The 57,671-nt window shown below is 40.8% G+C and carries 60 protein-coding genes and 1 pseudogene; 13 read left to right on the top strand and 48 right to left on the bottom strand.

Annotated elements, in window-relative coordinates; translation table 11 throughout:
* Positions 1–119 precede the first annotated feature (119 nt).
* From CA600_RS12170 to CA600_RS12195, 6 genes are all read left to right on the top strand, one after another.
* Positions 120–1,070 carry an ABC transporter permease gene (locus tag CA600_RS12170; RefSeq protein ID WP_094870502.1) on the top strand — a complete coding sequence of 317 codons (951 nt, stop codon included), beginning with the start codon at positions 120–122 and terminating at the stop codon, positions 1,068–1,070.
* Between the two features lie 11 nt (positions 1,071–1,081).
* On the top strand, positions 1,082–2,011 hold the full coding sequence (locus CA600_RS12175) for a carbohydrate ABC transporter permease (protein WP_094870416.1): 930 nt from the start codon (positions 1,082–1,084) through the stop codon (positions 2,009–2,011).
* A gap of 92 nt (positions 2,012–2,103) precedes the next feature.
* Positions 2,104–3,600 carry an ABC transporter substrate-binding protein gene (locus CA600_RS12180; protein ID WP_094870417.1) on the top strand — a complete coding sequence of 499 codons (1,497 nt, stop codon included), beginning with the start codon at positions 2,104–2,106 and terminating at the stop codon, positions 3,598–3,600.
* 185 nt (positions 3,601–3,785) lie between these two features.
* Positions 3,786–5,528, top strand: a complete 1,743-nt coding sequence (locus CA600_RS12185; RefSeq protein WP_256989820.1) for a sensor histidine kinase — start codon at positions 3,786–3,788, stop codon at positions 5,526–5,528.
* Positions 5,529–5,530: 2 nt separating this feature from the next.
* On the top strand, positions 5,531–6,292 hold the full coding sequence (locus CA600_RS12190) for a response regulator transcription factor (protein ID WP_094870418.1): 762 nt from the start codon (positions 5,531–5,533) through the stop codon (positions 6,290–6,292).
* Between the two features lie 40 nt (positions 6,293–6,332).
* Positions 6,333–7,826 (top strand): ABC transporter substrate-binding protein, encoded by a 1,494-nt coding sequence (locus tag CA600_RS12195; protein ID WP_094870419.1) that lies wholly within the window; start codon positions 6,333–6,335, stop codon positions 7,824–7,826.
* Positions 7,827–7,899: 73 nt separating this feature from the next.
* Here CA600_RS12195 and CA600_RS12200 read toward each other — a convergent pair whose 3' ends face one another.
* From CA600_RS12200 to CA600_RS12230, 7 genes are all read right to left on the bottom strand, one after another.
* Positions 7,900–9,390 (bottom strand): MDR family MFS transporter, encoded by a 1,491-nt coding sequence (locus CA600_RS12200; RefSeq protein WP_094870420.1) that lies wholly within the window; start codon positions 9,388–9,390, stop codon positions 7,900–7,902.
* A 17-nt stretch (positions 9,391–9,407) separates the two neighbouring features.
* Positions 9,408–10,010 carry a TetR/AcrR family transcriptional regulator gene (locus CA600_RS12205; protein WP_094870421.1) on the bottom strand — a complete coding sequence of 201 codons (603 nt, stop codon included), beginning with the start codon at positions 10,008–10,010 and terminating at the stop codon, positions 9,408–9,410.
* Between the two features lie 211 nt (positions 10,011–10,221).
* Positions 10,222–11,130, bottom strand: coding sequence for a carbohydrate ABC transporter permease (locus tag CA600_RS12210; RefSeq protein WP_373455854.1), 909 nt, complete (start codon positions 11,128–11,130; stop codon positions 10,222–10,224).
* Between the two features lie 22 nt (positions 11,131–11,152).
* Entirely contained in the window at positions 11,153–12,082 is a 930-nt protein-coding gene (locus CA600_RS12215) for an ABC transporter permease (protein WP_094870423.1), read from the bottom strand.
* Between the two features lie 83 nt (positions 12,083–12,165).
* The gene (locus tag CA600_RS12220) at positions 12,166–13,812 is read right to left on the bottom strand and encodes an extracellular solute-binding protein (protein ID WP_094870424.1); all 1,647 of its coding nucleotides are present in this window, start codon (positions 13,810–13,812) and stop codon (positions 12,166–12,168) included.
* Positions 13,813–14,031: 219 nt separating this feature from the next.
* Positions 14,032–15,651 (bottom strand): extracellular solute-binding protein, encoded by a 1,620-nt coding sequence (locus CA600_RS12225; RefSeq protein ID WP_094870425.1) that lies wholly within the window; start codon positions 15,649–15,651, stop codon positions 14,032–14,034.
* A 45-nt stretch (positions 15,652–15,696) separates the two neighbouring features.
* Positions 15,697–17,943 (bottom strand): helix-turn-helix domain-containing protein, encoded by a 2,247-nt coding sequence (locus CA600_RS12230; protein WP_179281602.1) that lies wholly within the window; start codon positions 17,941–17,943, stop codon positions 15,697–15,699.
* Between the two features lie 567 nt (positions 17,944–18,510).
* Here CA600_RS12230 and CA600_RS12235 point away from each other — a divergent pair.
* Positions 18,511–18,696: pseudogene (locus tag CA600_RS12235) on the top strand (SpoVR family protein); the annotation flags it as partial.
* A gap of 85 nt (positions 18,697–18,781) precedes the next feature.
* Here the strand turns inward: CA600_RS12235 and CA600_RS12240 are convergent.
* Positions 18,782–19,027, bottom strand: coding sequence for a hypothetical protein (locus CA600_RS12240; protein ID WP_094870427.1), 246 nt, complete (start codon positions 19,025–19,027; stop codon positions 18,782–18,784).
* A 258-nt stretch (positions 19,028–19,285) separates the two neighbouring features.
* On the opposite strand from CA600_RS12240, the gene CA600_RS12245 reads away from it, so the two are divergent.
* Complete coding sequence (locus tag CA600_RS12245) at positions 19,286–19,501, top strand: helix-turn-helix domain-containing protein (protein ID WP_094870428.1); 216 nt, start codon at positions 19,286–19,288, stop codon at positions 19,499–19,501.
* Between the two features lie 238 nt (positions 19,502–19,739).
* On the opposite strand, the gene CA600_RS12250 is transcribed toward CA600_RS12245, so the two are convergent.
* From CA600_RS12250 to CA600_RS12260, 4 genes are read right to left on the bottom strand one after another with little or no spacing between them, the layout of a single operon-like run.
* Positions 19,740–20,480 carry a hypothetical protein gene (locus CA600_RS12250; RefSeq protein WP_094870429.1) on the bottom strand — a complete coding sequence of 247 codons (741 nt, stop codon included), beginning with the start codon at positions 20,478–20,480 and terminating at the stop codon, positions 19,740–19,742.
* A gap of 5 nt (positions 20,481–20,485) precedes the next feature.
* Positions 20,486–20,611, bottom strand: a complete 126-nt coding sequence (locus CA600_RS31785; RefSeq protein WP_256989822.1) for a hypothetical protein — start codon at positions 20,609–20,611, stop codon at positions 20,486–20,488.
* Between the two features lies 1 nt (position 20,612).
* Complete coding sequence (locus CA600_RS32190; RefSeq protein WP_094870430.1) at positions 20,613–21,140, bottom strand: accessory gene regulator B family protein; 528 nt, start codon at positions 21,138–21,140, stop codon at positions 20,613–20,615.
* A complete protein-coding gene (locus tag CA600_RS12260) occupies positions 21,088–21,801 on the bottom strand; it encodes a hypothetical protein (protein WP_094870431.1) in 714 nt (237 codons plus the stop codon). Before CA600_RS12260 ends, CA600_RS32190 begins: the two co-directional genes overlap by 53 nt.
* A gap of 302 nt (positions 21,802–22,103) precedes the next feature.
* Here CA600_RS12260 and CA600_RS12265 point away from each other — a divergent pair, with 302 nt between their 5' ends.
* Positions 22,104–22,328 (top strand): helix-turn-helix domain-containing protein, encoded by a 225-nt coding sequence (locus CA600_RS12265; RefSeq protein ID WP_094870432.1) that lies wholly within the window; start codon positions 22,104–22,106, stop codon positions 22,326–22,328.
* Positions 22,329–22,348: 20 nt separating this feature from the next.
* Here the strand turns inward: CA600_RS12265 and CA600_RS12270 are convergent, their stop codons facing one another.
* From CA600_RS12270 to CA600_RS12285, 4 genes are read right to left on the bottom strand one after another with little or no spacing between them, the layout of a single operon-like run.
* On the bottom strand, positions 22,349–24,715 hold the full coding sequence (locus CA600_RS12270; RefSeq protein ID WP_094870433.1) for a hypothetical protein: 2,367 nt from the start codon (positions 24,713–24,715) through the stop codon (positions 22,349–22,351).
* Between the two features lie 4 nt (positions 24,716–24,719).
* On the bottom strand, positions 24,720–24,950 hold the full coding sequence (locus CA600_RS12275; RefSeq protein ID WP_076316615.1) for a hypothetical protein: 231 nt from the start codon (positions 24,948–24,950) through the stop codon (positions 24,720–24,722).
* Positions 24,951–24,954: 4 nt separating this feature from the next.
* On the bottom strand, positions 24,955–25,380 hold the full coding sequence (locus CA600_RS12280; RefSeq protein WP_094870434.1) for a hypothetical protein: 426 nt from the start codon (positions 25,378–25,380) through the stop codon (positions 24,955–24,957).
* A 5-nt stretch (positions 25,381–25,385) separates the two neighbouring features.
* Entirely contained in the window at positions 25,386–25,670 is a 285-nt protein-coding gene (locus CA600_RS12285) for a hypothetical protein (RefSeq protein ID WP_094870435.1), read from the bottom strand.
* Between the two features lie 144 nt (positions 25,671–25,814).
* Here CA600_RS12285 and CA600_RS12290 point away from each other — a divergent pair, with 144 nt between their 5' ends.
* On the top strand, positions 25,815–26,054 hold the full coding sequence (locus CA600_RS12290; protein WP_094870436.1) for a helix-turn-helix domain-containing protein: 240 nt from the start codon (positions 25,815–25,817) through the stop codon (positions 26,052–26,054).
* A 145-nt stretch (positions 26,055–26,199) separates the two neighbouring features.
* Here CA600_RS12290 and CA600_RS12295 read toward each other — a convergent pair whose 3' ends face one another.
* Genes CA600_RS12295 through CA600_RS12310 form a run of 4 tightly spaced genes read right to left on the bottom strand, consistent with a single transcriptional unit; the run spans position 26,200 to position 27,389 of the window.
* Positions 26,200–26,673, bottom strand: coding sequence for a hypothetical protein (locus CA600_RS12295; RefSeq protein WP_094870437.1), 474 nt, complete (start codon positions 26,671–26,673; stop codon positions 26,200–26,202).
* 11 nt (positions 26,674–26,684) lie between these two features.
* Positions 26,685–26,918: a hypothetical protein gene (locus tag CA600_RS12300; protein WP_143812137.1), complete on the bottom strand. Its 234-nt coding sequence runs from the start codon at positions 26,916–26,918 to the stop codon at positions 26,685–26,687.
* Positions 26,919–26,976: 58 nt separating this feature from the next.
* On the bottom strand, positions 26,977–27,195 hold the full coding sequence (locus tag CA600_RS12305; RefSeq protein WP_094870439.1) for a MarR family transcriptional regulator: 219 nt from the start codon (positions 27,193–27,195) through the stop codon (positions 26,977–26,979).
* Entirely contained in the window at positions 27,192–27,389 is a 198-nt protein-coding gene (locus CA600_RS12310) for a hypothetical protein (protein ID WP_373455881.1), read from the bottom strand. The genes CA600_RS12305 and CA600_RS12310 overlap by 4 nt, the downstream gene beginning before the upstream one ends.
* Before the next feature lie 157 nt (positions 27,390–27,546).
* Here CA600_RS12310 and CA600_RS12315 point away from each other — a divergent pair, with 157 nt between their 5' ends.
* On the top strand, positions 27,547–28,410 hold the full coding sequence (locus CA600_RS12315) for an ATP-dependent DNA ligase (protein ID WP_094870440.1): 864 nt from the start codon (positions 27,547–27,549) through the stop codon (positions 28,408–28,410).
* A gap of 204 nt (positions 28,411–28,614) precedes the next feature.
* Here CA600_RS12315 and CA600_RS12320 read toward each other — a convergent pair whose 3' ends face one another.
* Genes CA600_RS12320 through CA600_RS12335 form a run of 4 tightly spaced genes read right to left on the bottom strand, consistent with a single transcriptional unit; the run spans position 28,615 to position 30,112 of the window.
* Positions 28,615–29,328: an N-acetylmuramoyl-L-alanine amidase gene (locus CA600_RS12320; protein WP_094870441.1), complete on the bottom strand. Its 714-nt coding sequence runs from the start codon at positions 29,326–29,328 to the stop codon at positions 28,615–28,617.
* A complete protein-coding gene (locus tag CA600_RS12325; protein WP_094870442.1) occupies positions 29,328–29,594 on the bottom strand; it encodes a phage holin family protein in 267 nt (88 codons plus the stop codon). The genes CA600_RS12320 and CA600_RS12325 overlap by 1 nt, the downstream gene beginning before the upstream one ends.
* Positions 29,594–29,890 (bottom strand): hypothetical protein, encoded by a 297-nt coding sequence (locus CA600_RS12330; RefSeq protein ID WP_179281603.1) that lies wholly within the window; start codon positions 29,888–29,890, stop codon positions 29,594–29,596. Before CA600_RS12330 ends, CA600_RS12325 begins: the two co-directional genes overlap by 1 nt.
* 15 nt (positions 29,891–29,905) lie before the next feature.
* Positions 29,906–30,112: a hypothetical protein gene (locus CA600_RS12335; protein WP_094870444.1), complete on the bottom strand. Its 207-nt coding sequence runs from the start codon at positions 30,110–30,112 to the stop codon at positions 29,906–29,908.
* 192 nt (positions 30,113–30,304) lie between these two features.
* On the opposite strand from CA600_RS12335, the gene CA600_RS31200 reads away from it, so the two are divergent.
* On the top strand, positions 30,305–30,454 hold the full coding sequence (locus CA600_RS31200; protein ID WP_179281604.1) for a hypothetical protein: 150 nt from the start codon (positions 30,305–30,307) through the stop codon (positions 30,452–30,454).
* A gap of 89 nt (positions 30,455–30,543) precedes the next feature.
* Here the strand turns inward: CA600_RS31200 and CA600_RS12340 are convergent, their stop codons facing one another.
* The 3 genes from CA600_RS12340 to CA600_RS12350 form a co-directional block, all read right to left on the bottom strand.
* Entirely contained in the window at positions 30,544–31,248 is a 705-nt protein-coding gene (locus CA600_RS12340) for a DUF6338 family protein (RefSeq protein ID WP_094870445.1), read from the bottom strand.
* Between the two features lie 285 nt (positions 31,249–31,533).
* Positions 31,534–32,178, bottom strand: a complete 645-nt coding sequence (locus tag CA600_RS12345) for a stalk domain-containing protein (protein ID WP_143812138.1) — start codon at positions 32,176–32,178, stop codon at positions 31,534–31,536.
* Between the two features lie 67 nt (positions 32,179–32,245).
* Positions 32,246–34,321, bottom strand: a complete 2,076-nt coding sequence (locus tag CA600_RS12350) for a phage tail protein (protein WP_094870504.1) — start codon at positions 34,319–34,321, stop codon at positions 32,246–32,248.
* Between the two features lie 281 nt (positions 34,322–34,602).
* Here CA600_RS12350 and CA600_RS12355 point away from each other — a divergent pair, with 281 nt between their 5' ends.
* Positions 34,603–35,838, top strand: a complete 1,236-nt coding sequence (locus CA600_RS12355) for an O-antigen ligase family protein (RefSeq protein ID WP_094870447.1) — start codon at positions 34,603–34,605, stop codon at positions 35,836–35,838.
* Positions 35,839–35,861: 23 nt separating this feature from the next.
* Here CA600_RS12355 and CA600_RS12360 read toward each other — a convergent pair whose 3' ends face one another.
* The 21 genes from CA600_RS12360 to CA600_RS12465 form a co-directional block, all read right to left on the bottom strand.
* Complete coding sequence (locus tag CA600_RS12360; RefSeq protein ID WP_094870448.1) at positions 35,862–36,338, bottom strand: serine O-acetyltransferase; 477 nt, start codon at positions 36,336–36,338, stop codon at positions 35,862–35,864.
* Positions 36,339–36,489: 151 nt separating this feature from the next.
* Positions 36,490–38,700 (bottom strand): hypothetical protein, encoded by a 2,211-nt coding sequence (locus CA600_RS12365; RefSeq protein ID WP_094870449.1) that lies wholly within the window; start codon positions 38,698–38,700, stop codon positions 36,490–36,492.
* Between the two features lie 15 nt (positions 38,701–38,715).
* On the bottom strand, positions 38,716–39,522 hold the full coding sequence (locus CA600_RS12370; RefSeq protein ID WP_094870450.1) for a phage tail domain-containing protein: 807 nt from the start codon (positions 39,520–39,522) through the stop codon (positions 38,716–38,718).
* Positions 39,523–44,703, bottom strand: coding sequence for a transglycosylase (locus CA600_RS12375; RefSeq protein WP_256989824.1), 5,181 nt, complete (start codon positions 44,701–44,703; stop codon positions 39,523–39,525).
* A 511-nt stretch (positions 44,704–45,214) separates the two neighbouring features.
* Entirely contained in the window at positions 45,215–45,547 is a 333-nt protein-coding gene (locus tag CA600_RS12385) for a hypothetical protein (protein ID WP_256989825.1), read from the bottom strand.
* Positions 45,548–45,618: 71 nt separating this feature from the next.
* A complete protein-coding gene (locus CA600_RS12390; protein WP_094870454.1) occupies positions 45,619–46,407 on the bottom strand; it encodes a hypothetical protein in 789 nt (262 codons plus the stop codon).
* A gap of 44 nt (positions 46,408–46,451) precedes the next feature.
* Positions 46,452–46,640, bottom strand: a complete 189-nt coding sequence (locus CA600_RS12395; RefSeq protein WP_094870455.1) for a hypothetical protein — start codon at positions 46,638–46,640, stop codon at positions 46,452–46,454.
* Between the two features lie 121 nt (positions 46,641–46,761).
* On the bottom strand, positions 46,762–47,199 hold the full coding sequence (locus CA600_RS12400) for a hypothetical protein (RefSeq protein ID WP_094870456.1): 438 nt from the start codon (positions 47,197–47,199) through the stop codon (positions 46,762–46,764).
* Positions 47,196–47,774 (bottom strand): hypothetical protein, encoded by a 579-nt coding sequence (locus CA600_RS12405; protein ID WP_094870457.1) that lies wholly within the window; start codon positions 47,772–47,774, stop codon positions 47,196–47,198. The genes CA600_RS12400 and CA600_RS12405 overlap by 4 nt, the downstream gene beginning before the upstream one ends.
* On the bottom strand, positions 47,771–48,346 hold the full coding sequence (locus tag CA600_RS12410) for a hypothetical protein (RefSeq protein ID WP_094870458.1): 576 nt from the start codon (positions 48,344–48,346) through the stop codon (positions 47,771–47,773). Before CA600_RS12410 ends, CA600_RS12405 begins: the two co-directional genes overlap by 4 nt.
* 8 nt (positions 48,347–48,354) lie before the next feature.
* Positions 48,355–48,918, bottom strand: coding sequence for a hypothetical protein (locus CA600_RS12415; RefSeq protein ID WP_094870459.1), 564 nt, complete (start codon positions 48,916–48,918; stop codon positions 48,355–48,357).
* Positions 48,915–49,211 carry a hypothetical protein gene (locus CA600_RS12420; protein ID WP_094870460.1) on the bottom strand — a complete coding sequence of 99 codons (297 nt, stop codon included), beginning with the start codon at positions 49,209–49,211 and terminating at the stop codon, positions 48,915–48,917. The genes CA600_RS12415 and CA600_RS12420 overlap by 4 nt, the downstream gene beginning before the upstream one ends.
* A gap of 58 nt (positions 49,212–49,269) precedes the next feature.
* A complete protein-coding gene (locus CA600_RS12425; RefSeq protein WP_094870461.1) occupies positions 49,270–50,271 on the bottom strand; it encodes a hypothetical protein in 1,002 nt (333 codons plus the stop codon).
* Between the two features lie 3 nt (positions 50,272–50,274).
* Positions 50,275–51,324, bottom strand: a complete 1,050-nt coding sequence (locus CA600_RS12430; protein ID WP_094870462.1) for a 3-oxoacyl-ACP reductase — start codon at positions 51,322–51,324, stop codon at positions 50,275–50,277.
* Positions 51,325–51,365: 41 nt separating this feature from the next.
* Complete coding sequence (locus CA600_RS12435; protein ID WP_094870463.1) at positions 51,366–52,703, bottom strand: phage portal protein; 1,338 nt, start codon at positions 52,701–52,703, stop codon at positions 51,366–51,368.
* A 52-nt stretch (positions 52,704–52,755) separates the two neighbouring features.
* Positions 52,756–52,962 (bottom strand): hypothetical protein, encoded by a 207-nt coding sequence (locus CA600_RS30910; RefSeq protein WP_143812140.1) that lies wholly within the window; start codon positions 52,960–52,962, stop codon positions 52,756–52,758.
* Between the two features lie 370 nt (positions 52,963–53,332).
* Positions 53,333–53,767 (bottom strand): hypothetical protein, encoded by a 435-nt coding sequence (locus tag CA600_RS12445; RefSeq protein ID WP_094870465.1) that lies wholly within the window; start codon positions 53,765–53,767, stop codon positions 53,333–53,335.
* Between the two features lie 141 nt (positions 53,768–53,908).
* Complete coding sequence (locus CA600_RS12450; protein WP_094870466.1) at positions 53,909–55,318, bottom strand: terminase large subunit domain-containing protein; 1,410 nt, start codon at positions 55,316–55,318, stop codon at positions 53,909–53,911.
* On the bottom strand, positions 55,296–56,069 hold the full coding sequence (gene terS, locus CA600_RS12455) for a phage terminase small subunit (RefSeq protein ID WP_094870467.1): 774 nt from the start codon (positions 56,067–56,069) through the stop codon (positions 55,296–55,298). The genes CA600_RS12450 and terS overlap by 23 nt, the downstream gene beginning before the upstream one ends.
* A 238-nt stretch (positions 56,070–56,307) precedes the next feature.
* Positions 56,308–56,907, bottom strand: a complete 600-nt coding sequence (locus tag CA600_RS12460; RefSeq protein ID WP_094870468.1) for a tyrosine-type recombinase/integrase — start codon at positions 56,905–56,907, stop codon at positions 56,308–56,310.
* Positions 56,908–57,089: 182 nt separating this feature from the next.
* Entirely contained in the window at positions 57,090–57,476 is a 387-nt protein-coding gene (locus CA600_RS12465; RefSeq protein ID WP_094870469.1) for a hypothetical protein, read from the bottom strand.
* Positions 57,477–57,671: the final 195 nt, after the last annotated feature.

Genomic DNA, 57,671 nt, shown 5'->3' on the forward strand with positions numbered 1-57,671 from the left:
TTGTTGACTGAAGTATCATGTTTCTTAACTGGAAGCATCTCACTGTACTTTATAAAATTAATTCAGGGAAAGCGGTTACAAATGGCAGCATGTATGAAACACATGAAGGAGCGGATGATATGAGCACTAAACTTGAACGCAGCAAAATTAGAAAGCGCATACACTGGCGAAAGCAAGATTCCGAGTTAACCCTGCTCGCCTTGCCGACATTCATCTGGTATATCTTATTTTCTTTCTTACCGATGTTCGGTATGATTATTGCTTTTAAAAATTTCAAAATCAGCGGCAACTTTATTAGCAACGTAATAAATAGTTCATGGGTCGGCTTCAAAAACTTTGAATTCTTATTCAAATCAAATGATGCCTGGATCATTCTTCGTAACACGATAGGGTATAACATCATTTTCATTATTCTTGGCATCGTGTTACCGGTAATGTTCGCCATTATGATCAGCCTGCTGCATAGCCGCAAAGCAAGCAAGGTTTATCAGACCATGATGTTTCTCCCCTACTTTCTGTCATGGGTAGTTGTCTCTGCTGTAGGCTGGGCCTTCTTCAGCTTTGATAAAGGCATCCTCAATCAATTTCTTGTGGGTATTGGGCATGATGCAGTGAATTGGTATATGGAACCGCAATATTGGCCCTACATTCTTATCTTTTTAAACATCTGGAAGAGCATTGGTTATGGCATGATTATTTATCTGGCCACCATCACGGGAATCGACAGCACCTATTATGAGGCTGCAGTTATTGATGGAGCTTCAATCTGGCAGCAGACACGCTTCATTACCTTACCCATGCTAAAGCTAGTCATTGTTATGATGTTCATTCTCTCAGTAGGCCGTATTTTCTACACGGATTTCGGACTATTCTATCAGGTCACACGAGACTCAAACTCCCTCTTCAATGTGGCCACAACAGTTGATGTCCTAGTTTATAAACAGCTAAAGACCGCCACCGTAGGAATGGCATCCGCTGCCGCTTTCGTCCAATCGATGCTGGGCTGTATTACCATTCTAAGTGCTAACTGGATCGTTAAAAAAATCGATTCCGACAGTGCAATGATCTAGGAGGAGAGATTATGGCAAAGACACCCACCTATCAATCTGGTTTGGAGAAATTCAACCGCACAAGTAACGGTATCAATGCTTTGTTCACCCTAATTTTTATTCTGCTGGCCATTGCCTGCGTCGTGCCTGTGATCGTCGTGTTATCCATATCGCTTACCGATGAATCCTATATTCGTGAAACAGGATACAGCATTTTTCCAACCGCTCTATCCGGAGATGCTTACTCTTATATCGCCAAGCAAGGAACGATGATTCTGCGGGCGCTAGGTGTATCCCTACTTGTAACTGTCGTAGGTACTGCACTTGGCGTGCTGCTCACCACAACAATGGGATATGTCATTTCACGCCCGGCTTACAAGCTCAAGAACTTCCTCACCTGGGTTGTATTCATCCCGATGGTATTTAACGGGGGGCTTGTCTCCAGTTACTTTATCAACACAAATTTCTTGGGACTCAAAAACAGCGTTTGGGCACTCATCCTGCCGCTCGCAGTATCCTCCTTTAACGTTATTATTTGTAAAACCTTTTTCAGGAGCACGATCCCTGATGGCTTAATCGAATCTGCTGAAATTGACGGGGCTAGTCAGTTTCGCACCTTTTTCTCAATCATTCTCCCGATCTCCTTGCCTGTATTAGCTACGATTGGACTGTTCCTCTGCTTCGGTTACTGGAACGACTGGTTCCAATCGATGCTGTATATCGATAATCAGAATCTGTATTCGCTACAAGCGCTACTTAACAGCTTAATGTCCAATGCAGATGCGCTCGCCCGAAACTCAATAAGTATGGGTATCAGCTTTGCTGAGCTGGTCGCAACAATGCCTAAAGAATCTGCACGTATGGCTGTTGCTATTCTCATCGTGTTGCCTGTTGCCTGCGCGTATCCCTTCTTCCAGAGATACTTCATTACCGGCCTTACCATTGGCGCAGTCAAAGGCTAGTCCCGAAATAAGCCAAGCCAAGCTTGGTTTATGATATATAACCGTACTTTTACTACGGTACTATTCATCATTCAACACTAGGAGGAGTTAAAGTGAAGAACACCCTAAAGTTCACCTCAACATTGTGTATTCTCGCATTAATGCTGTCCCTGCTTGCTGCATGTGGCAACTCGAAGCCAGCGGCGTCCACAGCAACCAATGAAAACGAGAGTGGCACAACTGCTACTGATGCACCAACCACCAAGGAAATTCCTACATTGGTATGGTGGCTGATCGGTGGACAGGTTCCTGAGAATTTTAGTAAAGCGGTAGAGCAAATGAACGAATACACCGCTGAGAAAATCGGTGTCAAAGTGGACATCAAGGTGGCCAGCTGGGGAGAATGGGATACAAAAATCAATACCATTGTGAATACGGGTGAACCCTTTGATATGATGTTTACCAACAACACAAAGTACAGTAAGCAGGTCGCTATGGGAGCGTTCGCGGACATTACGGATCTGGTACAAAGTGAGGCCCCTGAACTTTACAAGTCTATCCCTACCAAAGTATGGGATGGTGTAAAAATTGGCGGAAAATATTTTGCTGTACCGACGTATAAGGATTCTTCATTAACTCAATATTGGGTATTCGATGACAAGCTTGTACAAAAATATAATATTGATTACCAAAACATTAAAACGATGCAAGATTTAGACAAACCTTTTCATGATATGAAAGCTGGTGAAGGCAAAAGCTTCTACCCGTTGCAGTTGATCCAAGGCGAAGGCTTCCCGGGCATTTTAAACAATTATGATGATATGACTTTAGGTTTCAATCCTATTGGAGTAAACGTTGAGGATGCTTCCAGGAAAGTCGTGTCCGTGTTTGAACAACCGGAAGTTATGACTAACTTAAAGCTGCTACATCAGTGGTATAAAGATGGTATTGTTAACCCGGATGCACCAACTAAAACTGAAGGCGACAAATACAGAGCATTCTTCTCCGCACAAGCCTTCCCTGGCGCAGAAGCTGGCTGGCAAATCACCGCAGGGATAGACAAATACGTCATGACTCAAATTTTTGGGCCTTTGTATACAACTAGTACAATTCAAGGCTCCATGAATGTAATCTCGGCAAATTCCAAATACAAAGTGGAAGCTATGAAATATTTGCAATTAGTGAATACAGATCCTAAATTAAGAAACATGCTTGCATTTGGTGAATTAGGCGTCGATTATAAGAACATTGACGGAGAGAAATCCATTGAGCGGATCAGTGATACATGGCCTTTGGCAGCGTACTCCCAAGGTACCTTCTTCAATCTTGCGGTTACGAAGGGAGCTCCTCTAGATCAGTGGGAACAAGTAAAAAAACTGAACGAACAAGCGGCATCCTCTAGCGTATTGGGCTTCGCACTTGATATTGGTGAGTTGCAGACTGAGGTTGCTAACTGCCAAGCTGTATATGATAAATATAGATATGAACTGCTTACAGGCGCTTCTGATCCTGAGAAGGTAATTCCTAAATTGCTGTCTGAGCTGAAAAATGCAGGAATGGACAAAATCATGCAGGTTGCTCAAGAACAAATCAACAATTACTTTAAGTAAAGCTTATTGAACTCACATGGTATATCAGCGCTGATATACCATGTATTTTCCTTTCATACTTTAAAATTTATTTGAACTAAAGTTACGCTTCATATATATTTACAGTGAATTATATGCTCTCTCAACCACAGCAACGAGAGACTTATTCCTCTATATTATGTGTCTGACCTTAGGGGGCATTACAAATGAGGTTTTGGAGGAGTTCTTTTTTTCACATTAAAATATATCGTAATAAATTTTGGGCATACCTGATCTTCATTGTAACCATCGGGTTAACACTGGGCACTATGACTAGCGCTATTCTTATTAATCAATGGATCGGAAACGCACGGATTGAAGCTGCGAATGCCTTTTCCCGTATTGAGAACAACTTTCAGAATGATGCCGACCGGATTGAAGCTTACATGCAAAGATTGTATTCCAATCAGGATCTGATGAAAGACGTCCGTTATTTTATGAGCCCTTCCGTAGAAGGGTATCTGACTAAAAGATTGAAGAATAGTCCTTATTCATCACAATCACTGCTCTCTTTTCCTGAGGATACTAAAACATATCTTTACAGCTGGGCCCAGGGAGATATTACTCAAATCAGCGTTCATACCAAGGACTACGGAAATGTTATCTATTTTAATAGTTTTGGTATTCCTAGCTTCCAGTTTGGCGTTCCAAATTCTGACGAAATCTTTGATGAAAGTATACAAAAGGGCTTCGTCTCTCGCAAAAAACTAAATCAAAGTGCTACAGAACCAGGGGAAATCCACTTCCAGATCAGTAGCAAGCGAATATTCAGTATCGTAAATAATTATCAACTCGGTAATGCGGCTATAATCAACCCCTCTACCGGGGAGATATTCAATATTGGTAATAATAAATCCATGACGGAAGAAATCACCCAACAAGCGGTTGCGAATAATAATAATCATGGCTTTATCGTATATAAAGGATATATTCCCATTTTCTATGTTACCTTTACATCTACCAAATACAATTATCGATTTATTAGTACAGTAGACTTGGCTGCACTAATAAGTCAGCATAGCACGGTGTTGCTCAATATATTTATGATCGTCTTTACCGCTATGATCTGTGTACTCCTGCTCGTAGTCTACAACCTTCGTGATGATTCGCGATTTCTGCACCGTATTATACAGTCAATCAAACGTGCGAAAACTGCTGACTTCACCCCAAATAAGCCTGCACGTTATCGTATGAATGAATATGGTATGATTGCCCGAGAAGTCGACGATATGATACACCAATTAGACAAATATATTCGAAATGAATACTTACTTAAGTTAAAACAGCAGGAAGCAGAAATGAAAGCGCTTCAACATCAAATCAACCCACATTTTCTTTATAATACCTTGGAGGTTATTCGATCTACTGCATTGGTTCATCAGAATGAGCCTACCGCAGATGCGATTGCAACCTTGGGAGCGTTGTATCGAGAAATTGTTAAGAAAGAAAATATTATTTCAATAGGCAGTGAACTAGAGCTGTTACGAAAATACCTGCAAATTATGGAGTTTAAATATCCTGAGCACTTTTTTTACCAAATTGATGTTGAAGATACTATTCTTGCTCTTTCTACTGTGAAGTTCTGGATGCAGCCCTTGGCAGAAAACTTCTTTGTTCATGGGTTTGATATAAATAAGGAATTTAATTTATTTATCGTGTCTGGTTGGGAAGATGAAGACTTCTATAGACTGGATTTCATTGACAATGGCGTACGAATTGATGAAGAACGGTTAACTGCCATCAGACGAATCCTCTCGAGTAATCATGACCATGCCACCAAAAGCATTGGATTATATAATGTCTATGCCCGGCTTAATTTTTTCTATCAAGACGATTTCTCGATTAGTATTGAGAACAACGATGAAGCTGGTGTCAAAGTCTCTGTACAGATTTCTAAGAGAGGTGATTAGATTTGTACAAACTTTTGATTGTGGATGATGAACCTCAGATTTTGGAAGGTATGAAACGTATTCTGGATTGGGAGCATTACGGATTTAAACAAATAGAAACCAGTGATTCCACTGAAGATGCCGTATTTAAAGCTGTAGATCTAGTTCCTGATATTGCAATTATCGATGTGTGTATTGGCAAAAATCTAGGGTATGATGCTATCCACAAGCTAAATGAAGTGAACCTTCCAACCAAATATATTATTATAAGCGGCTATAGTGACTTTCAATATGCCCAACAAGCCATTCGTTGCGGAGTAAAGGATTACCTATTAAAGCCTGTGGATCGAATCAAGCTGCAGGAGGTCATTGAAAAAATAATTATCGAAGATTTACATGGCACGATTAAAGATGTGAATGCTGACTCCATGAGTATTGATCCAGTACTGGGAATACATTACGATGCTTTCTCAAAGCTGGTCAATCGTATATTAATTATGATTAAAACAGAATTTGCTCATAATATTTCATTAAAATCCGTCGCAGACCGGTTTCAAATGAACAGCACCTATCTGGGACAAATCTTCATTAAAGAAACAAGTATGAAGTTCTCAGAGTATTTAATGAGCTATCGCATGCATCGTGCACAGGAGCTCATCCAAACGACTAATGAGAAAATACACTGGATTGCCCTTTCTGTTGGTTATAACAACCTGAACTATTTTTATACACAATTTCAAAATCATTTTGGTACCTCTCCCTCAAGTTTACGGATGAAAAGTTAAGGCTGGATCTATATTGCAAAGTGATTTAGGGGGCCGTGTCATGAATAGATATAGCTGCTTCATCTGTGGCATTATTCTGCTGTTCATTACATTGTTAACTGGCTGCACCAAGCAGAATTTGAACGCTGCGAACTTTAATGCAGAACCCACTGTAAATCTGATTTATTATACAATCGGTGATCCTGATAAGGATCTTGCCCTTGTCAACAACAAAATTAACGAGATATTAATGAAGAAAATTGGAATTACCATAACTTACAATAAAATTGGTTGGCAGGAATATGATGATCGCATGAATACAATGATCTCCTCTGACAGCCCTTTTGATATTGCGTTTGCTCCTGATTATGCCAAATACGCAAATCGTGGAGTATGGCTTAAATTAGATGACTATTTCACGAATCTAGCCAAAGAAATGTACCTTGCGATTGACCCTATCTTTTGGAAAGGGGCCAAGATGGATGACGGGTTTATCTATGGTGTCCCCACTAACAAAGAATTGGCTGTGCGTGAGCATTGGATGTATCCTGATTCATTGGTCAAAAAATATCACGTCGAAGTTAACCAATATAACACACTGGAATCGCTGGAACCTTTGCTTCGCATGATACAAAAAAATGAACCCGATTATTTACCCATGGAGCTTGATCGAGACTCACACAATTTTTTTGCTATGTACGGCTACGAATATATAGGGGACAACAGACTCCCATTAATGATCCAATCTCTGGATCCTACAGCTCCCGTTGTCAATATCTTCGAAACCCGTGAAGCCAAACATATATTAGATACGCTAAGACGTTATTACCAATTAGGGTTCATTAATCAAGATGCCGCCTTAAGAGAACCAGGAAGTTTGAAACGTGGTCTTAAGGTATTTTGGGAATCTGGTAGTGGCGGTCCACTCTCTGAGAGCGTCTGGAGTGACGATCTGGGGTATAAAATTGTAACCAATCCAGTAACACCCGAGGTGGCAACTACGGAAGCCGTGCGCGGAGGGATGATGGTTGTGAATGCAAATACGAAGCATCCTGTGGAGAGCATCAAATTTCTAAACCTATTGAATACCGATCCTGAACTGCGTAACTTATTTCAATACGGCATTGAAGGCGTTCATTATACGCTGGATCAGAATGATCAGGTTATCCTAATTTCGACAAAAGACAGTCAAGGAAATCCGCTTCCTAAGGCGAACGGCGGCTACACTGGCATACAATACACTCAGGGAAACTGGTTTATCTTAAATACATTAGGTGGAAGCTACCCTGACCCATTAAACAAGTGGGAACAATTCCGCATCTACAACTCCCAGGTTGTGGAGTCCGAAGTACTGGGCTTTACTCCCGATCTGTCAGAGGTCGATGAACAAATTGACAACATTGAGATTGTCTGGCGCAAATATTATCCAAGTCTTATGACAGGCAGTGTCGATGTCGATACCATTCTCCCGAAATTCAACCATGAGCTGTATGAAGCAGGTATTGATAAAGTACGTAAGGAAATCCAAAAGCAATTAGATATTTGGAGGAAATAGAAAGTCACTGTAAAGAAAGACCCCCAAGAAAGACACTTTAGACAAAGTGACCTTCTTGGGGGTCTTTATAAGATTAGTGACCCATCATCATCGCTGGATCTACCTCTTCACTGATTTTTTCAATTTGCTGCATCTTCGGCTTACGAAGAATTAGCGACATAACGATACCAACACTTACGATACAAGCGGTCAGGAAAAATGTATCTCCAAATCCAGCTACTAAGGCCGTTTGTGGATCGCCTGTTTTTCCGATTGTCGCCATGTGAGTATTAATATGAGATGTCAGATAAGCTGTAAGACCTGTTACTGCAAACGACACGACAACCTGTTGAGCTGCTGAGGTCAACGGCGTCACACGGCTAACCAAATCACGTGGAGCTGAGTTTAATACATGTGTATTGAGTGGCATCATGGTTGACCCCATACCTAACCCCATCACACACACCGCGACAATAACCATCCAAATCGGTGTATCCACATTTACCGTCGAGAGTATAAACATCGCAGCGGCGATAACACTCAACCCACAGAATGCTAATGGACGAGCTCCAATTTTATCAAACAACCGACCACTAATCGGCATCATCAGACCCGCGCACAACGCTTGCGGCATCACGATCCAACCGGTATGAAGTGCGGTATAACCTTTAATATTCTGTAAATACAAAGGAATCATCAGTGTAGCTCCGAACAATGCCATCTGTACGATCCAAGTAAGAATAATACCACGTGTGAAATCAGATGATTTAAACACCTTCAGTTCGAGCAATGGATACTTCTGTCTAAGCTCCACTATAATGAACAAGATTAACGCGATACCACCAATGGTTAAGCCTGTAATCGCACCTGTTGAAGACCAATCTGTTCCCCCTTCGCTCACACCATAAGCAAGCATAGCGAACGCGATTGGCGCAAGACACATCCCGAGAATATCAAGATGTGTTGACTTCTGAGGCTCAGTCTTCGGTAAATATTTCTTACCCAGAATAAAGGCCAAGATGCCAATTGGCAAATTGATAATGAAGATCCAGTGCCAGCTCACATAATCGACAAGATAACCGGAAATTACAGGACCAAAAGCTGGTGCCATCAACATTGGAATCCCAAGAACACCCATAATAGAACCGCGACGTTCAGGCGGAGCTAATTTGAATACCATCGCCATTCCGATCGGTGCAACCATACCGCCGCCTAGACCTTGAATAATACGGAATAAAATCAGTTGCTCGGGTGATTGTGCTAAGCCGCATAGAAGTGACCCTAAAGTGAACATCACAATCGTTATAAGGAAAATTCGCTTTGCGCCAAATTTATCTGTCATCCACCCGGCAAGTGGAATGACTGCGGATAGTGCTAATGTGTACCCCGTTATTGCCCATTGAATCGTCTTTAGATCTGTATTGAAATATTCCACTAATTTGGGAATTGCATTATTAACAACTGTACTATCCAGAATAACCATAATCATACCAACGATAATCGCAAGCAGAGGTGGCAGAATAGCTTTTAGGGAGAATGTGTCGCCTTCCTGCGTAAGGGGTTTTGTTGCAGCATTTGATGTCATTGTGATACCTCTGCTTTCTAAATTTTGACTGAATATTTGTGAAAATAATGCTCGAAAAACAAGTCGATGCTCTCCTCAATCGATAAAGGGATATCGAGTAGAGACGATTGAATGCGATCGTTCGGCTGACATTTAGCAGCAGGATTAACTTTGGTGAACGGTGACATAATGGCAGCAAACATATGCTGTGTCATCAACAATAAAGTCTTTGGATCTGTTATACCTGTCACTTCTGTCATGACTGCTCTTAATTTTTCGAACCCTTGTTGCTTCATAAAATGTACATATTCGGCCACCGATTCAAACAATGGATCATGGCCAAGAATTCGCTTAAGCAAATCAGGATAGTCTTGAAGAAATGAAGCGTACGTCAAAATGAATTGTTTCAACCGTTCGATTGGCGGATGTTCCACAACATCAAATATGTCAAACGCTGAGCGGAATGTTTCCAGAATCATCTTCATTGCTTCATGAATAAGCTTTTCTTTCGACCCGAAATAATAATTAATCAGCGCTACATTAGTGCCCGCTTCACTAGCAATTTTCCGAATGGTGACACTATCAATCCCTTCAGACTTAATCAATTGCAATGTGGCGTCCAAAATCTTCTCCTTCGTCATATAACTCTCCTCAACTCTACATACATTTAAACAGCGTTTAAAACAATGATTAATATACCTTGAAAACTTAATACGCGTCAATGGAAATTTCAGAAAATACCCCCACTGTTTTCAACAAAGACGGAATCATGCGATGCAGGGCTTAAATCTGAAGAACAAAAATAACCGGCCGAGAATATATCTCGCCGGCTGATTGTGTTTGTTTGTTCTCCTAGCCCTTTATCGAACCGATCATAACACCTTTTTCAAAATATTTCTGAATAAACGGATACACAATGAGAATCGGTAAAGTAGATACAATAATAACTCCATACTTAACCTGGTCAGCAAATTGCTGAGCATATCCGCCTGCACTGCCGCCCGAGCCTCCGCCTTGGGAGAAAACCTGGTTGGATAATAGAATATCACGCAGAATGATTTGTAACGGCTGCAGGTCATTAGAATGAATATAGATAAGCCCAGTAAAGAAATCATTCCAATGTGCTACCAGATAATACAGCGCAATGACCGATATGACGGACTTAGATAAAGGAATCGCAATATAGAAGAAAAATTTAAAATGAGTACATCCATCCAATGCTGCAGATTCATAAATTTCTTTAGGCAGTGAAGCTTCAAAGAACGTGCGTGCGATGATGAGATTAAACACATTCACTGCAAAGGGAATAATAAAAACCCACATCGAATTGGTCAAGGATAAATCCTTCATCAGGATATATGTTGGAATTAGTCCACCATTAAAGAACAATGTGAAGACGAAGAAAAACATCAGTAACCGGCGTGCACGGAACTCTTGTCTGGATAGTGCATACGCTGCAGGAATTGTAAGAAGCAGATTAAACAGTGTTCCCAAAACTGTATAAATAACGGTATTCTTGTACCCTATCCAAATACGCATATCCTGAAAAATTTGCTCGTAGCCAAAGAAACTGACTCCTCTGGGAAATAGAGTAACCTTGCCTGTGGAAACCAGTGTCTGGTCACTGACAGAAGCAATAATCACAAAGTACAAGGGATAAGCGACGATCAGGAAAATTAGAACACATAAGATAATGATCAAAATATCAAATAGAATCTCACCCGTGCTGCGCTTGTGAATAGTTGTCGCCTGCATAAGCATCACCTTTCGATGTTCTTTCCATTTACCAGAGGCTAATATCTGAGTTGCGTTTGGAAATCCAGTTCATGGTAACCAAAAAGAAAAAATTGATGACGGTATTAAATAATCCGATAGCTGACGAATAACTGAATTGATTGGAAAGAATACCAATTTTATAAACATAGGTGGAAATGACCTCTGATACGGGAAGGTTCAATGAATTCTGCATCAAGAATACCTTCTCGAATCCGGTTCCCAGTACATTCCCCATACTCAGAATAAATAATATGATGATTGTCGGAACCAAGGCAGGGATATCGATATGCAGAATCATCTTCCATTTGTTTGCTCCGTCAATCTTGGCAGCATCATAGAGACTTGGACTCACTGTTGATAATGCGGCCAGATAAATAATACTATTCCATCCAGCATGCTGCCAAATATCCGAAATCACAAACACCGGGACGAATGAATTCGTGGAGGCGAGCAAATTAATGTCTGCATCGCCAAGCTTGGAGATCAGTTGACCAAGGATTCCTGTATTCGGTGACAGGAGAACATTCAGCAATCCAACCATAACTACAATTGAGATAAAATGAGGCATATATACGATGGTCTGCAGCAGCTTCTTAGTGCGGAACCATTTCACCTGATTCAGTATAAGCGCTAGTATGATCGGTGCCGGAAATCCAAGAACGATTGTTGTGATGCTGATAATCACAGTATTTCTCATCAAATCCCAAAACTGATAGTTATTGATGAATTGTGAGAAATAATGCAGACCGCGCCAGGCCCCGCCTGCCAATCCACGCGAGAAATCATAATCCCTGAAGGCAAGCTGAATTCCATACATTGGAATATAGTTAAAGATGATAACTACAACGATCGCCGGAATAATCATAATCCATAATTGATAGTCGCGTTTAAGCTCCATTAGATTTCTTCTATGTTTATTGGGAGTTATTGAGGACATCATAAGCCTCCTTAATAAGGAGACAGCTTCTCTTCATCCTGTAAAGAAAAGCCGTCTCCAGATGTTCTATAAATCTTTACAGCTTATTTCTTACTTTTGTAATGATCATAGTATTTCTGCATAGTGGACAAGTTGTTATCCAGCCCCATCTGCTTAATGTTACTCACATAGGAGTCCCATTCCTTGGTAACTCCCCCTTTGGTAACCCACAGCGAGAACTTAGACATCGCCAGATTAATCATATTCGTATTCACTAACACCATGGCATTGTTGTCTTCCGGGTTATATTTAATGAACATGCTTGGTAAAATATCGTTATCCTTGTCAATCCCACTGAGGACCGCCTGCAGGGGTTCTGTCTGTTTGCCAACAGATTGCATATCAGTTCCAAGTGTCAGCTTCAATGAATCAGAGATAAAGGTAGGTCCATTATCCGCCCAGGTTGATGTCCACTTCCATGTGCCTGGGTCCATTTGGCTGTCAGCAGGTGGCAGGACCGCGTAGCTTCCATCTCCATTATCTTTAATGTTCGTACCAAGTGAACCGAATAGTACCTGCATACTAACTGTAGGATTATACAGCTCATTAATAAATTTCATTGCCGCTTCTTTATTCTTGGACTTAGCAGACATGACGACCATATTACCGCCGAAATTCAGTGAGTAGCCGTCATAGTCATAGGACTGCTTAATCGTTGAATCTGCCGAGACTTTAAGCGGAGCGATCGACTCATATTGTGGAGCCAAGGTGTTGCCGAAGCGGTCCGTTACTTCCCAGCCCCATGAAAAGCCAACCTTCGCTTTGTCCCCGCTGCCGCGCGCAACCGATTGGAATTTGGAATAATCCTGCGTGAAGGCTTCCGGGTTAATTAAGCCAGCCTGCCAGCACTTATTCATGAATTCCACGAACTGCTTGTATCGATCATCCACAAAGTAATTTTTAATCTGGCCACCCTCAGTGAAATATCCCTGACCACTACTATCCGTTAATGTAATACCTAAACTGCCAAGCAATATTTGTGGCTGAAAATAACCAAATCCAGTCGTCCCCACCGGAGCGAAATCCATAGGAATTTCATCATTTACATCACCATCTCCATTGGCATCCTTCTCTTTGAACGCCAGGAGCACATTATATAATTCATCCCAATTAGTCGGTTCCTTGAGACCTAAATTGTCTAGCCATTGTTTATTGATATATTGCCGGCTTACCGTATCCGGCCAGAATCGTTGATATTTCGGTAAACCGTATATTTTGCCATCCAGCTGTGTAGCAATTAATTTGGTCTCCGGCTTCTCTGTAAACATCTGTTGAATGTTAGGGCCGCCTGTTGAAATGAGCTCGGTTAAATCCTGAAAGAGTCCGGTGAACTGGGCAAAATCAGCATCCGTGATCACATTCGGTCCTATAAGGATATCCGGAATATCTCCTCCGGCTAACAAAGCGCCTTTTTTCTGATCCCAGTCCGCTGAAATTTCTTGCCACTCAATATCTACCCCCACTTGCTCCTCAACCTTGGCCAACCATTCCATTTTGGCGAACTCTTGCGTAAGAGGATGCTTCAGCATGATCCCTTTTAGTTTGACTGTACCGGTTGTAGAATTCGTTGACGAACTTGAATTAGAAGAAGAGGCACCCTCATTACTCCCGCCTCCACACCCCGCAAGAATTGTTCCAAATAGGCTAAGTGCTAATACGGGCTTCATTACCTTTGACAAATATCCCCTCATACAACGAACCTCCCTTTTTGGTTTAACGCGCACGTTCAAGCTGTGAGGCGAGCAATTGGAATATAATTTATTGCTTCTTGCTGCTCGCGCTTTACATGACAGCCACATCGCAACTTTAACCCGGGGTTGAGGCGGTTGTATACGAACAAGAATTTAAGTATTCGCAATATTTGAAAGCGTTAACAACTTTATAATTTCGGGTGTTTTTTGAATTCGTTTTCAATTATTGTTGACGTTCAAATTTGGTTGAGCATAATAATCCTCATACCCCTGTTGATATATTCGGTACAGTACTGGCAGTCCCATTTGTTTCAGCTGATTAATATACTGATCCCATTCTTTATCTACAGTTGAATTCATAATCCATTCCGCAAATTTCTCATCGACCAGTTTAAATATATCTGATTTCGCCAAGGCCATTTCATTAAGCGCCTCTGACGAAAATTTAATCATCGGATAGATGTCCACTGGTTTAGGTTCATAAGCTTTATAGATGCTGTCCAATTCTCTTCGTATCGTTACCGCAGGAGGAACAATCGTTTTGTTCTCCAATGATTGCGAAAAGTAAAGCGGACCATTATCCACGAGAGCATTCGTCCATTGCTGTGTATCCTGATCACCTTCTGGAGCGGGTACTATGGTATATATGCCGTCAGATTCCTTAGCCACATAATCAGGCATGGAGCCGTAATAGCCTTGGATCGAATTTTCCTCAGAGTAGAATTGATCAATCCATTGAATGGTCTCAACAGGATGCGGATTAGCTGTTGTCATGCTAAACAGATTGGTTGTTATTCTTACGCGAGAAGGACTCATTGGCCATAATGGCGCCACATTACTACTGCTGCGCAGCGGTGGCAAAGCCACATATTCATCGGCCCATTTACCAACGCGATCTGTTAATGACCAGCCGAAGGTCACACCAACCGTTGCCACATCATCTTGTTGCGCACTTGCTTTCATTCCTGAATAATCTTGCGTGAACACGTCAGGGTTGATCAGCTTTTCCTTCCAGAGCTCTGCCAGGTAAGAGACTAAGCTCTTATATTCATCACTCTCGAACAAAAATCGGATCTGCCCTTTCGTCACTCCGATCATCTCCTCGGTGAAATTATCTGTCACTCCATAAGCCCCTAGTAAACTGGTCACACTAAATAGACCTCTGCTCCCCAGACTTCCTCCAGCACCTGCCCACCAGTCCATTCCAAGCTCATCCTGCTTCCCGTTGCCATTGGGATCTCCATTGCGAAAGGCGGTTAATACCTCGCGCAATTCTTCCAGCGTAGTTGGTTCTGTCAGTCCAAGCTTATCCAGCCATTTCTTATTAATCATCAAGACATTATAGCTATCTGTATTAATGGGTCTTACACCGGGAAGAGAATACATCTTCCCATCCGGAAATGTACTCACCCGCTTGGTTTCGGGAACTTCCTCAAACATTCTCTTGATATTCGGGGCATATTTATCGATATATTCACTAAGATCTACGAATTTATCTTTATTCGCGATGATATCCTGATCGGTCAATCCAGCCAAAAAAGCATCAGGCAATTCTCCGCTTGTCAGAGCAGTGCTTTTCGCTTCTTCCCATCCGTTACGTTTCTGCATCCAGTTCACATGAATTTTTGCATCAGAAGCGATGCGATTCAAATAAGGAATATCCTGAAGATTCTTGGATAGCTGATGTGTAGGTGTCATCACGCTAATCTGTACCCTGTCTAGCGGCTCTACATTGCGCTCTGTAGTATGTTCAGACTCATTATTCGCACTGCATCCCTGGAGCAGTATAATCACCGGTAGCATACATACACATATAACCCATCGTCTCATTCCTCGCATATTGAATCCCCCCGTAGCTTATATCTGCAATAGACAAGAAGATATTCACTTGTTAAACAATCTGAATTGCCCAGGTGTGACTCCTACATGTTTTTTGAAGGCACGAATAAAGCTGGAAGGGTTAGTGTAGCCTACCCTGCCTGCAATCCAATCAATAGTTTCATCGGAATGAATAAGCAGCTGCTTCGAATGATTGATTCGGCGCCCATCCATAAAGTCTTTAAAGTTCTGTCCGGCGTTCTTCTTGAAATAGTGGCTAAAATTCGACACCGACATCCCAAAGTGATCGGCAATAGCTTGTAGTGAGAAGTTGATATCGAACTGATTCTCTTGAATATATTTAAGCACTTCATCCAATGTAGCTGCCTTAGAGGAAGTATGCGTACTAGCCATCAATTCACATAATATATCCGCACTTTTCTCTAAAATTTCAGTGATCTGGGCTACCGTAATACGATTGTGAAACGATGTAATCCCAAGCTGCTCCATATTCTCCTGATGCTTTAAACGAATCAGATTGTTTAATATAATGGTCGAGATATTTACAAATACAGCCCGAATCATATAGGGAGGCGTTCGATCATGTTGTAGAAACTCAATGAGTCGTTGAACTGTTTTCTGCACTTCGGTGACATCACCCGTCATGATGAACAATTCCAGCGATTGAATCGTTTCAGCAGGATAAGGTACAGGCTCATTCCGCTGCTGCATCAGATCATGAAAGGACAGGATGGAATCTTCATTCTTGATGCGTAAATGTTCGACTGTTCTAAGCGCATTAATATAAGAAGCATGAAATTCGCCTGGGTTATCAACGGTATTTCCTATTCCGATCACAAGCTTAGCGCCGGTAACCAATTCAATCTCAGCCTGCAGCTTCATGAACATCTCCCGTAATGCTTGCTCCGCTGTGTGTGTGGAAATAAATAGAATATCATCATTATGAATACTCCGAATAAAATACCCTTCCATTGCGTCCTCGGGCTGTAATTTAACGCTCTTCACAATTTCAAATACTTGCTCGATATCTCCAATCACATTGATGACCACAGTCGTGCATTTCGCATACGTAAAGGTGATGCCATAGGACTTTGCCTCAAGCAGCATGTCTTGAAGTGAAGAGTACTGTCCACTTATGATTTCATACAGAATATTATCACGTAACTTCGGAACGATACTTTGGACATTCCGGTCTAATTGCTCTTTTGACTGAAACAGGTTCTGGATCGTGGAGCGTATAATATCAAACTCATTGCCGCCACTTTCCGTGTTGCCTTTAAATGCATGCCTGGAGAATTGGACAAGGGACTTAATCGGGGCATAATTATTACGGATGGATAAATAGATGATAATAATCTCAGTAAGCAGGATGGATATAACGAGAATAATTGTGTTGCGCTGCGTTTCCTTCGTCTCCATTAGTACCGATTCCAGCGGATTCATGCTTATGTATTTCCAGCCATTCTGCTTGGAAACGGTCTGGGAGGCAATATAAGCATCTCCGTCATAATCCATTTCACCGCCTGATGGTGATGCTTGCAGCTGCTGAATAAATTGCTTGAAATTCGCCTCATGCAAATCATCACGATGGTTGAGTGAAAAGATAGGGGTGTTATGTTGATCAAGAATGATGAAATCTCCTGTATAGCTATTAGACACTGACTTCATCATTCGCTCGATCGTATCATGCCTGATCATATAGATGACGCAGCCTTCGGATTGGTCGACACCTAGAGGAAGAGGAATCATCACCGTAATCATCTTAACGCGTCCTTCGCCAAGAATGGCAACATCCTCTGAAGGGCGAACTTGAATAGAGTTGATTACATTGATCTCTTGGTTGAACTGCTCTTGACTCCAAGACGTATATACATAACCATTCTTGGGATTCATAAAGCGCTCCAACTCATAGATATACCCTGTACTTGAGAACAGATACCCACTTTGTTTGATATATAAGAAAGTATCATTCAAGAGGGTATCTGTTGTTTTGTATTTCTTCATCTCATTAGCCACGACGTATCGCTGGTATGCATCATTTTTTAATAAGGATAATTTGATTTCAGGATTAGCTACAATCGAAGTGGGGAGAGAATAGATTGGCCGCATAAACAGATCCATACTGCTGGCTACTTGCTCGGTAATATGTGTATTCCAGTCCAATATTTTATTCTTCACAATTGAATTGGAATATGGATAGTAATAAAAGATAATAACAGAAAGCGGCAGCAACAAGACAATAATATATGAAAGTAGAAATTTCCATAAAATATTTATTTTAAATTTACGCATTTTTACCTCCATAATCATAATCACTGAGGAGTAGCACTGGGATGTGCAGCTATACTAAGTTCATCTGTCCTTCCTGTATCTCAACATCGTCAACCGAGGATTTCCAATCTTATCACTCCCACTTGTTAGATTTAGGCTGAATAAGGAATGTTCCAAACAAGATTTATGTTTTTGTTAATCATTTAATAAATCTACATATGAATACGGTTACATCGCTAAATTAGCACATGCATTGGCGATTGTAAATACCGAAACGGTATTCATATAAACTTATTTATATTTAATTAAATTAAATCTGCAATGCTGTAGCTTTCATGTTGAGAAATTCACACTGGAGAATGGGTTGCTTAACAAGAAACTACTTATCTTGATGGAGTGATATTCTCCCGACATTCAAAAGTCTTTGTACCATAGGGACAACGAGGAAGAGTTCGTCATATTGCCCTTCCCCTACCCATATACATAATATGAACTACATTGATCGACCCATCTATATGAAGCCAAACCCCATTTCGTGAGGGTTTATTCAGGTTGGATCTACAGAATTATAGGAGGGAGCACAGAATCATGCCAAGCGAAGAAATTAATGCGTTGGAGCGGGCGATTGCTGAAATTACTGAAATAGCTACTGGCTTCGGCTTGGATTTTTATCCCATGCGTTATGAAATATGCCCAGCAGATATTATTTATACATTCGGCGCTTATGGAATGCCAACACGATTTGGTCACTGGAGCTTCGGAAAGACAATCAACAATAATAATGAAAAAGAAATAAACCTTATACACCAATGATTTAAGCTCAGTCGCACCCACTTAAAGGAGCAACTGAGCTTATTTTTCACGACTTTAAAATCAACATCTCCATCACACCTTTTTTGTAGCTTTCTTCAACCGTTTCTTGCGTGTGAGAAATAAAAATATCCCCTAATTCCATAATTATTTCGGGTGGAATGTTAACTTTTGTCCGCAGAAGATCCATGAATGCTATGTAACCATTTTCTTTTTCACTCACAAGTATATCGTCACTTATTTCCGACACCCTTTTATCTATACTAGGTTCAAGCCACAAAAATATGTTCTCCATGTTGTATCTCTCCCTATTCTGTAATAGCTAACTTAAGTGACTAACGTTAATTATGCCATATGCTGTCCAGTAAACATCTTGTCAATATAAATTCGCCGTATAAACACTGTAATCAAATGTAGATAAATGTGGTAAAGTAAATATAGAGCTTTTATTAATTCGTTTCTCTCAAGGACTTACCCTACCCGGTAAGTCCTTGTTCCATTTTTTATGATATAATTCTTTACGTAATCACTCCTAACCAAAGGAGATAGAACTGTGGTTAAAGTCTCCAGAGGGAGATGTCTACTTCAGGACTGGTTAGATCTAAAAGGAATGTCTCAGGCTGAATTATCCAGAAGAACTGGTTACGCTGCTAGGATGATATCCTTTTATTGTTCGGGATCTAGGCCAATGAGTACTAGTGCGATGTACATTATATCGAGAGTACTCGGCATTCATATGGAAGATTTATATGAATGGAAAATGAAGTAGGTTGCGGCAAACGCCGCCCCTCTCGGATATTTTCGGTACCTATAGGTACCGAAAAAGAATACTAATCACCTCATTTCTTCTACATCATTGGTTATTCTACATAACTATTGTAACATTACCACAATGTGTAATATGTCGAATAATATCGAAACTTTATGCGTGATCCTAGTACGGATTTTTCTTGACTTTTACAGTAATGTATGAGCAAAAAAAGATCCTAACTAGCATAACTATCTAGTCAGGATCTTTTTTTCAATAGAGGTAACAGATATTCCGCTCTATTTCTTGCTATTGGTGATGTAAATTCAGTACCTTTAAACCTTACGGTATACCCGAACATATCTTTGTCTACCTGATCAATTAAATCCAGATTTATAATATTCCCATTGTATGCCGGATAAAAGTAAGGAATAGCATCTTTGCACTTCTGAAGGGTTAAGCCTACAGTATAAACACCTGTTTTAGTGTAGAAACGCGGAACATTATAATTCTTCTTCGGCTCCCACATATCTATGTAAAACACATCGCTAACAGATATAAATTCTCCCTCACCCAACGTATTTAAGTTCAGTATAGGAGCTACCAAAATAGATCTGGTATCCAGTTTCCTTCTTTTCGCTTGTTCAACGATATCATCCAAACTCGACACGGTTTTAATATTAATACCTGTACTCAATTCAGAATTTCTAAAATATGCTATCCCGCCGTAACTTCCGGTCTTAAAACGACTAACATTCCTTATATTCACCAGATTATTTCCATCGAGAGAGCAGAAATCCGGAAAAGCAGCTACGCATTCTTCCATAGTCGTCAAGATGGTAAATGAACCATTTATTGTATGGAACAATGGTGTGTTGTAGTTGCTTTTCGGTTTCCACATTTCTACGCTCATGATATCTTTTTCTGAAAAATGGTGTTGAGAGTTTCCTCTACCATTACCGACTGCGACACCAACAACTAAACGATTATGATCATCCATAAAAACTACTCACTTTTACGCAGTTCTTTAGGAACCGGCATTGCTCCGACAATTGTCTTTCTGCCTTTAGCAGCCTTTAACGCAAAATCAGTTGTCAGTTTAGACAAAATGCGTGCTGTAGATTTCTTCAATTCACACACCCCCTTTCCTAGGGTATATAGGTAGTATCAAAATAGCTTGAACAAAGAAAGAAATTGTTACTATTGAATTCGAAAAACACAGGCCGACTATCACTATTGCAATAGAAGTTAATTTTGACCAATGTTCATTGAATCCGACCGCATTTATATCCTCATAATCATTCGGGGCGTACATCCACATTATGACAAGTGAAATTAATCCTATGGAATATTGAACTGGTTGACTAATTTCAGCCAAAGGTATGAGTGCTGCAGCTAGACCCGTTACGAGAGAACATAGAGTGATTGGAAGATGAACCCCGCCTGAAAACTTCCGAAGTGCCATAAATGATAGAAGTGCTATCATCGAACTCAATACGTTACTAAAAATATAACCGAAAATCACTGTGGAAATGATACCGAAATAGAGATTAAGTTGGATTCCAATACCATATTCTAATACTTCAACTGACCCTGGACCTTGTGGATCATCCGACTTTATTTTTATCGCTATATGCCTCGATAGCTTTTCTAATATCATCTTTATCACTCCGACCTGAAAAGTAAAATGAAATTATAAAGGAAATTGCTGCAATTATTAGTAATCCTAATGGATTGGAACTGTATAAAAGAAGCACTGTGACAGAAACAGTTAACAATGAAACTATACTTCCTAAAAGGAGCATTACATTTCTTCTCGTAAGATAGTTTTCTTTTGAAAAAAAATCATGTGGTGGTTTTATAATAAAGGAGAACCCAAAATTGAACTTACTCAACAAGATAGATAGCAACAGTGTAATTGCAATACATGATGTCTGGAAAAAATATAGGTAAAGACCGTTGTTTTCACTTAGAATACCAACATGAATCAGATCCATCCAATCATAAACATAAAAGATGGCCATTTGAATTATCGCGTATGCACATATACCTGCCCCAGCAATGAAAGATGCAATGTGTGTCTTTACCTGCATTCCAAATCTTAAAAATAAAACAAACAAAATATATTGTGACGGTAAGTCAATCTTAGGAACATTCAAAAGCATTCGCATCAAATATGAAAAAAGGGCAATGAATATTGCAAATGAGATAATTTTAAAACGATATCCTTTGACTGGTAGCATATAAAGTTTCAAAATTAAAAGTACCGCAGCTGTAGCATCGAAAATACCTAGTAAAATATAAGTTAATGTATCCAACATAGATAAACACCGCCTGAGTTAGTATGTTATACATGATTTATTATAAAGGAGATCTTTTAAAGAAATAGTAGTTTTTCACATTCAGGCGGTTACGTTATTGATTGCATATACTTGCTTCTTCCCTCCCATCTGTATGTTTCTCAAATCCTTGTCCCCTGCATATGCTCAACGTAACGAAATATCGTTATTTATGTATTTCGTTATATTAAATATACTCCTTTATCTCAACCTAGTCAACATAAATAACGATATTGCGTTATTTATGTATTAATGTTAGATTACTTAAAGGAGGTGTACATAAAATGATTCGAATAAAATTACAAAAAATCATTGATGAGCGCGGTATAACTCAGAAGCAGCTCTCAGAGTTTTCAAAGTTGCGACCTACTACTATAAGTGAGTTATGCAACAACCTACGGACATCTATTAATCGAGAACATTTAGAAAAAGTTATGATTGCATTAGGCATTAAAGAAATATCAGAGATAATTGAATATATTGAAGATAAAGAAACCTCGTCAGAATAATTATCTGACGAGGTATTTCATTATAAGGGTTTAGGTAAGGTTGTTATGAATCTAGCATAGCCGTTTTTATTCTTCAAAAGATTCAAGCTACGAAAGCGCGGAAGCCTGAGAAGATCTTCTAATTCAAATGGAACTAGTTCATCTTTAAGTTCATTAAAATTTTTCTTGTCACAACCACTGATGATCATATAAGAAGCATTAGCACTTCTAAGTTCTTCACGGATATATTTCAGTTGGTTTAAATAGTGACAACTAATTATCGGTTTGGCTGCAAATTTCGCCAATCGACTGAGTTTTTCTGTTAGAAATTTTTCTGTGTTTTGGACCTGGTATAATTCGTCGAACACAATATTCACCTTTGTTAATTTGTTTCGGTCTGGGATCTGCTGCCCACGTACTTGTAGAGCCAACCAAAGCTTTGTAATCCAATACGTTGTGTATACGTCGCGTTCACCGTCAGTACTAAACATAGTTTCAGGCATCCGTATGGTAATCAGTTGGTTCTTTTGAAGTTCCTTAGATAGATCGATATTGCCAGCTGTAGATTTTTTAAGCATCATTTCCATGTAAGTATTTGCTTTAAGTTTATTTAAACGATCGATAACACCAGTGATAAGGTGTTCCTTTGTTCCTATCAGTTGTGGATATGATGTAGTCACCCCATCCTCTTTTACCTTCTGATCCTTGTAATCATCTAACTCATTGAGGCTGCCGATGTACTCTGTGAGGTTTTCTAACTGTTGCTTTGGAACCTTATTAATAAATGCATGACGTACTACATGGTTCTGTAGGACGTTAAATACATCCCGTATACTACCTGTAGACACAAAGACTACAAGGGCTGCGCTCGTTAAATAGCGCTCCATCTTGGCGCTGAGGCGCGTATCATCGGCGTTAATGCTATTGATCAGTGTCATAAGCTGCGTAGTCTGCTTCTTAGCATTGTCATACTGGATAAATGGATCATTGCTAGTTCCTACTTCGTTGTATCCCAATCCCTGCAATGTCTTTACATCGCCGCAGTTAATCGTAAGTGTTTGATGTCCTGGAAATGCAGCAGATACTTCACTACTCAATTCGCAGTTTTTAATGTAATCAAAAATGACTACACTTTCGCCAGCTGAAATCGCGTCTTTACTCATATTTCCGATCAATGCTGATTTACCTGCGCGTGTCGGTCCGATCAAAACAAGAGTTAAATTTTTATATTCGCTGTCATTACTGATATAAGCCGTCTGTTCTTTACCTCTATACAAATTAGTACCAATCCGAATAACTCCCTGCTGCAAATCCTCAGGAACCTCGGTTTCTTGTGTTTCGACCTTATCTATAAAATCATATCGTTCCAAAATGTCACGACCAGCGAGTGCTATAAAATTCTGTAGTTCTTCGTCACCCACCTTATTTACCGCAGCCCCACGGAAAGAAAAATCATTATATCGAGGTTTACTCCTGAATATTCGAGAAGTAAGTTCGTTGTCTCCACTAACAGCATCGAAGCTATGCGTAAGACTTCGCCCATTATTCCTCTGACGTAAACCATCTATACTCTCACTCATTACTATTATTTGTGTATTAAGTATTGTTGCTGTTGCTTTTTGTTCTGTGCTAGAGCTAATTTTCCCACCCCCATTCAGACGAAGTAGGAGCCCATCAAACTGGTTTTCACTTGCAGCCTTACGTTCACCCCCTATCAGCTCGCTAACTTCTCCAGCAATCCCAGCAAGCATAGATACTGCCACCCGTAGTAAATACCCAACTCCTACCTTATTTCGATCTACTGGAAACCCTCTCCGAACTTTATCTATTGTAGATTTATATGTGCTACGCCAGCTAAATTGAGAGGTTGGCATAAGGTTAAATAGTATGCCTGCTCGATCTCCATCCTCTAAAGCTTCAATTACATTCAGTGATGAGTTTAGCCAATCATTATTCCTGCGATCCACAGTGAGGCTAAGAGCATCTTCTTTCTTATAACTCAATTGATACTTTGCAGTTCCAGATTCAAACTCAGGAAGTTCAAAAACTTCCTCGATCGTAACGCCTTGCCAAGAATCGCCCATCTTTTCTTTCATCAACCCTAAATGCTGCCGAGGAATAATAAAGTAAAACTCTACTTTTTGTTTTTCTAGATAAATAAAATACCCTACCTTAGCTGGCAAGGAGTACGACATTGAAACAGGCACGGATAATCGTTGACCTAGCACATGTATAACCCGTTCATCTTCCATCCGAATTGACTCAAAAACATTCTTATATAGGGACCCTATAACCCGCGCCAGCTTGTGAGTGTTATTATTTCGGATACTATTGCTGGGCTTCAGACGCAAGTACACATATTCAGGTTTGATTATTCGCAGGGCTTCGCTAAACTTGATTGCCTTCATACGATCACCCCACTAGATACTTAATTAGCGTGTAACCAACAACTAACAAACTGGTCCATCGTTTCCCCTTTTCCCAACCAGCCACATATAAAATAATAGACAAGCCCCCACCAACCAGCGCGATAGAATATGATAAATCGACTGCCACATCCTTTAAGCCACTAAGAGCCCCTAGCACAATCTCCTTCACCGCTTCCCGTGAGTGCTCTTTCAACCCATCTATAAACGGATTCATCTCATCACGCTCCCATATCAGCAAATACAACATCTACCTGCTTTAATCCCCACGGCAGCGCCCATAGTACAACGTATACAAGTAAATATCCCAAAAAATTTTTCTTAGCTGATTGAACATCACCTTGAATCGCGCTCTGGATTGTATCGATACCGCCTTTCATGATAATTATCCATTTCCCAACGTTGAGCAGTTTTTTATACAACTTATCTGCTACAGCATCTATACCGGTTGCAGCGTGAGAAGTACCTGGTATGCCGATAATCAGTAGTAACGTTATCCCTGCAACCTTGATAAGCGTTTCTTTTTTCATAATGGCTCTGGTGAACTTTAAACGGATATCATCAAAATCAATAAATATGAAAGGCTCCTGCGATTGCTTTTTTTCAGTGAAAAATTCACCCCATCTTACTGATTGCACCTTGGACATGTTAATCATCTCCTATTAGGGATGTATACAGCAGGTTTACTAGCTACCGGTTTGCTTTTTGTCTCTTCAGTTAACCATGGTAATGCCCGGTCAGACACAATAAGTGGCCTATCAGGCACAACCAATGGACGTTCTGTAACTGTAGCGCTTCTGGTAGTTCTAATCCCTAACATCAGCCGCAATCCGTCTCTGGACAAGTTACTTACTGTTTTCTTATCCATGTTTCTAACAGCCTCTTTTATATCTGCGTCTAGATCCTTCCGAAGTCGAAACGTAATTGGATCATTCATCTTGTTTACCTCCTGTAAACGTTGGTATACAAAAGCTTATGGAGGACCGTTTGTCCAAAATGTCTGTTTTTTTAGACTTATTTGTATGTTTTTATGTTCACTTGTCCATACTGCTGATATATAAATGGATGGAGGGTGAAGTAAATGTTTTTTGGATTGGTTCTGGGATTAGGGAAAGATCGAACGAAACTTGGGAAATGGATTGATAACAGGGGTATTAAACAGGAGTGGTTAGTTCAGGAGAGTGGATTAAACAGAAATACCGTTAGATTACTTTGTAACGATGATGAACATATGCCCACAGCTAGGACCATGCAGAAAATAATAAAAGCCCTAAGGAAGGTTGATCCTTCCATTCGGGCCGAGAAATTTTGGGATTTGTAAACATTGCGTATACTATACTATGTGTACATGCTTTTAACTTTCGCTTCCGCTTCCTTGCGGCTTGCCGCTGCGGTTCTCAGCTGAAAGTTTATTTATACTATATACCTACGCACAAAAAGGGAGTTATATGCCTCTTGGCCTCGGCTTATTTGAGATGCTCTTTTAGAGCACCACCAAGTTCGGTTGTGTACTGAGTCAGCCGTAAGCTAATCTCAGTACGCATAACATCACGAGTTAATCCAAAGCGTTCCTGATATCCTCGGCAAAAGATTTTGTAATACGTGATAAAATCATCCTGCTCATCCGCCAGCATTTTGATATTCCGCTGCTTCAGCTCTTTTTGCAGTCGATAGGTATCCTGCATGATCCGGCGCTGTATGGCTTCACCAGCCATCAAAAAGGTGCGTTTTAGAATATTGCTGGAGTGTTCGAGCTCCTTCAGGCTCTTGCCGACCATCGTATCTATGTAGGGAAGCAAAATGAGGTCTCGAACCATCGTGCGCTCCTCCGTAGTTATCATTTTATTTGGATTCTCGCGCTGCTGTTCCTCGTACTGCTCAACATGCTCGGTCATGATCATTTTCGTTTTCCAGCGTTCATTACCGTCCAACTTGGTCATAGTGACCCCTCCTAATGATAAAGCCAATAATCAATATTAGTACCGCCTCTGCCGTTCTCTGTGCCTTGTTGTGGCGTTTTTTCGTACGGCACGTTCCGTTCCCAATTATCGATAATAATTGTTGTCTCGATAGGCGTAGACACATCCCAAACTATATAATGCTCCGCAGACAACACCTTAAACCCCTTAATTATCTCCGCTGGGCGGCGTCCGCTCAATCGTCCCAACTCTTTGATGTTGGGCATCCGCCTAAAATGATATCTAAACTGCGATATAATCCGCAAAAGCTTGCGTGGAGTATCATCAAGCACGGCGCAGCAGTTTAAGCGCACGTGGTGAGCTCTCTTTTCGTTCAATGTAACCCTTTTTCTCCAACAGTTCAATATATCGGAATGTTGTTGAAACAGAAGATAATCCCATCTCTTCACCTATCTCACGGATGGTAGGAGAATACTTTAGCCGATCATATAACGTGACAATTGCATTTAGCGCATCCCGTTCTCTTCTGGTTAATTCGCTCATGCCACCACACCTCGCTTTATGATCCGCCAGGCTAAAATATTATCTTGCAGGAATACCCGTGGAGCTCCAGTTGTAAGACAGGTTGCTCGGATCCGACAGTTACGGATGCCATTAATCTCAATTTTGCGTTGTGTGATCTTCCCTGTTTTATCTTGATACACTATTTCAACTGTTTGGCCGATGCTCATTTTCATGATTGCTCGCCTCCAATAAAATAAGAACACTTGTTTGTATTATAACCACGTTAGGGAAATTTAAGCAATGGAAAAAAGAAACAGCATGTCTAAAGATCCAAGACTTACCTGCCCTCCAATGCCTATCAAAAGATTATAATTATGGAGAGGTGAAACTATGTTTATATCCCCTATGTTATTACAAACTGCTGTGGGACCATTCAGTCACAGCGATTATATATTTGAACCAAAGATAGATGGTCATCGGCTGATTTACTCCCAGCAATCAGAGAAAATCAGATTGTATACCCGTCACAACAACGAATGTACTCGACAGTACCCAGAGTTACAACTTCCGTTCGCTGATGATGTAATTCTTGACGGTGAGGTCGCCTGCGTCGATCCAGAGACCGGAGTATCTGATTTTGAATCTGTAATGAACCGTTTTCAGACAAAACGAGTAGAGAAGATAGTACAACTCACCGGAACACTCCCGGCGTATTATGCCATCTTTGATATCTTAATGTACAAAGGAAAGGATCTACGTGGGTTGCCCTTAATGACTCGCAAAGAGATACTGGCGGGGCTAACGCTACCCTCTAATAGCTTTGGAATAGTGCCGCATGTGGAAGGTGCTGGAGAGGCATTATTTGAGCAGATCGAAACTCGGGGCATGGAAGGCGTAGTAGGTAAACGGAAAAACAGCGTATACGAGACTGGCCGCCGCTCTCACGCATGGCAAAAAGTTATCAATTGGACCTATGCAGATGTATATATTACAGGGTATCGAAAACAGGAGTTTGGTTGGTTGGCTGCTGTTCCATCCGGTAATTCCGGCAAACTGCGTGCAGCAGGAATCATTGAACTCGGAGCATCGCCGATTCATAAGCAGGCATTCAGAGGTGTGGTCCCACAACTGATTAAAGGCGAAGATAAGGAATTTGTACATCTTGAGCCACGATTACGGGCAAAGGTAAGAATGAGAAACTGGACTAAATCAGGAATGCTTAGAAGCCCAGTATTTACGGAGTTTATAGTCTAAACAAAACACCCCACCGACCGATTAAGGTTGACGGGGTGTTTGCCAATAGGTTTGCGGACTATACGGATTGTCGGAACTATGTAGACAAAATAAAAAAAGTGACCCCACCAATGTCGGTAGAGTCAAGATCTATATTATAAGGGGGTATGTGATTACTGTAATCCTCTTAGCTTAAAAAAATATGAAAACATGATAAAGATTATATTACGCCTTTGTAATGATTGTAGCTGTCTTCGTTTCATTGTCCCAAGACACTTGTGCACCAATCGCTTTACCAATGGCGGCTAATGGTACGTAGGTTCTACCTTCAATCAGTACGCTACCCTCTGGCAGCTTTAATCCATTAACCACTGTGTCTGCCTTATCTACTTTCAAATCTTTGACCTCCTCATTTTTTAGCGCTGCGTAAAGTCGTTCCCAAGGAAACTTAACTCCTGGGCAATATGGCTTCCTGATCGGATCAACTTGAAAGTGTCCGATGACATATTTGCTATCAAGCACTAATGGTTTTCCATAGAGCCTTTTAACTTCACCACTGATATATTTATGTAACCACACTGTTGCGGTAAACTGCGCTTCTGTCAGTGTCCCATCCGTTCCTTCATGCTCAATACTAACTGTGTATTTATTGGGATTTGTTGGTGATTTCTCTTTGACTATAGATGCTGTCGCTTTCGAGATGGAATCGACTGTGATACCGTTAGCCCATGCCATTTTCGTGATATCTACGTATTGATGTATTTCACCAGTCTTGGAAACACCAAAGTGTGCACTACTGACTGTATTCCCCTCCGATTGAAACCAACTATCCATAGAACTCATCGTACCACCGCTAATATGATCTACAATAGCAATAGGAATATGACCGCCACGGCCACTAAAATTTGTGTGTTTGTTGCCCTTCTGGATGATTTGCATCACTCATCAACCCCCTTTTTCGCTTGCTTAACCAACTGATTGCCATAGACTGCTACAGCTCCGCACAAGATACCTTGCAGGACACTATCAACGCTCAGCCCAAGGATAATACAGACAGCAATAATAGCAGCCAGAGTGACAATGTAAATGATCGTCCAGTCTTTTACACGCGGAGTCTTCTTCAAAATGTATCCAATCACCCAACACGCAATTAGTACGATTAACAATTCTGGTTTAATAAAATTAGCTACTGCATTCCATTCCATCACAAATCACCTCTTCTATTTTCTTCGAATCGATCAAGCCGTTTGTGATACTGTTTAGAGGACTCCTCAATACGTGTCACACGCTCCGCTAGTGCGTCTGTGCGCTGCCCCTGCTGCCTGACATCAGCTCGGATATCATCCACACCTCGTTTGATGTATTCGACATCTGTACGTAATGCCGCGCCACTACCTGCCTCTTGCTCCACATCCTTTTTAAATGCGGATGTCCGGGTTATCCATCCAAGAGCGATACCACTTAAAGCAGCAATCATTGCCACAATGGTTGATATTTCCATATTCATTCCCTCCCACTACTCTCTTGTTTCGTCCTTTTCTTCTGATTCTTTCTGTGATCGCTGCGATGCTGCCAACATTTCACCTACTCTATGATCAACTTGCTGCAAAATCTCAATTTGTCGCCCGGGGTAAAATTCTAATACTGTTATAATCGCTTCAACCAACTCTTCTGCTGGTCTCGTTAGATCTAGTGCTAATTCAAGTTTTTTTATAATTACCACCTATGTTCCTCCTTTCAGACAAAAGTAAAAGCCCCTCCAAAATATTGGAGAGGCTTTCTTATGAATTTAGCTTATCACTAGAAATGTTCGTAATGACTGCGGATTTGAAGACCGCCATTACCGCCTGAGTATTTAAGGAGGATACAATGAAATAATGTCGAATTCTGGTAATGGTAAGGAGGGTAGTTTATTATGCCAAAGAATGAGGAAGAAAAGCAATGGATCTCATTAAAGGGATCTGTCGATAAGGTATCGGCAAGAATTTTCCCTAAAACATCTGGCGACATCAAAAGAACTTCATCTCAGGATGCCACCAAGAGTGATACGAAAGGAGAACAATAACGTGAGTAATAAACAAACAGCTAATAGTCAGCCTCAGAACCCCTCCTCGGGTGCTGAAACAAGGTCAGTTGATAAGACCTCAGCTCGAATTATTCTGCCACCGAAGAAATAGCATTGAAATCTTTAATTTGAGCCTCTTCAATTTCCTTCGAGTTAAATATCTTTACATAAGTACCTGATTTCGTGTCATAAAATACCTTCGCCACAGAAATATTATGTCTTTGCACAAGATCCGTAAAGAAATCAACATCGTCAAGATTCAAATGGCGTTCCGGCTCAAATGTCCGGGACGCTTTATTTATGCATCCTATAATAGTGATGCCAGCTTTATCTAGCCTTCCGATCTCAACGACTTGAGCATCATTGTTCGTAAAGACCTCATCCCAAACCGAAGGATTTTTGGACAAGCTAGCTGCCCCACGCCAATTTCTGATTTTATTAATTAATTTTGCTTGAACAGGGTGTAACCACTTTGCCCAAATGGCACTAATCACAAAACTCACGAATGCACTTAAGATCAGAAATACTAGCAAGAATGTCAAACTACCAGATTTATCTTTCAATTGTTGAATTGACCATATAACATCCGTGTTACTAATCACTTTGGAAATAGAAACTATACCATTGTACAGTAGTAAGGTCGCAAAGGACGCAGGCAGCCAAAGTAAAGCTGCAATTGCTGTAAATTCCCCAGGTGAATGTTTCACAACGGGGTTTATCCCGAATGACTGAAGCCAAAAGTACATAAGAAATCCAGGCAAAATAAACACAATAGTTCCAAGTAAATTATCCATTTAAATACACCTCGCTTTATTATTCGTTGAAAACTAATTAATACCTTCCCCTAATCCAGTCTAAATGGATGTCCCGTTTTCTAAAATGATGATGCCTGCATTCGTTATGATATCTAATCCAATACATGTGATAAGCCTTCAAAATTACTTTAAGCATAGAAATATACCTCCAACAACAAATAAAGGCCCCTCCTTAGGAGAGACCTTCTTAGTTATAGGTTAACGCTATTTTCCTACTGTGTTACTACGATTATTAATAAGCTCCAATCCTGTTTCCTTCTATTCCTAATTAATAAGAGAGAGTGCTTCATTGATTTGGCTTAATTGCTGTTCATACTTATTCAAGTCCGTCTTCAAAGAATCTAGCTCTAACTTAGTTCTTTCAACGGAAGACGCAGCAAGATTTTTAGATTTTGATGCATCTTGTTTCTCAGTTTCACTTGAATTGTTTTCTTCAGCGTATTTCATTGCTTTTTCTCCTTCAACCACGGATACTTCAGCAGCAGCAAGCCGTTTCTCAAGTATAGCGACTTGCTGTTTCGAAGGTTCGATGACTTTGGTCATCAATATATTTTTTGATTCTTCAAGACTTTCTTTTGTTTGACCAACATATGGGTTTAATGACTTATCAGAGGTGTTACTTTTTTCTGTTTGAACGCCATCATTATTACCAGATGTCACTACTATTGTTTTACCTTCCACTTTTATCGTTGCCCCCAAAGAGTCGGAAACGGCACGTAAAGGAACATGCGCTTTGTTATTAACGACAATAGCCTTTTCGCTCAAGTCTTTACCGTTAACATTCACTGTGTATTCCCCTGCCACTGTTTTTCCGACAAATGATTGTATTTGATCAGCGAAAGCGCTGGAAGAGACCATAAGAACCGCTCCTATTACAACGCCACTCAACATATAACCCCAGTTTTTCATAATCATCACGCTCCGTTATTGGTATATTCTCCTAATCATACCATCACAGTTGGAAGTAGTCATTATATTAAGTTACAGAGTATGTTCCACCACCAGATGGAGTAAGTGTTGCACTTCCGTGGTTGTGATTAGGTAGTGTAACTGAATGTGAATGATACAATGAGGCTTTTCCATTCAAAGCGTTCCATAACGATGCTATCTCTGCTTGCAATCCCGTAATGCTAGAAATCCCTAGACCTTCTACATCGGCCGAACTGAAGTCAACATATCCTTGCAGACTTAACCTACGATTAACCGCTGATATTATCATATCTGTTTTTGAGTAGATCGAGAATACCGTGTCTCCGCCATTGATGGTTGCGACGCTATTCCCAAGGGAATTATTAAATTCAATGGCACTCATACCATATGCCGAATTGGATATAATCCCTATCCTTTGTATATTAGAGAGATCATAGGTTCTCCATCCTCTTGAATCCATTTCAACCCGGGCACCAGTATTAGCTGTCCTTATTAGCGCACCCGTAATAACTCCACCCTCTATTTCAGATGAATACATTTTGGAGTTATCGATCTCTCCTGTTAATTTAATGGAACGAGCAATAACATCACCATTCATAGCTACCTGAAATGGAGAATCATTAAAGTTAGCATGTCCGGCTGCTATTCCATGTGGGTTTATCTGTACCACATTATTTCCTTCTCCGATTAGCATGGATACAAAATTACCAAACTGTCCAATTACCTGTTCTGCCAATACCCCATCAGCTGTTATTGCGGCTCGTAAGGTGTTCCATCCATCTGTAGATATACCGAGCCCCGCTGAAGTCAATCGTACCTGACGTAATGGATTATTCTTGTCTTGTGCAAGGATACCACCTTCAGGTGGATAAATAAGTTCCGTTTTAGAGTTATTGATATCTATCACTGCTTTGTGTGCGAATTCTTCAAAAGCCGCTGCTCGAATTCTACCACCACTGAATAGGTTTTGAACGGTATTTTTACTTTTCTCCAAGTCAGATTGTATGTCTCGTTCATCCCGCCTCATAACATTTGCTACTGTCGCTTGTGCATGTTTATCCATAGAATAAGGATATTCTGTAAGCTCCGTGATCCGGGCTGAGAGATTTACCATTTCCATGTCTGGATCGTGACAATATACGGTATCTCCTAATCCAACTTTTGTTTCTTCACCGTCAATCTTATATAAGTCAGCTCCATCTACGCTAACTTCAAACGCTGGGATCTCTTGCTCCCTTAGCGCTTTTCGTGTTGCTTCTAACAAATCCTGTACCGCTTTATCTTCATCAATGCTTGGGTCGATATCTTGGACAATGATCTCATTATCGTAGAATGGTACTGAGTTACAAGACCATTCATGAACATGCGGAGATATCAAATAGTTTACGCGCAGAACTCCGTTTACGATTGCCCCTGGTACAGCCTCCAATAGTGTTCTCTCTTCGTTTGTCAGGATGGATGCTGATTTACCTATCCAAGTTGTGCCATCCTTCATTTGGGCAAACATACGAGTTACAAGTGAACTTGTATCATCTTTAAATTGATCAGAAACGATATTTTTCTTAAGTCGATATTGATGGCCATTATCTGTACCAATTCTTTTCTTAAGATGGATAACAAAATTATCTGGTTCGATTTCACATCCGTACATTTCAACAATCTTATTGAGGGCAACTAGACAATTCCCCTGTCCGAAATCTTTTACATCATACAGATCAAAGGTGTCATCAATAGAAAATGTGAATCTACCACCAGTGGCTGAAGATATTAAATTGGTTAGATGAGATATATGAAGTCCATATGCTTCATCGATATAGTCTGCATAAGGAAATTTGAAATCCATTAACTTAAACATGACATGATTACACATAATGGATGCTGTTAGCTTTCGTCCATCTCGAATTCTAGACCGACTTTGAATTACATAAAATTGGCCACGTTCATCTCGAACGTGGCCTTTGAGTTGAATCTTTTCTCTATAATCTTCCGAGATCATAGGAACCAAGAAAGAGATTTCATAATCCGAGTTAATCCGGCGTTTGCGAGTTTCTTCATAGGAACTAACTAGTTTGCCTGTCGGAACGAAGTTCTTATCTAGTACTTCTAATTTGTTCAATATCATCATCCTTTGCTCAGGAAAAATTTCCTTAGATATGCATAGAATTGGACTGCGAATTATCAGACATCATTGAATTCAAAAAAAGAGCCTTCAGAATAATCCCGCAGCTCTTTTTTATGTACATTTTTGGTTGTTCAGTAATGCGTAGTATGGTCCGTCTATTCATTATATCTTCGCTATTATTCTCATAAGAGAAATAGGTAATAATGTTTTTTCATGTTGACAAATTATACTAATAAGCACCATATTGTAAGGTAACAATACATAAAGTAGGGAGCATAAAAATGTTTATTAAATTGTATTTCTTATTCTTAGGATTTGTAAGTGCGCTTGCACTTACGCCAATAACCCCCTTGCCTTTGTTGATTTCTGGATGTGTTCTTGTAGGAATATTTTTTTTGTTGCTGAAGAATAAAATTATAATTCCAATACCATCTACTATAAAGTTTATTTACTCCTTAATATGCATTTTATACGTATTCGGGCTACTCTACAGCCAAGGAAGTATGTCTACTGCGATAAACCACGCGGCAGCGTATATCATTGTAATAATAATCTACCACGTTACAATATCTATCGGTTTGGCAAACTCGAATCTAGAAGAAAGGGACGTGTTTTCATATCTGTCAAAAGGAGTCCTTCTCGTCGTATTTATTATCTTGATAGAGTTCATTTCTAAGAACTTTTTCTCGTTTAATCTGGACTCCGTTATTTATAGGGCAACAGTCAAAGAGTACATGCACACATATAATTTTGGCGGTTCTTTTTTCTATAGAGCTAGAGGAACTATGGAGGAATCTGGGCCTGCTGCAATGTATTTATTAATGTTCACTCCGTTCTTGATTTATTTTTTTAAGGTTCACATGAAAAACAAAAAGAAGGCAGTTTTTTATACCTTTTCAGTTCTTTTAGCCTTACTCTTTACTTTTAGTGCGATAGGATTTATAGAGTTATTTATATCGTTATTCATATGTGTATTTATTTATCTTTTCTTCGATAAAAGAATACATAAAGAGTTAGTAAAGTTTAAAATGACTACAATTATTTACAGTCACTTTCTTATTGCGATATCAGTATTAATCCTTTTTCTAACAAAACCGTGGAAAGGAAATTTCTTCGAAAACATCATAAAAAAGGCAACATTTTCAAATGATATAATGTCTTCGCAATCTCGTCTTACCCGGTGGGATTTAGCTTTTGATTTGATTCAACAAAAACCTATGCTTGGTTGGGGGCCTGGTTACATGTCCTCTGTTATTGGGACTGGTTCTACCAGTTTATATTTGGATACCGCTATAAGTTATGGACTATTAGGTATTACACTTTCGTTACTGGTGTTTGGAATTTACCTTGTGAGAATTTTTCGAATAAATGGAAATAAGCGTTATTTGTTTCTGTTTTCATTTATAGTCGCAATGATCCACTACACCGTTATTTCTGCAATTTGGTTCCCTTGGATTTGGACATTGTTTGCGCTCATTGACTTTACTATTCTCAAAGAAAAAAAGTTGCAGCGGTAATCGCCTCGCAACTTTTTTTGATCTTAACCTTTCGGTTTAATTACTCTTGCAGGTATTCCTACGGCTGTACAATCATCAGGAATATCATTTATTACCACTGCGTTAGCACCTATACGCACATTATTTCCTACAACTATGTCTCCAATGATTTTTGCACCTGATCCAATATATACATTTTTCCCTATTCTTGGTGCGTCTGTACTACCAGAATGTTCGTCTATTCCTATCGTAACCTGATGAAAAATTACAGCCCCCTCTCCTATTATCGTTTTGGGGTGGATCACTATGCCCATAACACCATGAGGAAGGATTAAATTATCACCAATTTTAGCTGCATAAGGAATAAGACCTCCGCCAATCCATTTTATAAAGACAAAGTCGAGCAGCCTATATACAATCATTATTAATTGCTTAATTATAGGCAGCTTTACATTGTAGTAATTCCAATTCCCTAGACGATACGTAGATATTGCTAATGCATGCTTGTTTTTCCTTTTCATTCAAATCCCCCGATTTATGATATTTATCTATATAAATAGTTCAACCTTATCATAAAATAGGTAATTGGGTAAATAAAGAAAAACTTCACAATGACAGCATTAGTTTTTCAGAGAGACTATCGCAAAATACATTCGCTTGCGAACACAATAATCAGCCTCGTGTGTATTCATTGCCCCTCTTAAACAAATGCCACGCCGGGCTGTTCTCAGGGTAGTAGTACTCTTGGTGGGTTGCCGTAATGTCATTGTTGATAATATAGGCATCATTATTCTGTTGTGAAATACCTTCTACGTCATTTGGTCTAATTCCATAAGTAACCCCCGATATTCTACATTCCTCAATACGGATACTCCGGTATCCTGTACCAATTGAATCATATTGATTATGAAAATAGACTCCACTTGACCCAAAGGCTCCACTTCTATCAATCATCTCACAGTTTTTCACAATCAAATATTGATAAGGATATAAACCAACTCCTAGAGGAGTGCCCGCTTTTGTTGCGTCAGTTAAAGAACCTTTGTGTATCATTCTTACGTTTTCAATTACGCAAGTCCATTTACCTGTCGCTTTATCAATGTGTAGAGGATACTTAGTGTCGGTTCCGATCAGAGTAAGGTTTTTAATAGTGCACTGAGATTCCGCAAAGACTGTTGATGTTGCATTCCATGTTTCAACCGTACCCGTGTAATCAATAATAGTTTGGTATTTGTCCTCTCCGATAATATCGACATAGTGTTTAGTCCGAAATGTGTCGATGTAAGTCCCGATTTTAACGAATATCTCATAACGCTTCGTCTCGCTAGCGTCAGTAATCGATGCTAGCGCCGCACTCGCAGAAGTGAAATCGCCGCCGCTGGTCGCTACTGTAACTCTGATGACCGTAGGTACTTTGGGTATGTTCAGCCCAGTAATCAAGTCTGCTGATACCTTATTGCCAAAACTCTCATAAGCAGTAACGATTGACCCAGCTTCAATCTGAGTAGTATTCAAGTCGGCATCGGTAACGGTAAACCGTATAAAGGCGGTGCCAGGAAGAGGAGTAAAGACGCTGCTGCTCCTGGAAACATAGCCGAGATAAGTTTTGCTCGCATCGTAGCAAATAACATTACCAAAACTCAACTGATTGAGCGCGTATGGTTGGACTGTGACAGGTATATAGTCTGTTACGTTATAGCCACCGCTAAATACGAGAGCGCCAGCATCAGTGATATATCGGCTTGTTGTAACTGTTGTTTTGTCAAATCTATTTTTAGACGGGACAGCCACGATGGTTTGGAAGGCAAGCTTATCTGCTTGAATTTCTCCCTTTCCGATCAAATCATTGGTAATTGTCGGTATCGTATCCTTCCGTACCGTATTTTTATGCGACATATACCGTGTGGAAACAGACCCGATTTCTAGCTGCGTTTGAGCCACATTACCGTTAGGCACTGTGAATCGGATAGAGTCCGCATTTGCCGGAGTGGTGAACTTCGCAGCAGCGATAGTAGAGATGAATACTTTCGCTGAATCGTAATAAGCCCCGGAAAAGAAGTGATTCGTGACATACGTTGTGTTAGGGAGTACCGGAATATAATCGCTGGTACTATAGCTTGTGTTGAACGTCAGGCCCCCGGTGGAGTTAACGTAACGTTGAAGCGTAATGGTGTCGGCGTTAAAGATATTTTTAGAGGCTTCCCCCTCAAGAACGCGAAAGGTAAACTTCTCTTTTCCTAAGCTTGCATCTGCCGGAACTGCATTGATCGACGTGTTTCCCACGATTTGTTGAAGAAACTCCTCCGTCATGTAAGTCTGATCAAACTTTCCAAGGTTCTTGTTAATTTGTGAAACTGAAATGTCAGTAGTAGTCTTTTCCATCATTGTGGATTGAATGATTTCTACGGTATTGTTAGTCGTATCTAAATCGGACTGTTCCGCTTTGGTCACACCAAGTACCCCGACCTGCTCCGCAGTTTCCGCCAACTGTTCACTAACCACAGTGAACTTCACATCTGTTTCCAGATACTCTGTATCAACGCGCTGTTTCAATGTTGTATAAGTCGTACCTGATACACTGACTGCCGCAGCAGCTGCCTGAGTGCCGTCTCCACCTCCGATAATTACGTTATCGAGAGTGTCCTTTACATTGTCTAATCCTTCTTTGATATTCGTTGCTCCAACAACCGCCCCTGAATAAGTCACGTGTTCCGCTGGATGCGCCTTTTCTGAGGCTTTATGCGTTGTTATATCACTCTGTGCCCCTGTTATTCTGGATTCGTGATTCGTAAGGTCAGTTTCAATTTCTGCATAATTGTCGTTGTGTCGTTGCAGATTGAGCAAGTCCAGAGTCTTGCCTATGATACGGCGTGCAAAGGCCATAACCGCACTCCTTTCTTAATATAGGTATTTGTAACGATAAATGAACTCAATGATGAAATTAGGATTCGTTGCAATAGCTGTTATTTCTGCCTCTCCTGGCTCGAACTCAAAAAACACCCCATTGCTTCTGGAATACGCATTAATACCATTAAGTCGGACAGTACATTTCTTCGGATCACAGTTTATCTCCAGTACATCATTAGAACCGGTGCTTCCTGAGAAAGTAATTGTCTGTGAACCATCAGTTAAGGAAAGGTTAGTAAAAGAACCTGTGATGCGAATTAATGGATACCCAACTTCAGATCCTTCGTTCATGACGGCAAAAGATTGACCGCTTGTCGTGATAGAAAATGACGAATCCGAGATATAAAAATAACCCTCTCCGAAGGAAAGCCCTTCGCCATATTCGCGCAACTCCGTATCTTGCAATGATTCCGGCCAAGGATTATGCATTTTGATCGGGATCGTGACATTACCGTCAAATATGATCTTATCTATCGACATTGTCCCGGCATACCGACCCATGTACCGTTTGTTCGGCAAATCTGAAAAGGTAAATGGAATATCGCCTTTTTTGACATTAAAAAGAGCCGCCATTAAGGCGACTCTCCGGTGATAGTCTAGTGTTGGATCATCAGCCATAAGCACACATTCGAGATCGAATGTTCTAGGGCCATAATTTGATCCAAAATCCGTTTCTCCATCTGCTCCAGCTATTTTTATGCTGTATTCCTCAGTTGAGGGAAGAACCGGAATGTTATGTTTTACCAGTCCAAGCCCAATAGACCGAAAGGACACTCCGTCCGCTGTAGCCTCAACCATTTACTTCACCCCCGATGTTTGCCATCTCCGCACTAAGTCTTCCTTTTCATTCCAATATACACGCGCGGTAGACGCATCTTCAATATAAGTATCTCCTGTAGTTATCGCGTAAGTATTACTGATATGCTGCGGATTTGTTCCGCCAAAAGAATTTGATGCTGATGTGCTAGGCATTGCGAAGCTGAATGATGGCACTCTAAAGTTCATCAGTTTGAGTAAGTTGTCCTGTTGTCGCTCATTCATTACAATTTCACTTGCATGTGCTTCAATCAATGTGGCTGCTCCACGCGGTCCCTTAACTTTACCGCCTTCGGAAAAGCTTTGAAGTTTTCCAGTGTCTTTATCAATGCCGTATTTATTACGCAACTCCTCATTTCTTGCCGCTAAACGCTCCATTTCTGATTTTTTACCAGCCGCTTTTGCCGCATCCCATGCATCCTTGTTAGAATTGTACTCGATTAAATCCAAATCCTTCTTAGATGTAGTCGTTGTTGTAATGGAAGATAAAGAGCCACCTACAGTTGGCGTTAAAGCAGTAATTGCACTCATCTTAAGTTGGTAGTCTGAGATGAACTGATCTAATTGCGCTAAAATCTCAGCATTCTTCTCAGCTTCCTTTAAAACTTGAATGTTTTTCATGATCTCCGAACGGTTGGCGGTGTCAGATGAAAAGCTCTCTAACGCTTGAAGCAATTCATCGTAATGCGTTTTGGTAGCTTGGATATCCTTGTCAAAAGATTCTTTTTTTGCATCCTTTTCATCCTGTAAAGCTTGCTTTTGTTCTTCCAGACTTCTTTTTGCCAAGGTGCGCTCATGATCAAGTTGTAGCTTCTCAATGTCTTTTTGAACCTGTTTTCGTTCTGCGATTCCGTCAGGTCCTACAGCTGAAGCAAGTAGAGCTAGTCTAGCTTGTTTCTCTGCCAGCGCACTCTCGTAATCCTGATCTTCATTTAATTCCTGTTGTTTGCTTAGTAAATCATCAATAGCCTTGATCTCTGCGTCCTTTGCAGCAATATAAGCATCGCGCTCTGCTTCTATTGCCTTAACGGCTGCGTTTTTAGAATCCTCTAACTTTTTCTTATAGTTTTTTCCAAGTTCATCTACAATCTTCGTTTCCTCTTCTATGAGTTTCTTGCGAAGGGAGTATACTTGCTCATCCGCTTCCATTCGCTGATCAGTTCCTTCTCTATACATACTCTGAATTTTAATCCACTCATTCAATTCCTCTTTTGCAGTTAATTCCCCGATGTTTTTCTTGTGGTTTACATTTTTCTGAAATTGCGAAAATTCTTCTTCGATCAAATTCTTTTTCTTCTCATGGATTTTTTTCTCTAATTCGAAGTTTTGTTCTGTGGTTCGAGATTTATCTAGGGACATGCGTTTATATGCATCCAGTTCCATTTGCACAATCTCAGCTTTTTTCTTCCCGGTCATCTCCATCATTGTGGATTCTTTATCAATCCAGTTTGTGGAGTTGGTATAACGCAGTTCGTTGTATTGCTTTGTCAAATCATAGACTTGTTTCTGTGCCTCAGCCTTTTGTTCCGTAGTCAGATAGGTCTTATTTTGCTCCTTGGTGTAAAAATCAAGTGAAGCCTTAATCATTTCGATTTCTTGAAGGTTAGCCTGCCGCATACGCTCAGTCTTCTTTTCTAAGTTAGCCACATCTTCGGTGTACCTTGCATCACTTAAAGCTACGACATCTCTGCCCCATTGCTTTAGCGCATCTTTATCCTCAGATAAGTACTGGGCATGTCGTTTCTTTAATTTTTCATATCCAGATACTTGTTGGTCTATGGTCCAATTTTGTCGTTCCGCAACATACTTAAAATTATCAAGATCATTCTGATACGCTTCTTTCCTAGCCGCTGCTGCATCCTTTGCTGCTTTTTCAGCAGACTTATCAGCAGCACTTTTACTTTTACTTTTCTTACTGTCCTTGGTTGAACTTACTCCAAAATCAGGATCTTTATAAAGAGCACCTAAAGCTTTTATTTTTTCATCATAAGATTTCGCCTCAGCATCGTATTCAGCAAACAATCCGTCTAATTCACTTTCAGCCTTTGCCTGATCCATTCCTTGTTGTTTGAACTGCGACTTAAAGTACTTTAAGTCATCGCCTGTTGTGGTTACATTATCTGCTGTGATTACCTTAGAACCGTTCACTTTAGCTTTCAGATCAGCAAGACTCTTGATTGCTGCGGCTTCTATACCGTAGGCGGCAAGTCTATCCTCAGTTGCCATTTTAGTATTAAAAGCAGATGTCTTTTCAGCTTCTAGATCACTAATCGCTTTAGCAACTTTCTCTTTTCTTAATTTTTCAAGCGCTCCCTTTTCAAACTCCCATCCATCTGCTGTCTTGTATATCTCAGTTGCTAATTGTGGATATTTCAAAATCAATTCGGCAGCAGCAGAAGCATTTAAAGATTGCTCACCTGAAAGTTCATTCAAAATGCTATTCATTTCACTGATAGCCGTCCCGTTTCCATCTATCTGTTCTCGGAGGTCTGCAAGTACTGCCCCCATGTCATTAAGACTTTCAGAAGATACACCAGCCTTTCCAGCGAGTTGATCAAGACCATCTACCGTTAATTGACCCAATTGTACGTTAGTATCCGCTAAAGATTCTTGCAATTTGTTATGAGCAGTTGTTAGTTCCTCAACCTTTGTTTGAGCATCCTTTTCAGCATTAGTTACTTTAAAAGATACCCCAACTCCATCCTCGCGGAGACGAGTAAGCTTTTCTTCTGCTTTACTAAGTTTTTCTCGGGCATTAGATAGTTTTTCAGAATTTTCTACTAGTTGCCCTTCCAAAGATGATTTACTATCGAGCAATACATTCTTTCTAGCTTCATTCTGTTTTGTGATCAGTTGATTTAGTGCGTTAACTTGGATTTTAACAGCTTCGTCTGTGTAATTGGCGGCTTCTAATTGTTTAGCCCCCTCTTCTCCAAGCGTAATGATCAGAGCTTTAGAAACATCATCCAATTGTTTTTTTACTGTTGATTGCTTCTCAGCTGACATATTTCCAGAATTCATGGATTGTTCTAAAGACTTATGAGCGTTAACCAATTTAGGAAGTAATTCAATTTGACGTTCATATTGGCTAATGATTTGCTGGCTGGCAGAATCTTGGTCCTTCATTGCCTGGGCATGCTCTCTGGTCGCTTTCTCCGCTTTACCACTTTGAAAGATGAATAAAGCAATAGCCCCAACAATGAGAGTGATCCCAGCTGTCCATGCCGCTGTTGTCAACATGGCCGCTCTGGCTGCTGCTGTGAAAGCTACCATCTCTGCTGTGGCTGCCGTTTGAAGTGTCGTGTGTGTAGCAATGGCTGTACTCAAGGCGACCTGCGCCGTTCTCCACTGAGTCAGTAACGGTGACATTAGCTTGTATAAGCCAATCAGTCCTGCAATAGAAGCAGTAGCCCCAACCGCTCCCTTAGGAATCTTAGTAAGTCCAATTAACAATTGATCAATTACATCTAACGAATTCTTAATGGCTGAACGTAAACCATCATCTCCCGCTTGATTGAATATCTCTAGTAGTGATGTTTTGGTTTGAGCTGCTTTCCGTGAGATTGTATCCATTTGCACCTTGAGGTATTCCAGTGTTGACCCAGTAGATCCGATGGACGCGGCAGTACCAAGTAAAATATCTCCCGCATTAAGGGATGCTGCTAATTTTGCGTATTGATATACCCCGCGTGAAATATCCGCATAAGACTGAGTTAGGTCATAATTCTTATCAATGACTTTAGTAGAGAGATCCAGTAAGATATCATCTGCTCTACGCCATTGCTCTTTCCCTTCAACTACTTCTTTAGTTGCAACGCCTAAGTTTTCAATTTCAGCCACCGCTTTATCTGTTCGGATAGTACCAAGGACTGTCTTCCACATGTTCCCGAGGTTTTCACCCGAAAGAGCTGTGTTTCTAACACCGGATGATATCAGTCCATTCATAACATCAAATGAAACGCCTGTCTCAGCTGCAATCTTACCCGTACGTTCGTATGCTGCCCCGAGGTCTTTCGCTGGTGCCATGGTATCATGTGCTACCTTAGACCAGGAATCCAATATGCGCCCACCTAATACCATTGCATCATTAGCATTATTAATCTGCACTCCGTATTGCGCTAAGGTAGACTCCATACTTTTTGTAGCATCTTCAAGGCTAACCATATCTACTGTAGATAGCATGGTGGACTTTCGCACCATTTCCTGAACAACAGCAGCATCCTTGTACATCCGTCCCCATAGGCGTGCTGATTCGGTTACATCGGTAATCTCTGAGCCAAGGCTATGAGCAGTATGGAGGAATTTAGTAGTTTCTTCGTTGAGGATTTGAGTATTCATAACCATTTCTTCAGTACCATTTTTATGTTCAAGGAAGTACTTTTCATTTGTTTGAACGTATCCGGCCATATTGGATTCAATATCTACTAAACCCACTTTCATGGCCGCCTGAACTTCGTGGATACCCCGATAAACTGTGTTAAAGACAACGGCATGTGCTGCCATTTGTTGCAATCTTGATGCCCACCCGGATGATGCAGCGCTCATTTCTCCAGAAGTGTCAAAAATCGAACTAGGCGTTGCGCTCGATTGCTTTGCAGTTTGTTCCATTGCACGACGAATCTTCTGCTCTTCTTGTAACACTTTTTCGCGCATCTGTTCTGCTTTGATTTCCCGAGTTCTAAGGGCCTTAATCCAAAACTGCTCATATTCTGTTGCCTGTTGTTTCGCCTGTTGTCCTTCTCTCTCTGCTAGCTGCATGAGTTTTTGGCGAATAGATTGTTCTTCCATTAAAACCCGTTCTCTTGTTCTATCGGATGTGTTGGAGCCGCTTGTCGTTGTTACCTTAATAGCGCTGGCATACGCTTTATTCTGAAGAATTTCCATCCGCTTTTGATGTTCAAGCTCTTGATGTTCAATTGCATCATATCTCTTCTTAATGATTGCTTCCTGAGCAGCAAGCTTTGCATTTACGATCTGATTCGCTTGGTCAAGTTGATTTTTCTTAGTATTGAGCAATTCAGCTTGTGCCGTGCGCTGTTTAATCAATGCCTCTGACTCGGACATGATTTTTTTTCGGCGTTCTTCCGAAGTTAGAGCCATTTTGTCGGCTGCCGCTGCTAAAGCAGAGTAATTTTTAGTGGTAACGGTAATCTCTGAATTCAATACCTTGAATGTCTCGGCGTTGCCTTTTGCACCTCGGTCAATGGCCTGAAAGGCTGGGAGCATCTTCGAAGTATCTAGACTAAGCTTCGCCCCAACAACATCCTTATTCATATCTGTCAATGTATTTTCACCCCTTATTGGTGGTCAGGAAATTTTTCCTGAACTAGTGACATGCCATATATACAGAAAAAAAGACCTGCCGCTTGATAAACGGAGGTCTTTTGTTTATTTTTTTGGAAAGAACCCTAGGTCTGAAAGGTATTTGGCCTGCTTCGGCTTTTTGATTCCGACTTCCCCACCGTGCAGAATGACTTCGAATTCTCTATTTTTATTCTTTGCTTTCATAAGTGCGCGAATTTTTGGGATCGTCATGTTAATCCATTCGCTATCTGATATCCCATTACTTACGCACAAAGCCCATAAATCAAGCCAATTAGTTTCTTTTTCTTCCTCTTCAACTTCGTCGTTTTCCTCTTCATCCTCTGCATCAGGATCTGGAGGAAAGGACTCATTATAGAAATCGATCTAGGAGAGTATCCAACTCCTTGATGCCTTTATCATCTACTCGCTCGTATTCATCCTCAGATAGACCGTCTACCAAAACAAGATTAAAAGCCTCGCGATAAGCATCTTCAATGGCAGGCCAATCAACCTCATTACGATCTTCTGTCGCTGGCCATTTATCTCGTCCGATTGAAGTAGAAAACTTGTACGGTGCTATCTTCATTACTTGTCGTACATTACGAATCAACCCAATACTTCCGATTCGGACATTTTTAATAATATCTTCAGCTAATCGTACTTCTGAACCAATATTAAGCGTTTCATCAATTTGACGATCCATGAGTATTCCTCCTATTAATGAAAATCCCTCACCTATAGGGCGAGGGATTCAATTTTAAAATGATATTAAGATTAAATACCAAAGATCAATTCTACTGCAACACCATCTGGGTTATCCGCTGAAATGTCTGGTTCCATGATTTCAAGCGTCATAGTATTGGATGTCGGCTTTTTACGTTCCTGGGAAACGTCCAGTGTACCACCGCCAAGAGCTTTCCAAATTGTTAACTGACAGGGTACGGGATTCCCGCTTGCATCATCGATAAGTTCAAAGCGATGAACCAATTTAAAAGGCTTCGGTCGGCGTTTGCCGCTCAACTTGCTCTTCGTGGAGTCCTCTTTTGTCCATGCAAATGTAACAACTACAACTTTTCCGTTGTTTGTGACATCAGTTGTAATTTTTCCAGCTGCAGTAATAGAGTATTGGTTTGCAGTTGGGGCTGTTGCAGCTCGTGTTAAGGGCACTAGTTCTCCAGTGTCCTCATCCTTCAAAAACACTTTATCACTATCCACAACAAATGCCCCGCCGTATTTTGCAGGTGCTTTAACTGTGTATCCATCAGTAGCGACTAAAACACCCGTTTCTGTTTCATTGAATTTTACAGTTCCGCGTTCAGTTTCAGCGCCTTGAGAGATTTCAGCCAGAATCGTAGAGAACCGCGGTATTTCGATACTAGCCTTATCCGCCAAATCCTGTGCTGTGTAATGGAAAGCATACCCCGATTCGCCACCCATAACCTTCTGCCAATCCAGTTGAAGTTGAAGTGATACTTTAGAAATTTTATCATCCAAGTATTTCAATGTTCCATCCGTTTGATAAACGGAAACCGTACCCACACCATCAAAAACTAATGGTCTCATGATTAATTTAGCCTCCTTATGTCATAAAAAAAGAACCAGTCAGATTATTTGACCAGTTCCCATAAACGCAAATCTATTTCGTTGATACGCTTGTACTCTTCTGTTTCTTCATAAACTTCAATCGGTTGTGCACCCTCACCCATCAAACCCAACTTACTTGCCAGCGTTACTTTTTCCTTCACTAGTGCTTCCAATTCTGATGGTTCTTTCTTTAATTTATTTTGTACGGTCAAGTTACTCACCTCAATTCTTGAAGGACTCTTTTCCAAGCCTTGCCGATTACTTCACCTGTTCCTGCTCTGTGTGCACTACCTCATGTAATAGCTTAACAGTCCCTTTGTTCATGATCGCTCCCTAATTCATGCGGATATAGTCGATATCGTATATACCTTTATAACCTTTAACACCGCTGATTCCTGTTGCAAAATCACCGTCATAGGCAAGTACACAAAGGAAGGAATGAAACCCCGGTTGAACGATCTTCTCATCGTGAAGGAGTTTGAACGACCGCTCAAATAGTAGTTTCGCCTCATACCCTGTCTTGCCGTAAAAGTCGATGCAGAACTTCCCTTGAAACACTAGGTGGTTTTGGGAGGCGAACTGCCCTGGCATGATGTATTGACATAAATGTGGCACAGTCTCTTTCATGATTGTAATCTCGGGTTCTACGCCCTTGGAAAAGCGCTTGACTACTTCTTCGGGGGTAGGCGAGAGAGTAAGCTTCAACAGCGCCATAAACTCGCCATCTGCTGTGTGTGTGTTCTGGATAGCGTCAATCAGTTGTAGACTCAATCTTTCACCTCCAAGAAATACCGATGATATGGGAAGTTTTCTATTACCTCCCCAATGCCCTGAAGGATTCGGTTTCGATTGGATTGAATAGCGATCCGCAGAAAGTATGTCGGAGGCGTGGGCTTGAACTTCGGATCAATATCCCCACGCTCAGCCAATTCCTCCAAGTCCACACCAGCATAACCGCCACCAGAGAAACGCATGGTACCATCAATGCTTCTATAGTTCCCTTGTCCACGTCCTACGACAACCTTGCTACTCCGCGACCTCAGTCGGTTCCAAGCGTCACTATTCATGTAGGTGACTAGTCCGGGGTTTTGAGAAGCATCAGCCATCAAAGAACCTTTACCGAACTGTTCAAGCCAAGCTTGCCAGTAATCCGCTGTAATGTCTCCTGATATCATCTGGTTTGCTAGTACTAACATTTCCATTTGAAGTTTATCTCGTACTGCTGGATAGTAGCGTATGCCACCCTTAGCAGTGAGTAAAATCAGTTTAGTAAGTCCAGTAATTTCAATAGCTAGCTTGTTCTCTAGATCCTTAGCAGCTCTTAAAGTATCGTATCCGGCAATCATCGCATATCCTCCGATAACTGAATCTGGTAAAGCCCAGGAAATTGAATATCGTTGATATCATCCACCTGATATGGGCGTCCATTCAATATAATGCGATCTGGTCCGAGTAATTTGGGATCATTGGGACGACGAACGTCAACCGTATTTTGCAAACGAACTAGATGCGTTGAAGTCGGCAATAGTCCAGGATCTTCTTGTCTTAAATCTCCTGTGACATAACGGACAAATGAATATACTTCCGTTTCAATGTCCAGAAAGTCAGGGTCGCCGATAGGATTGTAATTCCCATCATATTTCTGACTATACCGCTGAATTTTGACAATCATATTCGTCTTTACCATCCCGCAATATTTATCGCGTTCTGGCGTTGGTCGTTGTGAACAGACAAGGAATGTTTCTCCTGTTTCTATCAATGCTCCTGACACAACTGACGATTCAGGAGCAAAACGACCAATATAGTCTGATTCTCTACCAAATTGAGAAGATCCGCTTGATCCACGAGACAGTATTACCGCTTCCGGCAGTCCGTTCACTGTACAAGGAGTGTGTCGGTGCGAGAAATCATGAAACATACACTCACCTACCTGAAGGAACAATACTGATACTCTGACAGCAAATCCGCTATCTCTGGAGTGATCATATTATTCCCGAAGTATTCGATTGTGGAGTCAACATCTTTTTTCAACTTAACGTTTGTATTTGAATTGGCAGATAACTGAGCAATGATCAATCCGCAAGCAACTTTTACCTTGTCCGGTATTGGGTCCCAACCACTGGTATAAGTAACTTCCAACTCTGCATACGGCATTCCGAATGGTGAACCGCCGCACATTACAGTGCCTATCTCCCTGTCCACATCCAAGGTAGTGAGGTCAGCAGTAACGAAGCCTGGAGCACCAAAGAAGTTATCACCGGTTATGCCGTATGCTGCTCTGCCATTAACCTCTGTAATTTCCTTTACAGGGTAATAGGATAAATGCCCTCGTTGATTGGTCAATGGTATGCGCTCAGTGTAGCTCTTAACGCCGATCTCACGCTTACAGTGCCCGTCAATAATAGCGGAAGCCCTAATGATTAACGGGAGGGTCAGAACCACTCCTGCGGGTACGTAGTCGGTGTCTTCTACAGTTAGATATTGGCTCATTCAATATAACCGCCATTTTCGAGTTCCTCAGCCAAGTCTTCCTGAACTTTGGCCTCACCATCTTTAAAATTAACAATTCTAGAACCGATAAAGAGGGTGTGAGGACCTGTTTTCTGGCTGAGCGTACCCTTCAATACTATAGATTTGAGGGAAATTCCCGTCTGAACTTCGCTTGGTTTTGATGTTCCGGCTGCGTCTGGATCACTTTTGTTTTCATTTAGAGCTGTATCATCGCTTACCTTCACCGATTCGCTTTGTTCATCAGATGATGGATCTTCCTTCTTTTTTGTCACTTCTACTCGCCTCCTTTTATATGCAGAGCGACTCACGCCGCCCTGCATTCAATGATTTCTAAGCTACTGCAGTGATTGTAGGACGTTCAATAGTGCCATAGGCATGAGCATAACCAGGACCCTTAGCAACAGGCGCGCCGTATTTAATGGCAACATACTTTTCTTGAAGATCGGTAACAGTTCCCATCTGGAAGAGGTAGATACCCTTTTCGCCTACATAGTGATATTCAATCATTGATTCAGTCACGATTGCGATACCATAATCCGTGTTTGCTGATGTCGTTTCGTTAACAGCAGATGGCATGAATGGTTCTGGGATAATAGGCAATAGGCCAGCAGCGGTCATCACAGCCAATACTTCCAGACCAGCAACAGTAGTCTTTTTCAGATTACTGATTTGTGTGTTGTTGTTGCCAGCAAGACGCTCTTCTTCTTCCAAGTAATGATGTGCGATTGGGTGAATATAGATGGCCGATGGTAACAGTTCGTAAAGCTCACTAGCAATCATTGCAGCGACTTTAGCACGTATTGCCGAAACAATTGACCCAGCAGCACCAACGGTGAATGTGTTAGTGATTTGCTTAGGCAGACCCATATATTGGAGTGTTGTAGGAACCGCGAGGGATGTGTCTGTGCCTCTCCACAAAGTTTTCCCATGATGCAAGGCAACACCGTTGAGCATATCATTAAGATCTTTCGCCTTCAGCTCAGGAAAGTTGGCTTGCTGTTGTCCAAGAATAACATCGTAGTGTCCAAAATTAACTTGGTTCGTGATTGCCTTAATCTTCAAACCATGCGGAGTTCGAGGATTGCTGGTAGCAGTCGCTGAAGGGCTTCTAGGATCAACTGAAGCACCACCATTTATTGTATTTTGTTCATAGTAAGTCGAAATGTCACCAGTAGCCGGAACATATTGCATGCGGCCATCAAGTACAGATGTACGACGAAGAGCATCTGTGATTTCGCGTTGAAAATCGTCTACGATTATCGCGCCTGGACCCTGAAACTGCGCTGCTGCTGCTACATCAATTGAAACTGCCTGTCCTACACGGCTATTCATTATTTATACACTCTCCTTTTCAAATCGAGCTTTGGCTTGGAATTTAAGTTTCATGGATTCAGATGAGGGAAGGTTCAGAGCATCGACCGAAGCACAGAATGTCTTGTAATCTGTCGCGTCCGACTCTTCTGTTTTCCCGTATTTCGAAAGAAGATTGGTAGCAGCGACAGTTTTTCGTTCGGGTTCTGGCGGTGTCGTTGTTATCTTGCCAGCTTTCAGATCAGCCAACTCCTTTTCAAGCGCTGTCGCCTTATCGTTTGCCGCCTTAAGATCTGCCGCCGCCTGCTCTTCAGCTGTCTTTTGCTCAGCCTCTGCATTGGCAGCTTTCATGCTCGTAAGGTCACTTTTGATAGTTCCAACCTCAGTTACAACGCTTTGAACGCTGGCGGTGATTGATGTCATACTCTCTTGCAACAACTTTATTCCATCTTCCATGGATTTGATTTGTTCTGGTGTCATGTCGTTGACAACCCCCTCTTTAAGTTTGTTATTTTTAGCCGCGAAACTGGTTGTTCTATATGCGGCTGCTTCAGCGAACAAGATTGCTGCTCCCGTTCCGCAAAAATCAGTAACATCCAGCACATCATCCCTATCAGTAGCGCCCATCACAGACGCTTCCATTTCAAGCGATGCACCGAATTGATACTCGCTCCAGTTATGTTCAGCAGCAAGACCATTGTAATAACGAATGGTAGCTACTACATCTGGGAAGTCTTTGGCGTAAATGTACCCGTCTATCCATGCGTAACCATCCAAGGAACGGTATGCCTTCTCGATCACAGCTACCTTAAAGCGAGGATCGTGGTCGGCCATACCATTTGCGTAGTCGATGTTCAGTGCCATTCCTACGAAGGTATGCAAGCACTGATCACACACCTCAGAAGAAATTCGAATCTTCTTTCCTCCAGCCCCTGAAGGCGAACCATCACTTGGCTGGTCAACAGCGAACAACGCGCATTTGAATGGGATTTTGTTAGGGTGCGCTCCAGCATCGGATAGCTTAAAGTCCTGAACGCGCATTGTTTGATTGCTTAGCTTCAATGTCTTAAGCATCTTTGATTCTCACCTCCTCTCAGGGCAAAATAAAAACACCGTTACGTTTCCTCGGTGTTTGGGTCTTCTATATTAGCTTTGGCTTCTGGAGGTTCTAGCGGCGGATCTTTCGTAGCTGCGAGTTCTTCCTGTGTTGAGTTGATATCAATAACTTCCAGTTTACTCGGCTGCAATAACACCTCGCCGTGCTGATTAGGGAGTGCTTTCTTCCCTCGCTTGTCTCTTACTTCATCTGGGGTATCTACTCTTCGATCAAGATAGATAGCATCAATGTCCGCTTGAGTCTTAAGGTCCTTCAGTGACGTTGCATACAAGAACTTAAATTCGAGTACACCACCCATTTTGAAGATACCATCAATGATATGGTTGTTAATATGTTCAACAATGTTTTCAGCTATATTTTGAACCGTGGAGTTTGTATCTTCATCTTCACTATCCGCTGTGGTACGGTTAACATCCTTTGTTTGGCCTAGCTTTTTAGGCGATACGCCAAATGAAATGGCTATTATCTCAATCAAGAACCGTTGCCACTCAAGGAACAAAGATTTATCATCAGTCGCACCCAAGTTTAAGACAGATGGATTAAAACCACTAATTATAGGTATGATGCCTTTTCCCTGGACCTCTGCATTCCAATACGTTCGAAATGCTTTCGCATCAATACTGTTTCCGTCTTTACCTGTACCAAGGTTGAGTATTTTGTTGAGAATGGTGTTTTTCGTCTGATTACCAGCTGTTTTATGAGATGAAACAAAGTTCTCCGCTGATTCCCATACGGTTTCTAACGGTGAAAGCCCAAATGGTGTGCTTGTTCTTGGGTTCATACGAATGTACATCATTTCAGAAGCAGTAAGGTGAACATATTGTCCGTTAATCCGCTGAGCAAATCGATACGAGTCGGGTTTTCCATCCCATTGCGGATATAGATCAATGGAGAATGTGTCCACTGGATACATTCGAAAAGGTCGGAGTGGATCTCCCGCCTTTAGTATCTCTGAACTTCCAGCACTACACACCAACATATCTTCAACAGTTTGCTCCAGCCATGATCGGAATGAGTCTCCTGAATTCGGTTTAAGCAAGGATCGTTCTATAAGTTTACATATTTCTCTGTACTTTTCATTATCATTCTCATCAATAGCAGCCACAGACCAATTAAGTTTAGTAATCCCATCCTTAATTACATTGATTGCACGGCGTGGTATCGGTGATTCGCTCAGCAACCTCAGATTTGCTGGCGTTCGCTTAACTGCTGGTTGATTATTTCCGTTTCGGTTTAAGTAACCCCATGCTTGCGAGTAAGCTTCAGTCTGTCTATCCGGCTCATTCTTTGTTCGTCCTGCTGCAAGCCAGTCAATGATTATTTGTCTTACACCCAAGGCGTTTCCTCCTTTCATTGCAGACTTCTATGAATTAAGATTAACACCTGATTCATTCAGTTTTGCTACGGATTTTCGCCTGTACACATGCGTATGCATCTACGTAACACATAGCTACCAGACACTCAGTAGGTAAACTATCAAAATCTCCGGTAGCATACACTTCATCCCGATTGAGATTGTGTGCATTAAATGCCGCGTCTCTTTTTTCTCTCCAATTATTTAATGCGAAATCTACAAATTCTACTGTTTCATCCACGTGTCTCACTCTCCTAGATAATTTTTTAATTCTAGCCGTTGGTTTGCATGCATACCCATGCTCATCCCAGTATGTACCTCTTATCGGTTGTGCGTTACATCGTCCGCACCATTTCCCTTTAGAACGATTTTTGCAATGAAAACAATCGAAAGCATCTACTTTTGGGATAAGAGCGTCACTTTTATTAAATAATCGCACGCATATTCCTCTTCCATTCAGTATTTACGCAAATAAAAAGAGCCGCTGTTCAGCGACTCCGTTGCGATAAGGAAATATTTCCTTGCCTTCTTCATTTATACTTCTATGAATTGAGAATATCATTGTTTTTATTCGGTGTTACTATGGAATAACAAGTCTCTCGTAAAACCAATTATTTAATTCTTTTAACTGTAGTTGTTTCTTTAGTTCCTTCTACGCTAATGCGATATCCGCTTTGAGTGTTATATATTAAAACAGTTGGTCTGTATGCGTAATGATACATATAATTGTACTCTGTTTGTTCCCAAGTTTGACCATTGGTAAGCTCGAATTGCGTTTTACTTTTCCATCCTTTAAATGTTCCTTTTATTTGACTTTCTATGATATCGGTAACCCTCTTTACCTCAACCCTTTCACCTACATTTTCTACTTCTAAAAAATAGGCTCCTGCATCTTGAATTATTTTCGCACTAGGACGATAAGCATAATGATAATTATAAGCATACCTTGTCTGTATCCAAAATGAATTGTTACCTAACTTGAAGAGAGTTGATCCACTCCAACCGTAAAAAGTACCATTTATATAACTGTCTAAAACAATATCCATACTAATCCCCTTTCAATTACAATAAAATTCTGGGTTGAAGGAAATAGCATTAGTCTTGTTAATCTCTTAATTTTCTTCCTTTTTCACCCTATTCCAATTGTACCATCTCCATTATTAGGAAGCACCACATCTTTCATAGCTTCATCCAAATGAGAATCCGGTATCGCCCTCGCGGTCATTGTATATAGCATACCGTTTAGAGTCCTGAGTATGATTATTCTTATCTTCAGGTTCTTCGGTATGCTGTCCCGCCTTCTCTTTCCATTTGTAATTCTCTGTTTCTTTAATTTCATTCTTGCACTCGCGGTTCACATAAATGTTTGGTCTTCCTGTTCCACTCTTGACCTTATAGAGAGTGGATACTTCTCGAATACCTGGGCCTATGGCGTTATCAGCCTCTTGAATCGGTAAGTCGTTGTTCCTATACGTACTGATATATTCCGGCTGAGACGGGTCAGCCCATATCGTATCAAAGTGATATCTACTATCCATTTCCTTATATCGTTTAACTAGACAATCTTCCATTTCTCCGTTTTCGCCCACTACAAGTACATTGACATGTTGAGCATAAGCTTCCTCAACAATGTAATAATCTTCACCTATGCAGCCTATTGCAAGCAAAACAGCTGGATCATTCCATCCGTGATCCATCCCTCCGATAAATCTACTAAACGTTATATCTTTTGTACTACCATCTGGATAAGTCACTTCGTAAAGATGAATGCTTTGATCAAGACAACGCATATCAACAACGTGGGTGGTTCTTTTAAACTCATCGTACACCTGCCCATGGAATACGTTGAACTTAGCCCTGATTTCCCGGTCTACATATCGTTCGGGGTAAGTCTCAATCATCCGCTGAATGTTTCGTTGCAGCTCGGGTATAGGGTTGTCGAGTGAAGTCCAATAGAAGTTACACCACTCTGGATCATTCAGATACTGTTCCTCTTCTAACCCTGCATCGATAAATTGACCTCTTAAAACAATATCCTCAGCAAACCAGTTGATTCCCTCTGGAGTTGTAGTCCATACGCTCCAGCCACCTTTATCAGCTAATGCATAGGATAGATAACCTGTCCAAGTCTCTGCTTTCATCTTACTTGCCTCATCTAGCCATACGCCGTCTAAACCCTTACCAACAAGTGACTTAGGATTGTCTGCTGACTTGAATTGAATGAGTACCCAGCCTTTTAGCCATATTCGATTCTTAGACATATCCCATGATTCAATCATATCTTCTGGTAAAACATCTGATAGTTCTTCTTGCTGAATTTCAGACATGGCATAGGTTGGTGATATGCACCAGTATTCTAGCTTTGGCTTAGGCTTTTTCATCTTTTTGAGGTTCTTTGGTGGCTTGTAAGGCAGCCCTTTACCTCGTTCTATATCAGCTAAGATATTGTCGAAGAATTTACGAGCACCTACGTTAGTCTTTCCACCACGCCGACCGCAGTTTAATACATTGTTACGAGCTTCGCTCTGCATAACTTCTATTTGTTTATCATGTGGCATCCATCCTTCAAATGGATCAAGATCCAGCACGAGGGACATTTGACCACCTCTTTACATTGATTTCAGTTGGATGATCTTTTTCACCGTTCTTAAGTTCTTCGATTTGCAGTCTGGTCTTCTCGACCTGAGCTTGCATTCCATCAAGTTTAAGACGGCGTTCGTCTTCTTCTGGAGCGATAGCCTTGAATTGCTTAATGGCACTTCGAAGTTCTGACATAGCTGCTGACTGAGCTTTCAAATAGGTGGCGTACCGATCCCAAGCAAACTGGAATTCATGTTCTTCCTCAATAACGACAGGTATTAATTCCTTTTTATCACCTCGACCTTTACTGTGAACCTCGAATTTCTGCTTTTTCAGTTCCTTGACCATTTCACCTTGATCATTTACAAACATGATGCGTTGCGCCCACACGATAGCTCTGAATTGAGTTGTGATGTTATACCAAATCATGTCTACTGGGTCCATGTTCTCTACTGCATCCATAATTTCAAGGTATTCGGTATTCTGTGGCATGAACTTCCTGAAAAAACCATGAGTTACTGCCTTGTCGTTACCAGGAGGCCCGCCTTTACCACCTTTATTCCCTTTAGCATTTTGATTACCTTTCTTAGCACCGCGCGGCCTTCCTGTCGCCGGAATTCCATCCCATTTATCAACACTTTTCCATTTGCGGACCATTGAAGCGTTAAGGCCAAGTTCTGCCGCTATTTCGCTCAATTTCTTCTGCCGTCCACTCTTCAGCCAGATTTTCAGTGCCTTTTCCCGATCTGGACTTTTTTCTCTTGTCAACTATCTTCACCTCTGCCCTACTACGTATTTGAGTTGGAATTCACACTAAAGGTCTAAATTGGTCAAACGTTACTAATGAAAATAAGCCTAAGCCGAAATCGGCAGGCTTTGTATACACTCTCGTTTTCACTAAATATTGTCAGTTGGGTGAAACATAACTATAATTCTGTTGCACTCATAAAAAGCAAGAAACCGCATGAAATCAATGTTTTTGTTATTCCCTGTTTTGAGTGCAACATTAACCGGATTGTGTAAAACTCAAACGACGAATCGCTTCGTCCATAGAGTCCTGAGTTATCCCAATATATAGCAAAGTGGTCGTCATATCCTCATGTCCGAACATATCCATTAGTAACGCTAAATTATGTGGATCGTCTAAATATAAGTGGTATCCCCATGTTTTTCGAAGGGAGTGAACACCTATGTCTTTGAGTCCGAACCTTTTCCCCAATCCACTAATCATTTTGTAGGCAGTTACTCTATCTATAGGTTCCCCGACGGCTCCGGTGAGCTTCTTACGTTGCCTGCTGGCAAACAAGTAAGCATCATCATCTTTATCTTTGATATAAATCATCAAGTCATCGTAGATATCAGGGTGAATGATGAATTTTTTCCGTTTACGTTTTTTCTTTTTTCGATTTTTAGTTTTTTCAGCAACATAGTTGATATGCGCTTGCTCCCTGACTGATTCTACTTTTAGTTGCAGCAAGTCTGATACTCGAAGTCCGCTAAGAATTCCCATTGAAAAGAAAATGTAATTTCTAAAACTTGTGACCTTAAGATAGTTTTGAATTTGAATAATTACCTTCTTATCTCGAATCGGTTGAACCTCGTTCATATCACATCCTCCTTTGATTAGTCATCATTTAAAGCTTTAGCAAAACTTTCCTGAGCAAAATAAAAAGCGCCTCATTGGGCGCTTCATAGTAAAGATATATTGGTTGTATGTACAATGTAACATGGAATTAATTCGAATTTACTACGTTTTAGTCTAAGAAAAGATCTAATATATCCCTTTTCCTATTGATTATCGTAAGCCTCGATGAATTTCTCCCAATACGCTTTTTCAATCTTATGTATTCGGCCCTCAACCGTAACATTTCGTTTCTTACGATCAATTTCTTGCACTCGCCGTAGATTGATATGTAGTTTATTGGATATACGTTGCATGTCTGCCTTCTCCAATTCTTTAGGCATTAGTAATGCAGCTACGTAAACTTCGTTTAGTAGACGAAAATTTCCATTAGGAGTAACGGCCAGAATTGTGTCATTAGCTCCTCGCATCACCTCAGTAATGTCTTTTCCATTGATGATTATGATTTTATCGTTCCCTGTGGGTATGGCAAATATCTGTTCTTGCTTTTTAAGCCATCCACTCAATACCTTTAGTGCTGGATCTAATTTCATAGTTAATCCTCCGCTGATGTTTCAAAGGGTCTTCTATGCAAAGTGGGATTTATCCTCTTGGTAATTTATTCCTGACTATAATAAAAACGGTATGCTATCTAACCCGTTATTGTGGGGTGACAGCATACCGTTTCTTTGATGTGGGCAAGGATTTGCACCTTACAGGGAGGCCTCCCACGGACTGGGTATATGTTT

It is taken from the genome of Paenibacillus sp. VTT E-133280 (genome assembly GCF_002264385.1).
In the GTDB taxonomy this organism is placed as follows: Bacteria; Bacillota; Bacilli; order Paenibacillales; family Paenibacillaceae; genus Paenibacillus_AQ; species Paenibacillus_AQ nitricinens.

Excerpts from the sequence above, each read along its gene's own strand:
- CA600_RS12410 (WP_094870458.1), bottom strand. The coding sequence starts at position 48,346 with ATGTTTCATGATTTCTCGCACCGACACACTCCTTGTACAGTGAACGGA.
- CA600_RS12195 (WP_094870419.1), top strand. The coding sequence starts at position 6,333 with ATGAATAGATATAGCTGCTTCATCTGTGGCATTATTCTGCTGTTCATT.
- CA600_RS12345 (WP_143812138.1), bottom strand. The coding sequence starts at position 32,178 with ATGAAAAACTGGGGTTATATGTTGAGTGGCGTTGTAATAGGAGCGGTT.
- CA600_RS12370 (WP_094870450.1), bottom strand. The coding sequence starts at position 39,522 with ATGGTTGAGGCTACAGCGGACGGAGTGTCCTTTCGGTCTATTGGGCTT.
- CA600_RS12295 (WP_094870437.1), bottom strand. The coding sequence starts at position 26,673 with ATGACCAAGTTGGACGGTAATGAACGCTGGAAAACGAAAATGATCATG.
- CA600_RS12340 (WP_094870445.1), bottom strand. The coding sequence starts at position 31,248 with ATGGATAATTTACTTGGAACTATTGTGTTTATTTTGCCTGGATTTCTT.
- CA600_RS12430 (WP_094870462.1), bottom strand. The coding sequence starts at position 51,324 with ATGCTTAAGACATTGAAGCTAAGCAATCAAACAATGCGCGTTCAGGAC.
- CA600_RS12315 (WP_094870440.1), top strand. The coding sequence starts at position 27,547 with ATGTTTATATCCCCTATGTTATTACAAACTGCTGTGGGACCATTCAGT.
- CA600_RS12325 (WP_094870442.1), bottom strand. The coding sequence starts at position 29,594 with ATGGAATGGAATGCAGTAGCTAATTTTATTAAACCAGAATTGTTAATC.
- CA600_RS12385 (WP_256989825.1), bottom strand. The coding sequence starts at position 45,547 with ATGGATCGTCAAATTGATGAAACGCTTAATATTGGTTCAGAAGTACGA.
- CA600_RS12310 (WP_373455881.1), bottom strand. The coding sequence starts at position 27,389 with ATGAAAATGAGCATCGGCCAAACAGTTGAAATAGTGTATCAAGATAAA.
- CA600_RS12305 (WP_094870439.1), bottom strand. The coding sequence starts at position 27,195 with ATGAGCGAATTAACCAGAAGAGAACGGGATGCGCTAAATGCAATTGTC.
- CA600_RS12300 (WP_143812137.1), bottom strand. The coding sequence starts at position 26,918 with ATGCCCAACATCAAAGAGTTGGGACGATTGAGCGGACGCCGCCCAGCG.
- CA600_RS12280 (WP_094870434.1), bottom strand. The coding sequence starts at position 25,380 with ATGTCCAAGGTGCAATCAGTAAGATGGGGTGAATTTTTCACTGAAAAA.
- CA600_RS12425 (WP_094870461.1), bottom strand. The coding sequence starts at position 50,271 with ATGAATAGCCGTGTAGGACAGGCAGTTTCAATTGATGTAGCAGCAGCA.
- CA600_RS12230 (WP_179281602.1), bottom strand. The coding sequence starts at position 17,943 with ATGCGTAAATTTAAAATAAATATTTTATGGAAATTTCTACTTTCATAT.
- CA600_RS12205 (WP_094870421.1), bottom strand. The coding sequence starts at position 10,010 with ATGACGAAGGAGAAGATTTTGGACGCCACATTGCAATTGATTAAGTCT.
- CA600_RS12240 (WP_094870427.1), bottom strand. The coding sequence starts at position 19,027 with ATGGAGAACATATTTTTGTGGCTTGAACCTAGTATAGATAAAAGGGTG.
- CA600_RS12215 (WP_094870423.1), bottom strand. The coding sequence starts at position 12,082 with ATGTCCTCAATAACTCCCAATAAACATAGAAGAAATCTAATGGAGCTT.
- CA600_RS12225 (WP_094870425.1), bottom strand. The coding sequence starts at position 15,651 with ATGCGAGGAATGAGACGATGGGTTATATGTGTATGTATGCTACCGGTG.
- CA600_RS12405 (WP_094870457.1), bottom strand. The coding sequence starts at position 47,774 with ATGATTGCCGGATACGATACTTTAAGAGCTGCTAAGGATCTAGAGAAC.
- CA600_RS12285 (WP_094870435.1), bottom strand. The coding sequence starts at position 25,670 with ATGAATGATCCAATTACGTTTCGACTTCGGAAGGATCTAGACGCAGAT.
- CA600_RS12260 (WP_094870431.1), bottom strand. The coding sequence starts at position 21,801 with ATGTTGGATACATTAACTTATATTTTACTAGGTATTTTCGATGCTACA.
- CA600_RS12450 (WP_094870466.1), bottom strand. The coding sequence starts at position 55,318 with ATGTCCCTCGTGCTGGATCTTGATCCATTTGAAGGATGGATGCCACAT.
- CA600_RS12390 (WP_094870454.1), bottom strand. The coding sequence starts at position 46,407 with ATGAGACCATTAGTTTTTGATGGTGTGGGTACGGTTTCCGTTTATCAA.
- CA600_RS12350 (WP_094870504.1), bottom strand. The coding sequence starts at position 34,321 with ATGATATTGAACAAATTAGAAGTACTAGATAAGAACTTCGTTCCGACA.
- CA600_RS12320 (WP_094870441.1), bottom strand. The coding sequence starts at position 29,328 with ATGCAAATCATCCAGAAGGGCAACAAACACACAAATTTTAGTGGCCGT.
- CA600_RS12220 (WP_094870424.1), bottom strand. The coding sequence starts at position 13,812 with ATGAGGGGATATTTGTCAAAGGTAATGAAGCCCGTATTAGCACTTAGC.
- CA600_RS12355 (WP_094870447.1), top strand. The coding sequence starts at position 34,603 with ATGTTTATTAAATTGTATTTCTTATTCTTAGGATTTGTAAGTGCGCTT.
- CA600_RS12290 (WP_094870436.1), top strand. The coding sequence starts at position 25,815 with ATGTTTTTTGGATTGGTTCTGGGATTAGGGAAAGATCGAACGAAACTT.
- CA600_RS12185 (WP_256989820.1), top strand. The coding sequence starts at position 3,786 with ATGAGGTTTTGGAGGAGTTCTTTTTTTCACATTAAAATATATCGTAAT.
- CA600_RS12460 (WP_094870468.1), bottom strand. The coding sequence starts at position 56,907 with ATGAACGAGGTTCAACCGATTCGAGATAAGAAGGTAATTATTCAAATT.
- CA600_RS12330 (WP_179281603.1), bottom strand. The coding sequence starts at position 29,890 with ATGGAAATATCAACCATTGTGGCAATGATTGCTGCTTTAAGTGGTATC.
- CA600_RS31200 (WP_179281604.1), top strand. The coding sequence starts at position 30,305 with ATGCCAAAGAATGAGGAAGAAAAGCAATGGATCTCATTAAAGGGATCT.
- CA600_RS12250 (WP_094870429.1), bottom strand. The coding sequence starts at position 20,480 with ATGGATGATCATAATCGTTTAGTTGTTGGTGTCGCAGTCGGTAATGGT.
- CA600_RS12275 (WP_076316615.1), bottom strand. The coding sequence starts at position 24,950 with ATGAATCCGTTTATAGATGGGTTGAAAGAGCACTCACGGGAAGCGGTG.
- CA600_RS12170 (WP_094870502.1), top strand. The coding sequence starts at position 120 with ATGAGCACTAAACTTGAACGCAGCAAAATTAGAAAGCGCATACACTGG.
- CA600_RS12175 (WP_094870416.1), top strand. The coding sequence starts at position 1,082 with ATGGCAAAGACACCCACCTATCAATCTGGTTTGGAGAAATTCAACCGC.
- CA600_RS12415 (WP_094870459.1), bottom strand. The coding sequence starts at position 48,918 with ATGAGCCAATATCTAACTGTAGAAGACACCGACTACGTACCCGCAGGA.
- CA600_RS12265 (WP_094870432.1), top strand. The coding sequence starts at position 22,104 with ATGATTCGAATAAAATTACAAAAAATCATTGATGAGCGCGGTATAACT.
- CA600_RS12270 (WP_094870433.1), bottom strand. The coding sequence starts at position 24,715 with ATGAAGGCAATCAAGTTTAGCGAAGCCCTGCGAATAATCAAACCTGAA.
- CA600_RS12365 (WP_094870449.1), bottom strand. The coding sequence starts at position 38,700 with ATGGCCTTTGCACGCCGTATCATAGGCAAGACTCTGGACTTGCTCAAT.
- CA600_RS12360 (WP_094870448.1), bottom strand. The coding sequence starts at position 36,338 with ATGAAAAGGAAAAACAAGCATGCATTAGCAATATCTACGTATCGTCTA.
- CA600_RS12445 (WP_094870465.1), bottom strand. The coding sequence starts at position 53,767 with ATGGATATTGTTTTAGACAGTTATATAAATGGTACTTTTTACGGTTGG.
- CA600_RS12200 (WP_094870420.1), bottom strand. The coding sequence starts at position 9,390 with ATGACATCAAATGCTGCAACAAAACCCCTTACGCAGGAAGGCGACACA.
- CA600_RS12465 (WP_094870469.1), bottom strand. The coding sequence starts at position 57,476 with ATGAAATTAGATCCAGCACTAAAGGTATTGAGTGGATGGCTTAAAAAG.
- CA600_RS12210 (WP_373455854.1), bottom strand. The coding sequence starts at position 11,130 with ATGCTTATGCAGGCGACAACTATTCACAAGCGCAGCACGGGTGAGATT.
- CA600_RS32190 (WP_094870430.1), bottom strand. The coding sequence starts at position 21,140 with ATGATATTAGAAAAGCTATCGAGGCATATAGCGATAAAAATAAAGTCG.